Genomic DNA, 57,671 nt, shown 5'->3' with positions numbered 1-57,671 from the left:
CTGATTTTCCAGATCGCCGAGCGCGATGCCACCACCTACCTCAAGCAGGCGCGGGATTTCTGCAATGCGCTGCGGGAACTCCACTGCTCGCTGTCCATCACCCACTTCGGGGGTGCACTGAATCCCTTCAACACCCTCAAGCATCTGGACGTGGGCTACGTGAAGCTGGATGGCTCCTACACTGACGAAATCCAGAAAAACGAGGAAGCACGCCAGACGGTGAAGGAAATGATCCAGAGCCTGCATCAGCAGGGTCGGCTGACAGTCATGCCCCTGGTCGAGAGTGCCTCCGTGCTGGCCACCATCTGGCAGGCGGGCGTCAACTACATTCAGGGTTACTATTTGCAGGCGCCGACGCCGGACATGGATTACGACTTCGGCGAGGGGGACTGAGAAGCGCGAACAGGCGCTTCTACTGGTCCCGGTTCATGGCCACCAGGTCCGGCGCCCTGTCGGATTCCCGATACCCGAGCAGATACAGGATCGCATCCAGCCCCAGGGTGGAGATGGAGTGGCGGGCGGATTCCTTCACCAAGGGCTTGGCCCGGAAGGCCACGCCCAATCCGGCCTTACTCAGCATGGGCAGGTCGTTGGCGCCATCGCCCACGGCAATCACCTGTTCCAGGCGGATGCGTTCCTCGTCCGCGATCTGCTCCAGAAGTTCCGCCTTGCGTTGACCATCCACGATCCGCCCGGGAACTTCCCCGGTCACCCGGCCATCCTGGATCTCAAGGTCATTGGCGTAGACGTAGTCGATATTGAGACGCTGCTGCAGATGCCGCGCGAAATAGGTAAACCCACCCGAGAGGATGGCGGTGCGGTAGCCCAGGTTACGCAGCGTATTGATCAGCCGCTCGGCGCCCTCGGTTAGTTTCAGCCGCTCCGCCACGCGCTCGAGCACGGACTCCTCCATCCCTTCCAACAGCGCCACCCGTTCTCGGAAGCTCTGGCTGAAGTCCAGTTCCCCTTTCATCGCCCTTTCGGTGATTTCCGCCACCTTGTGGCCCACGCCCGCCTCGGCGGCCAGCTCATCGATCACCTCCGCCTCGATCAGGGTCGAGTCCATATCGAACACCACAAGCCGGCGATTGCGCCGATAGATGGAATCCTCCTGGAAGGCGATGTCCACGTTCAGATCCGTGGCGATATGCAGGAAGTCCGAGCGCAGCACTTCCAGATCCTGGGGCGTGCCGCGCACGGAGAACTCCACACAGGCGATGCGGTCGCTGCGCTCCAGGCTCGTGCGCCCGGAAAGACGGGCAATGTTATCGATATTCAACCCGTGCTGCGCGGTAATGCTGGAAACCCGGGCAATCTGGTCCGCGGTGATGTCCCGCGCCATCAGAGTGACCACATAGCGGCCGCGCCCCTTGCCCTGGACCCACTCCCCGTAGGCCTCCTCGGTGATGGGCTCGAAGCGCACCTGCAGGTCCAGCTCATGGATACGGAACAGCAGCTCCTTGAACACCTGTGGGGCGTTGTTTTCCTCGGGAATCTCCGCAAGGATGCCCCAGGTCAGGTGGTCGTGGATCACGGCCTGCCCGATGTCCAGTATGCGCACATCAAAGCGCGCCATGATGCCGGTGATCTCGGACGTAAGACCGGGCTTGTCGCGCCCGGAGACATTGATCAGTACCAGTTCACTCATCCGCTGAAGACGCCTCCCCGGCGTTGTCGTATTCAATGACTTCCATACGGTCGACCCGCTGGAGCCCGCGCGGCAGCTTGTGGCCGCGCCGGCCGCGCTCGCCCCGGTAGTGGTCGAGGTCACTGAAGCGCAGGGTCAGATGGCGCTTTCCGGCGTGCAGCACCAGCCGGTCCCGCTCCGAGAAGGTGGTGACCGCCACCATGGATTCCTCACCACTTTTAACCCGGGCCGGAGGGATACCGAGCATCTTGTTGCCCTTGCCCTTGCCCAGTTCGGGCAGCTCACTGAGCGGGAAGATCAGCATACGACCTTCACTGGAGACCGCCGCCAGCCAGACGCTGTCGCCCTCGCGCACCCGCTGCGGCGGCAGTATGCTGGCACCCTGGGGGACGTTGAGAACCGCCTTGCCGTTGCGGTTGCGGCTGACCAGTGATGACAGCGGCGTCATAAACCCGTAACCGGCCGTGGTGCTGAGCAGTACCCGCCCCTCGCCAGCCATCATGAGACCGGCAAAGCCGGCCCCCGTGGGCGGGTTGACGCGGGTGGTCAGCGGCTCGCCCTGGCCCCGCGCCGAGGGCAGCGTGTGCGTATTGAGGGCGTAGCTGCGCCCGGTGGTGTCGAGCACCAGCGCCTGCTGGTTGTTGCGCCCGCGTGCCGCCAGGGCGAAGCGGTCTCCAGCCTTGTAGCTGAACCCGGTGGGGTCGACATCGTGCCCCTTGGCCGCCCGGATCCATCCCTTCTCGGAAAGCACCACGGTCACCGGATCCCCGGAGACCAGGTCTGTCTCGCTGAAGGCCTTCGCCTCGCCCTTGGCCTCAATGGGGCTGCGCCGGTCGTCGCCGAAGGCCTCGGCATCGGCCTCAAGTTCGGATTTAATCAGCTCGCGCATGCGGTCCTCGGAACCGAGGGTGGCCTGGAGACTGTCACGCTCCTCCTTCAGCTCATCCTGTTCGCCACGGATCTTCATCTCCTCAAGCTTGGCGAGATTGCGCAGCTTGAGTTCCAGGATGGCCTCGGCCTGTTCATCCGAGAGCCCGAAGCGGTCCATCAGCACGGGCTTGGGCTTGTCCTCGTCGCGGATGATCTGGATCACCTCATCGATGTTGAGGTAGGCAACAAGCAGCCCCTCCAGGATGTGCAGGCGGGCCGTCACCTTGCCCAGGCGGTGCTCGAGCCGGCGGCGCACGGTCTCGTGGCGGTATTCCAGCCATTCGGACAACAACCCACGCACATCCTTGACCCGTGGACGCCCGTCCAGCCCGATGACATTGAGGTTCATGCGGTAATTCTTTTCCAGGTCCGTGCTGGCGAACAGGTGCTCCATGAGCCCGTCCGTATCCACCCGGTTGGAGCGCGGCGAGATCACCATCCGCACCGGGTTCTCGTGGTCGGACTCGTCGCGCAGGTCGGTCACCATGGGCAACTTGCGCTGCTGCATCTGCTGCGCGATCTGCTCCATGATCCGGTTCCCGGAAACCTGGTGCGGCATCGCCGTAATCACGATGTCGCTCCCCTCCAGCTGCCAGCGGGCGCGCATGCGCAGGGTGCCACGCCCGGTGCGGTAGAGCTGGCGCAGGTCCTCACGGGAGGAGACGATGGCCGCGCCCGCCGGGAAGTCGGGCCCCTGGATATGCTCGCAGAGGGCGTCCACGTCCGCCCCGGGTTCGTCCAGAAGCCGAATGCAGGCGGAAGTCACCTCCCGCAGGTTGTGCGGCGGGATGTCCGTTGCCATACCCACGGCAATGCCAGTAGTGCCGTTGAGCAGCACATGCGGTACCCGTGCCGGCAGGGTAGCGGGCTCGTTCAGGGTACCGTCGAAGTTCGGCTGCCAGTCGACCGTGCCCTGACCCAGCTCGCTGAGCAGCACCTCGGAGAACTTCGCCAGCCGTGCCTCGGTGTAACGCATGGCCGCGAACGACTTGGGATCATCCTGACTGCCCCAGTTGCCCTGGCCGTCCACCAGCGGGTAACGGTACGAAAAGGGTTGGGCCATGAGCACCATGGCCTCGTAGCAGGCCGAATCACCATGGGGATGGAACTTGCCCAGCACATCGCCCACAGTGCGCGCGGACTTCTTGTACTTGGCGGTGGCCGACAGGCCGAGCTCGGACATGGCGTAGACGATCCGACGCTGGACAGGCTTGAGGCCGTCACCGATTTGCGGCAGGGCGCGATCGAGAATGACGTACATGGAATAGTCCAGATACGCCTTCTCCGTATAATCCCGCAGCGCGACGCGCTCATAGCCCTCGTCGGTGGTCTCGAATTCCGGCATAGGCCCTCTGTGTTCCGTCATGGGTGGGTGCCCTTTTCGGGCAAAGCGCCATTATAGGGAGGCTTGCGCCGGACTCCAAACCAGCGGTAGTGGATTTCCCGAATAGTGGGCAGGGAGCACCCGGGGCTAACGTGAATCCACCTTCAGCGACGATCCTGATATCACGGTGGAACCGATACCCCTTATGGCATCGAGTCGAATACGCGCTGCGCGCCGGGCTGCGGCCCAGGGACTCATGGTGGGCCTTGTCACCTTCGTGCTGATCATTGTAGTGGAATACATGTGGGCTGGCGCTCTGGTGGATCTGCGCCTGTACGGGCTCACCAGTCTGGGCGTAAGCGTGCTGGTGTTCCTGAATCTGTTCTGGACCCGACACCAGCGGCGCCCCCGCCATGAAGGCGCCACCGATGAGCGGTCACGCCGTCGTCACTGACGTATGCCTTCCACGGAGAGCATCAGGGTCACTTCCTCTGCTTGCGGTCCCAGATCATAGTCGATCCCGTAATTCTCCAGCGTCAGGGTCGTTGTGCCCTCTAAGCCCATGCGGTAGTTGCCCCAAGGATCCTCACCGTGGTTGATCAGCTCCATCTCCAGATCAATCTCACGGGTGACGCCACGCAGGGTCAGATCACCGGTTACCGTGGCGGTATCCTCACCTTCCATCTCAACGGACGTGCTCTCGAAGGTGGCCTCCGGATACTCGCTCACATACAGGAAGTCCTCTTCCCGCAGGTGCTTGTCACGCTCAGAGTGGTTGGAATCCACGCTGCTGGTATCGACGGTGACCTGAACGGAGGAGTCCTCCGGATTGTCCGCGTCGTATTCAAAGCTGCCATCAAAATCATTGAAGCGCCCGTAAAGGGTACTGAAACCAAGATGACTGATGCGGAACTGGATGAACTGGTGCTGGCCTTCCCGATCGAATTCATAGGTGCCACTGGGATCTGCGGCCAGTGCCTGGCCGGCACCGAACATCGCCACGGTCACTGCCGATGCAAGGAAGCTGCGGGTCATGGTTGTCCGATTCATGGTATTCTCCTTCTGTGTGGTGTTTACTGCCTGTCCGGGGATCGCGACTGGCGCAGCTTCATGCACAGCATTCGCCGAAGCGTGTCGTCACGATCCCAGAAATGATGTTTCAAAGCGGCCAGCCCATGCAGGCCAGCAAGGATGACCAGGGTCCAGCCAAGCCAGCGATGCCAGTCACCGGCCAGATCCTCCATCCCCTGCACATTGCCTGTGAGAGCAGGCACGCTGAACCAGTCGAAGACGGCCACTTCGCGCCCGTCGGCGGAGGAGATCAGGTAGCCACTGACCACCATGGCCAGCATCAGCCCATACATCAGCCAGTGCACGGCGTGGGCGCTGAGATGCTCCATTCTCGTGTGTTCGGGCACCGGTGCTGGCGGGGGTGAGACGAACCGCCACAGCAGCCGCAGCACAAGAGCCGCGCCCAGCAGCAGCCCAATGCTGCGGTGCCAGTCCGGCAGCACATTGCGCAGTGGATCCATGTACCCGAGATCCACCATATAGAGCCCCACTGCGAAAAGCCCAATGACGGCCAGCGCCATCAGCCAGTGCAGGCCGACGCTGACAATCCCCCAACGCGACCGTGTATTGCGCCACTTCATTGCTCCCTGCCTCCTGAAAAGTGGAGTGATTCCAGCCTAGCCCCTGCCTGGAGCTCGCGAAACCGAAAAGTTCTGTCACTGACCTTCAGAAAATCTGACCATACCTGGAAGTTTTAACGTTGTTTGGTGCCGGGGGATGTCATTACGTTGATTAAATTGGCACAATCCGCTATGCCTGTCTGGAGGAGGGCCATAAAAACGGGACGTTGTTCATAGTGCAGCAAGGGCCATGCCACCACTCGACCAGAGCAGTTCAGTGAGCGATCTTGAGCGTGTCAGCGCCCTGCTGTCTCCGACAGCTGATGAGCATTGCTGGGTCGGGCGCTATGAGGGGCTGCTGTTGCGCACCGCGCTCCAGCCCATCTTCAGCATCTCGCACAAGCGGATCGTCGGTTACGAGGCCCTGATACGCGCTTTCGACAACGACGCGTCGCCAGTCCTGCCGCCCCACCTTTTCGAGCTTGCCGAGGATCATCCCTCAAACCTGCTCCTGGACCGCCTGTGCCGCGCACTGCATGTGCGCAATTTCCAAAATGTTTCGGACGAGATCAACTGGCTCTTTCTCAACGTCTCACCGCAGTGCATGGCCAACGGCATGCAGTCGGATGCCTTCTTCGGCCGACTGCTGCAGGATTCCGGCTTCCCCGCCCACCGCGTGGTGGTGGAGATCGTCGAGAAGCCCAGTGACGACCCGGCCCTCCTGCGCCGCACGGTGGAATACTACCGCTCACTGGGCTGTCTCACTGCCATTGATGATTTCGGCGCAGGCCATTCGAACTTTGAACGCATCTGGAACCTGCGTCCGGACATCGTCAAGCTGGACCGCCAGATGCTCGCCCGGGCGACTGAGGATAAACGCACCCGACAGATCCTCAAGGGCATTGTCTCACTGCTGCACGAGTCCGGCTGCCTGGTGCTGATGGAAGGTGTTGAGTCCCGCGAACAGGCCCTTATCGCCGTGGACGCGGGCGTGGATTTCGTTCAGGGCTTCTACTTCCACCGGCCGACCACCGAGCTGGGCAGCGCCGTTCAGAGTGCCGCTGATTTCGATACACTGCTGGATGAATACAAGCAGGATAAACAGCAGCAGTCCGACCCGACCCAGACGATCACCAGCTTTTTCAGCCACCGTTTTGAACGGGTGATCAGCGCCCTCCAGGCGGGCACCGGGTTTGAGCAGGCCTGTGCCACCCTGGTCAATCACCACACCGTATCGCGCTGCTACCTCATCGGGGATGACGGTGTCCAGGTCCACGACAGCCTGCTTTCGCCGGAGAGTGCCCACCGTCTGGATCCGCGTTTCCGGCCACTGGAGAATACCGCCCAGGCGGACTGGTACCGACAGCACTATCTGCGCCGCGCCCTGCGCTACCCCGGCGAACTCCAGATCACCCGGCCCTATCTTTCGGCAACCGGCGCACACATGTGCATAACCCTGTCTCGTGCATTCGTCTACGGAGAGCACAAGCTGGTACTGTGCTGCGACATTCTTACCGGTGAAAGCCCCGGATACTGAGTATTCCCGGCATCAAATCAACCAGTAACAGCGATTCCCCCGCAAAGCGAACACGTGTTAGCTTTATGCTTTCACACGTGCAGTCAAAGTGTGGGAACAGAGTATCAAGCAATCCGCACGATAGTCTGTTACCGTAATAGTTGTAATTCTCAGGAGATCGCCATGACAGTGGCCCAATTTGACAAAGCCGACCTGGAACGCTGCGGAAGAGGCGAACTCTTCGAAGGCGACATGCGGCTGCCGGTCGACCAGATGCTGATGCTGGACCGGATTCCCCACATCAGTGATGAGGGCGGTGAGTATGGCAAGGGTCAGTTGATCGCAGAACTGGATATTGATCCGGATCTCTGGTTCTTCGACTGCCACTTCAAGGGCGATCCCGTCATGCCGGGCTGCCTTGGCCTGGATGCGTTGTGGCAGCTAACCGGTTTCTACCTGGCCTGGACTGGCGGCCAGGGTCGCGGGCGGGCGCTGGGTTGTGGTGAAGTGAAATTCACCGGCCAGGTGCTACCCTCGAACAAGCTGGTGCGCTACCAGCTCGACATCAAACGCATCGTCCGGCGTGGTGTTACCATGGGCATTGCCGACGGGGTCGTCTCAGTGGATGGGCGCCCCATCTACCACGCGAAGGACCTGCGCGTCGGGCTTTTCACATCCACGGAAAACTTCTGAGGCAGAGACTAGCAATGAGACGTGTCGTGATTACCGGGATGGGGGTCATCTCCAGCCTGGGCAACAACCAGCGGGAAGTCACCGACTCCCTGCGCCAGGTCCGTTCGGGCATTGAGCTCAGCGAAGAGGCCCGGGACAACGGGCTCCGCAGCCATGTCTGGGGCGGTATCCATATCGACCCGAAGGAGCACATCGATCGCAAGCTCTACCGGTTCATGTGCCCCGCCTCCGCCTACGCCTATATGGCGATGCAGGAAGCCGTGGAGCAGGCTGGCCTGACGGAGAAGGACATCAAGGCGGACACCACGGGCCTGATCATGGGCACCGGTGGCGCCTCGACCGTGGAACTCATGGATTCGATCGACACCCACCGTGAGAAAGGCATCCGGCGGGTAGGCCCCTATCGTGTGCCACGGACCATGGGTTCTGCGATCAATGCCAACCTGGCCACCGCCTACGGCATCCGGGGCGTGAACTACGGCATCACCTCCGCCTGTGCCACCAGCGCCCACTGCATCGGCCACGCGGCCGACCTGATCGCCCTCGGGCGCCAGGACGTGATGTTCGCCGGCGGCGGCGAGGACCTGCACTGGACCCTGACCGTGCTGTTCGACGCCATGGGCGCACTGTCCACCAAGTACAACGATACCCCCGAGAAAGCCTCGCGCACCTATGATGCGGACCGTGACGGCTTCGTGATCGCCGGTGGCGGGGGCGTGATGGCGCTTGAGTCGCTGGAGCACGCCCAGGCGCGTGGTGCCAACATCCTTGGGGAGCTGGTTGGCTTCGGTGCCACCTCCGACGGCGCGGACATGGTCGCGCCCTCGGGCGAAGGGGCTGTCCGCTGCATGCAGCAGTCAATGAAGGGCATCGATGAGCCGCTGAGCTACATCAACACCCACGGCACGAGCACGCCCACCGGGGACGTGGTCGAACTGGACGCGATCCACAAGGTGACAGGCGACAACATGCCTCCGGTCAGCTCCACCAAGCCGCTTACAGGGCACTCACTGGGGGCCGCAGGGGTACACGAGGCGGTCTATACGCTGATCATGCAGCGCGAGGGCTTCATCACGCCGTCCGCCAACATCGAGAACCTCGATGAGGGCGCCGAGGGCTACCCCATCCTGCGTGAACTGAAGGAGAACGTGGATCTGCCGCTGGTCATGAGCAACAGCTTTGGCTTCGGCGGCACCAACGCTACTCTGGTCTTCCGCCGCTTCGACGGCTGACCCGCCGGCAGCGGTCCGGGGTCAGCCCACGACCTCGGCCTCGTTGCCGTGCTCTTCCAGCCAGGTGCGCCGGTCCGCGGCGCGCTTCTTGCCCAGCAGCATGTCCATCCGATCATCGGTACCATCATCCGGACTCAGTGAAAGCTGAACGAGACGCCGTGTGTCCGGTGCCATGGTGGTCTCACGCAGCTGCAGCGGGTTCATCTCGCCAAGGCCCTTGAAGCGTTGGGTCTGGATTTTCCCCTTGCGCTTTTCCGCCGCCAGGCGGTCGATGATGCCCTGCTTCTCGTGCTCGTCCAGGGCGTAGAAGGTCTCCTTGCCCAGATCGATGCGATACAGCGGTGGCATGGCCATGAAGATGTGCCCCGACTCCACGAGGGGCCGGAAGTGTTTGACGAAAAGGGCACACAACAGCGTGGCGATGTGCATGCCGTCCGAGTCCGCATCCGCCAGGATGCAGACCCGGTTATAGCGCAGGCCGGCCAGGTCCCCGGAGCCGGGATCCACGCCAATGGCCACGGCGATGTCGTGCACCTCCTGGGAACTGAAAATTTCCCCGGAGTCCACTTCCCAGGTGTTGAGGATCTTGCCGCGCAGCGGCATGACCGCCTGGTATTCGCGGTCACGCGCCTGCTTGGCAGAACCGCCGGCGGAGTCGCCCTCCACCAGGAACAGCTCCGACTGGGCCGGATCGGTACCCGTGCAATCCGCCAGCTTGCCCGGCAACGCCGGACCGGAAGTGATCTTCTTGCGCTGCACCTTGCGTGAAGCCTTGAGGCGGCGCTGGGCATTGCCGATCACGAACTCCGCCAGCGCCTCGGCAATATCCGTGTGCTGGTTCAGCCAGAGGCTGAAGGCATCCTTGACCACGCCGGAGATGAAGCTGGCCGCCTCCCGCGAGGACAGGCGCTCCTTGGTCTGGCCGGAGAACTGCGGCTCCTGCATCTTGAACGACAGCACGTAGCTGCAGCGTTCCCAGATGTCATCCGGCGTCAGCTTGACCCCGCGCGGCAGCAGGTTGTGCAGTTCACAGAACTCGCGCAATGCCTCAAGCAGGCCCGTGCGCAGGCCGTTCACATGGGTGCCGCCCTGGGTGGTCGGAATCAGGTTCACGTAGCTCTCGGCCACCATCTCGGTATCTTCGGGCAGCCACTGCAGCGCCCAGCTCACCATCTCGGTATTGCCACTGATCTCGCCGGTAAACGGCTCCTGGGGCAGGCATTCCCGGTCCGCCAGGGCGGTTTTCAGGTAATCGGTGAGCCCGTCCTCGTAATACCATTCATCCTTCTCGCCGGTTTCCTCCTGCAGCAGGGTTACCGTCAGACCGGGGCACAGCACGGCCTTGGCGCGAAGGTTATGGCGCAGGCGGGGAATCGAGAATTTCGGGCTCTCGAAATAATCCGGGTCCGGCAGGAAACTCAGGGTGGTGCCCGTATTGCGCTTGCCCACGGTGTCGATGACGTTCAGATCCTCGACCTTGTGACCATGCTCGAAACGGATCCGGTGCAGCTTGCCGTCCCGCCGGATCAGCACCTCCAGTTCCATGGACAGGCCGTTGACCACGGAAACACCCACACCGTGCAGGCCCCCGGAGTACTGGTAGTTGGCCTTGTTGAACTTGCCGCCGGCATGCAGCCGGGTCATGATCAGCTCCACCCCCGGAATGCCCTCTTCCTGATGGGCATCAACCGGCATGCCACGACCATCATCGGTCACCGACAGGCGGCCATTGGCATGCAGAACCACATCAATCCGCTTCGCATGGCCACCCAGCGCCTCGTCCACGCTGTTATCGATGACCTCCTGGGCCAGATGGTTCGGGCGGGAAGTGTCGGTGTACATGCCCGGGCGCTTGCGCACCGGGTCCAGCCCTTTCAGGACTTCAATGGAATCGGCGTTGTAATCACTGCGTTGGCTCATGGGCTTGGCTGTCCATCAACGGGAGTGAGGGGCGGCCAGCGGGCCGCCGATTTCGGTGCGAACGTAACGGTACCAGAGAACAGGCAGGGATTCAGCGGTCTGTGGGCGCCTCAAGACTGAGTGGGAAGCCGTCGGCACCCATCCGGACGGAGAGGCTCGACCAGCCCTGCTCGGGGATGGCCAGTGCCACACAGGGCGTAGTGATCACCTGGGCCATAATGGAACCGCTCTCCGGCTCTGTTGCGTTGAGGGACAGCTCCAGATTTCCATCCACCATCTGCGCCTGGCGCAGCTCACCGCCATACCCCGGCGTGGGCCGTTGCCCCAGGTAAACCACAAGCACGTCATGGCCGGCTTCAAGAGCCCCCTCACCGGCGGGCAGCAACCCATCCACCTGCGGGAAGTCGGACATCGACTGCACCAGGGAAAGACCGGGTGTCTGACGGTTGCAGTGATCGGCCTGCCCGACCACCTCAACCCCGGAGAGGGGTTCCATCTCCGCCTGCCCCGCCTGGCACCCGACCAGTAAAGGCGCCAGCAGGCCGATACCCAGCGTACGAAGACTCACAGTTGGCATAACCCCCTTCCCGGCAGCTTACTGATCAATGACTCGACGGTAGCCGGTATCCACCTGGGTATCAACCGGGCGGGTGAAGGCGGTTTCCAGTGTCACGTCCAGATTCATGGTGCGGGTAACCTCGATCTCCCTGGGCCGCCCCTCTGAAAGGTATTCAGCACAGGCCTCTCCCGGGCCGCAGACGTAGGAATTCGTTTTACACAGCCCTCGTAACGCCGCCTCTCCACGGGCTTCCAAGCATTCAACCGTAGAACAGAAGAGGCACCAGGCCAACCAGCAGGAGCGTCGTGCCCATCACCATCAGCGGCAGGATCAGACGCTGGAAACGCCGGTAGAGGTTGGGCGCGTCGGGTTCGGGCACGAGCGCCTCCTTCACACCCACCACCTGTCGGGTAAGGAGGTGGTTGAGCGCCACGGGTGGCGTCAGATACCCCAGCTCGAAGGCCACAATGGTCATGACCCAGAAGTGGAGCGCATCCACGCCCAGGCCGATGGCCGGCTGCGCAATGGTGGCGGAAACCAGCACCACAGCCGCGAACGGGTCCATGAACATGCCGATGATCGTCAGCATCACCATGAGCGCCAGCACCACGAGCAGGACCGACTCCGCTTCCGCCGGGAAGAGGCCGGCGATCACGTGGGAGCGCTCCAGCACGCCACCAACCGTCATGGACAGACCAATGAGCGTGAGCAGTGCCCCAACGTGCACGGCGGATTCACCAGCGCCAATGGCAATGCGACGCCCCGTACCCATAACGCGACTGCCGCCACCGTCATAGTCCAGGGCCACCAGCGCCATCATGATGATCGGCAGCATGATGGGTGCCGAGAACTCGTTGAACTCCATGCCCAGCACGAGCCAGAACAGGAAGACGATCACGGCCACCAGTGCCACGTCCGGGATCAGGGGCTTGAGCGCCCGGAGCGACTGCTTCGTGGCAAGCCGTGGGTTACTGGCCCGTGGGCGCCATTCCTTTTCGCTGCGGGTCACCATCAGCGTGAAGATGGTGGCTGAGAGGATGAAGACCCAGAAGCCCCAGCCAAAGAGCTCAGAGGTGGTCACCTCCTTGTTCAGGGCTGCCACCACTACAATCAGAAGGCAGGGGTTGAGAACCACGCCCAGGCTGCCGGACATGGCCGTGGTGGCCAGCGACAGCTGACGCCCCGCTCCGGCACGCCGCAGCTCATCATAGACGGTACCTCCCACCGCCAGGATGAAGATGCCGGAAGCGCCGGTGAACGCCGTCGGGAAGGCGGTGGCGAAGATCACCAGCGAGGCCAGCGTCGCCGGGGGCAGCTGCCAGGGCTGCACCACCGCGAGCAGACGATCCGGGATCGTGGTCTGCTTGAGCATCATCCCCACGAACACGTAGAGCCCGATGTTGACGAACAGCGAGGCGTGCTTGGTCAGCTGGTTCAGGTAGACGCCCAGGCCCGCCGTGTCCCAATTACCACCGTTCGAGAAATACAGGTAGCCCATCACCCCCATCCAGCAGTACAGCGGAATGGCCAGTGGTGATGAGATCCCGAGTCGACCGCGGGGCAGATCGGCAGGCATGCTGAACAGCCGGACCAGGTTGATGCCTGCAAGGGATGTGAACATCACCATCCAGGCTTTCTGGAGATCCTGGAGACGCCCTGTATCCGGCGTGTCCACCAGGTTCCCGAAGTAGTTGTAGAGCGAGTAGACCATCAGCAGGTTCACCACCAGTTGACCGCCTTCCGCCAGCACCCAATCCACCCGGTTGATGGGTGGGCGGATACTGATGTGGTGGTTGGCGAAAGCCGCCGTTGCCGCCCCGAAACCAAGCAGCATGATGAACAGGTAGGTGGAGAGCGAACGGTTGTCCGTCAGCCACTCGGCCATGCCCCGCTCAACCGTCTTGTAGGCGACCAGCACAGGCGTGATGCGCTCCTGCATGGCCTCATATTGCTCATGGCGCTCCTGGCAGCGCTCCACGTTCTTCTCGATGGAACTGCGGAGTGCCTCCTTACTCGGACCGTCGCCGCCCAGCCCAAAGGGGTCCTCCTCCTTTTCCGCTGACAACTCCTCCTGGACCCGCTTGTCGATATCGACATCAACCTCGCAACTGGGCGCGTCGGCGCCGGGATCCAGGGAGTAATACCCCGGCCAGATCTGCTCCCCAAGCGCCAGCATACGGGTATGCATGGAGCCACCCAGCCCCATCAGGAGCAGGGAGACCAGCAGAAAGAGCACGAACGCGCCGTGAAGGCGGCGCGCATGGCTGGGAGCGCGCGCGCTCCCCCAGGAGGAGGACGGTTCCGACATGACTACCTCGATACGTCAGAGAGGATGGCTGTTACTCACGATCCGATGCCGTGCACTCGGACGCACCCGGGTTGATCCGGCAGCGCACCTTGCGCAGCAGCGTCAGCATTTCGCCGTGATACACCTCCGGCACGTCATTGCCGTCCTCATCAACGCCATCACGCAGCTCGATGCGGTTCTGGCGGAACATTTCCTGGTAGTCCGCAATGTCGCTGTCGGGTATCGCGATCCAGCTCTCCTCTGGAATATCCTTTTCGTATTCCTTCACCCTCTCGATCGCGGTATCGAAGTGATCAAACGCCACTTCCCGCGAGGTCTGGGCCTCATCATCAGTAAGCACGTCATCGCGCACGACAACCTGCATGGTCAGCTGGCCCAGCGGGTAGTCCACCACGCCGCCGTCGTCACCGACGCCACGGTAGAGCTCCAGCGCGTCATAGGCCCACCCAGGGGCATAGGCGGCATCCACCGAGCGGTTGTTGAACTTCCCGCCAAAGTCAGTGATCCCGGAAGGCTCAACGCTGGCATTCACGTAATTGACCATGTGGACCGCATCCGGGTGGTGGTCCAGCGTGGCGATACGCTTGCCAGCAAGATCCTCAACCGTGTCCATCGCCCGATCAACCACAAACAAGTAGGCCGCCCCCAGCGGGAAGATACCAGCGATCTCGTAGTCTCCCTCATTCATGTACTTACTGGCCGAGGGCTTGTTGATCGCGGCGAGCACCATCTCCAGATGCTCGTACGAGGGAATGGCGCCCACGGCACTGAGCGTGCCAGTGAACTCATTGTAGCGCCGGATCCGCAGATCGGTAGCCGCCAGCGCATCACAGTCACCCGCGGAGAATGCGGACATGGCGACTCCCTCATCGGTATAGGGCTCAAGATTGAACTCGATGCCCTTGTCACGCATGTCGATCGCGTAGTCCTCCACCAGCGCATACTGGTCACCACTGGAACCAATCAGATCGAACACACACATATCGATTTCCTTGTCCTGCGCCTGGGCAAAAGGCGCCAGACCAAGGCATACAGCTGCCGTCAGACTGCGGAGTCGCATGGATTTCTCCTGTTAGCTGTTGTTGTTGGTTAATCCTGTAAAAGGGCCCGTCAGAGCAGGCCCTCGGTATCAATGCTGTCGTCCTCGTCCGCCTCGGTACCTGTCTCACCAAAGCGGTTCTTCGGGGTACGGTGGCCATGCTCACGGGTCCAGAGCCGATCGGACACGGCCCAGGCGGTGCGCATCGCTACCCGGTCCGCGAGCTGATACCGCTCCCAAACCTCAAAGTCGTCGGAGGTTTCATCCAGATAGGCAAGAACCTCGGCGATGGTCTTATCGCGCCCCACATTCTCGGCAATCATCAGCTCGAACGCGGCCGGAATACGAAGCCCCTTCTCCACGCCAAGCTTGCGGTTGCGCGCCAGAACTTCCCAGGTTTCCGCGGAAATCTCATCCGGCTTCAGGTCCGGAAGCAGCACCCAGATGGTTGCCCTGAGGCCCTCCGGAATGCCGGCCCATTTCTCGTTGTCGACGCAGTAGGTGGAGCGTTCAACCTGGGCGGCAAGCTGGCGGGAAACGTCCGCACGCCCCCTGGCTTTGCCGTCGTTCAGAACGGCCTGGGCACCGGAAACCAGGCCGAGGAGGAAAGTGATCTTATCTTGGTCGGAGTACAGGTTCGGGCACTCAGCATCCGGCGTGGGCTCGTAGCTGAACCCGGTCAGCATCCGGTTGAAGGCGCGCTCCCGGCGCTCCGCCGTCACGCCATATCGACGCTGCATCGCCTCGCGGGCATCACGCAGCTCGTTCATGTTGCCCTCATAGTCCGCCCGCAGATAACGCAGCTCCTGCTCCTGTGCCTCATCCTCCATGCATATGCCCGCCAGAACGGACAGCAGCGTCCCGGTCTTGGCCGGTTCCATGGTTACCCGGGAAAAGGAATAGAGCAGCGGATCCACGGACTCGCCCAGGGCACAGGCTTTGCCGACATCCGTCATCGCCAGCACGTAGGGCGTGTTCTCGGCTTCGGCGTAACCGGTCATCACATCACCGGTTATCTTGTGGAGGGGGTTAACGGAACACCCGGCCAGCATCATCAGGGCGGCAAGCACACCAGTGATGCGGACCAGGGAGATGCCGTTGTTGGTTTTGTTCGGCATGATCACTCTCCATCTGTTCTGCAGCAGCCCGGAAAGGGGCAACAGCTCTTTCGGACAATCCCTCAAGCGCGGCCGTTGGGCCCTTTAAAGCTTGATGATCGTCAAGGCAGTCATGAAACGGCAGTCTCGGGGAGGATGCAACGGCCGAAATGGCAAGCCTGTGATGTCGTTACAGCGAGTAACCGCAGGTAACAACGGCCTGACCAGGGTCTATCAAGGGTCCGGGAAGTGCAGAATCGTCTGGAAAGAAGCTTCAGGAAGCAGGGATTTTCAGCATCGCCATCACATGGCCTGCGAGGTCATCAATGGTCATATCCCCCTCGGGCCGGTACCAGGTAATGGTCCAGCTGAGTGCTCCGGTCAGGAACCGGCGCAGGATGAACGGTTCCGCCTGGATCAGCCCTTCGCTCCGGGCACGGGTCAGCGTCTCCAGCCAGATTCCCTCGTAGACCTCCCGGAGCTCCAGGATCTCCGCCTGACTGGCCTCCGACAGGCTCCGCCACTCGTACACCAGCACCGCCATGGCCTCGCCGGTCTCACCGTTGATTGACTCAAGCTCGCACTGAACCAGGGCACGCACCGCCTCACGCGTATCCGCAACCGCCTCGAGGCGTGAGCGCATACGGCCTGTGTTGACCAGAATCGCCTCCCTCATCACCGCTTTGAGGATCTCCTCCTTGGTGCGGAAATGATGAAAGATGCTCCCGGACTGGATGCCGACCGCGGAGGCCAGATCCCGGACTGTGGTGCGCTCATACCCTTTGTCCCGGAACAGGTGGGCAGCCTGACGGAGGAGACGGCCTCTTGGGGATTCCGGGTCGGTAAAGCTTGGAGAAGGTGCGGGGTCTTCGGTCAGCAAAGTGCGGCTCCGGCGTCAGTTGCAAGTCATTGAGTACAGGTCCGGAAATTCTAGCAGCTGCGGACAGCAAGGAATCCGGATGGATCGGGAGTGGGAAGGCTTCACGGGAATGTCTGGAGCCATGGATGGCGGAAGACAAGCGTACAAGGATGTATTTACAGCGTTTCCCGTGAAGCCTTCCCACTCCCGATCCACCTGCAATGACTCAGCATACTAGCACAGTTTACAAACCAAGCGCTTGCTAGGTATATTCAATCGAACCAATGGCAAGCACACAGAGGACCACCACCATGAGCGCCCCCCAGTCCCTGCGCATCGGCTGCGCCGCCGCCTTCTGGGGCGACACCCAGACCGCCGCGCGCCAGCTCGTGGAAAAAGGCAACCTGGACTACCTGGTCTTCGACTACCTGGCCGAAATCACCATGTCCATCATGGCCGGCCAGAAACTCAAGGACCCCAGCCAGGGCTACGCCCGTGACTTCGTGGACACCGTCATGGGCCCACTGCTCGGGGAGATCAGCAACCAGGGCCTCAAGGTCATCAGCAACGCCGGCGGTGTAAACCCCCAGGCCTGCCGTGACGCCCTCCAGGCCCTGGTGGATGAGCAGGGGCTCAACCTGAAGATCGGCATGGTGCTGGGCGACGACCTGATGCCGCAGAAAGGCGAAATCGCCAAGGCCGGCATCACCGAGATCGACAGCGGCGCTCCCCTGCCCGGCATGATGGTCAGCCTTAACGCCTACCTCGGCGCCCCCGGCATCGTGCAGGCGCTGGAACAGGGCGCGGACATCGTCATCACCGGCCGCGTGGCGGACAGCGCCGTGGTCCTCGCACCCCTGATGCACGAACTCGGCTGGTCCACGGACGACTACGACCGCCTCGCCCAGGGCAGCCTCGCCGGCCACCTGATCGAATGCGGCGCCCACGCCACCGGCGGCAACTTCACCGACTGGGAAACCGTCATGGACGGCTTCGACAACATGGGCTTCCCCATCGTCGAGGTGCAGCCGGACGGCGACTTCATCATCACCAAGCCCCCGGAAACCGGCGGAAAGGTCAGCTTCGGCACCGTGGCGGAACAGCTCGTCTACGAGATCGACGACCCGCACGCCTACCACCTGCCGGACGTCGCCTGCGACTTCAGCCGCGTAACCCTGGAGGAAACCGGCCCCGACCAGGTCTGCGTCACCGGCGCCCGGGGCCTGCCGCCAACCAACAGCTACAAGGTGGCCGGCACCTACCCGGACGGCCACAAGTGCACCGTCACCTTCCTGCTGGCCGGCATCGACGCTGCCCGCAAGGCGGATACTGTCGCCAACGCCATCCTGCGCAAGTCCGAAGCCCTGATCCGGGACCAGGGCTTCGACGGCTACAGCGACACCAGCGTGGAACTGCTCGGCACCGAGGCCACCTACGGCCCGAACGGGCGGTGTGGCGACACCCGCGAGGTAGTCATCAAGATCAGCGCCACCCACCCGGACAAGAAGGCGCTGGTGGTGTTCTCCCGCGAGATCGCCCAGGCCGCTACCGGCATGGCCCCGGGCCTGACCGGCATCGTCGGCGGCCGCCCCACCGTCTGGCCCAAAATCCGGCTGTATTCCTGCCTGGTGCCGAAGGACATGGTCTCGGTTTCCGTGGATCTCAGCGGCGAGACATTCGATGTAACGGTTCCGAGCGAAGGCGGCTACAACAACGCGAATAAACCAGAGCAAGCGTCCATTCCGGAAGCCACCGGAAAGGCGGATACTGAGATACGCCTGGTCGATCTGGCCTGGGGCCGCAGCGGCGACAAGGGCGACCACTGCAACATCGGTGTGGTCGCCCGGCGCGAGGCGTACCTGCCCTGGATTGCGGCGGCGCTGACGCCGGAGCGGGTAGCTGAATGGATGGGGCATACATTGGATCCGGAAAAAGGCGAAGTGCTGCGGTGGCATATGCCGGGGATCCATGGACTGAATTTTCTGCTGAAGCACAGCCTTGGTGGCGGTGGCGTTGCCAGCCTTCGGATTGATCCTCAGGGGAAGGCGTTTGCCCAGCAGCTGTTGGAGATTCCGGTTGCGGTGCCTTCGGGTTTGTTGCCTTGATCGGTTGTTAAGGCATGTTGGCTGTGCGTGGGCGCCACAGTGGGGAGTGCTTTCCGGGACCGCTGTGAACCCATCCCTGGGCGCTGGCGCGATGGCATCCCTGCCATCGAGCCTCCCGGAAAGCACTCCCCACTGCGGCGCTGCGAGATCAGCGGTAACGCAACCGAGGTAATGAGGAAGAGGTGCAAGTAAGTTAGGAGCGAGCTTGCTCGCGATAGCTCCCCAGATCGCTTGCAAGGCAAGCTCCTACAGAACCGGGCTTGATAAGTTTGCGTTATCCGGAAGGTCAGAAGCCCCGATGTGGGGGACCCCTTTTCAGGAGGCTCGGCGGCAGGACGCCGCCGCGCCAGCGCCCATGGATGGGTTTACAGCGGTCCTGAAAAGGGGTCCCCCGCAGCGGGGCCTGCAAAAAACAACCAAGCTTGGGACGAGGACTCCAATACCCAATGAGCTACCAATCAGTATTCAAAGAAGGCCTGTTCAAGAACCAGACTATCATCGTCACCGGCGGCGGCTCCGGCATCGGACGTTGCACCGCCCATGAACTGGCCGCGCTGGGCGCCAACGTCATCCTCATCGGCCGCAAGCTCGAAAAGGTCCAGGCTGTCGCCGACGAGATCAAAGAAGACGGCGGCTCCGCCCACCCCTACAGCTGCGACATCCGTGACGAAGACGCCGTCAAACCGGTGATCGAAAGCATCATCCAGGATCATGGCCCCATCCACGGCCTGGTCAACAATGCCGGCGGCCAGTTCCCCTCGCCGCTGGCCGGCATCAACCAGAAAGGCTGGGAAACCGTCGTGCGCACCAACCTGACCGGCGGCTTCCTCGTCTCCCGCGAAGTCTACAACCAGAGCATGACGAAGACCGGCGGCGCCATCGTCAACATCGTCGCCGACATGTGGGGTGGCATGCCCGGCATGGGGCACTCCGGGGCTGCACGCGCCGGGATGGTGAACTTCACCCAGACCGCCGCCGTGGAATGGGGTGCTTCCGGGGTGCGGGTCAATGCCGTGGCACCGGGCTGGATCGCCTCCAGCGGCATGGACAGCTACCCGGACAGCATGAAGTCCTGGATCCGCGGCCTGCGCGACGCCGTGCCCTGCAAGCGCATCGGCACCGAAGCCGAGGTCAGCAGCGCCATCTGCTTCCTGCTCTCCCCCGGCTCCCGCTTCATCTCCGGCGACACCCTGCGCATCGACGGCGGTGCCTCCCAGGGCGGGAGTGTCTGGCCCCTGCCAAAAGCGAAAAACAATGAAGCCTTCAACGGCTTCCACCGGGCCGTCACGCCCCGGGTACTCCAGGACGACGAGGACTGACTGCCATGCAGGTAATTGAATCCACGGTTGACCCCAACAGCCCGGAGTTCGCCGAGAACGCCGAGGCCATGCAGGCCGAGATCGAGACTTTTCGCAGCGTTGAGCGGCTGGTGCGCGACAAGGCGGAAGAAGCCCGGGAGAAGTTCAACCAGAAGAACAAGCTCCTGCCCCGGGACCGGATCAGCCTGCTCCTGGATCGCGGCAGCCCCTTCCTCGAAATCTGCCCGCTGGCCGGCTATAAGATGCACGACGACAAGGACGGCTCCATGGCCGGCGGCGGCATGATCTGCGGCATCGGGTACGTGGGCGGCGCCCGCGTGATGGTCTCCGCCAGCAACAGCGCCATCAAGGGCGGCACCATCACCCCCGCCGGGCTCGACAAGACCCTGCGCGCCCAGGAAATTGCCATGGAGAACAACCTCCCGGTGATTTCGCTGTCGGAAAGCGGCGGCGCCAACCTCAACTACGCCACGGACATCTTCGTCCCCGGCGCCCGGGGCTTCGCCAACCAGGCCCGGATGTCCGCCGCCGGCATCCCCCAGATCACCGTCGTCCACGGCAATGCCACCGCCGGGGGCGCCTACCAGCCAGGCCTGTCCGATTACGTGATCGTGGTGCGCGGCCAGGCCAAGATGTTCCTCGCCGGCCCGCCCCTGCTCAAGGCCGCCACCGGCGAGATCGCCACCGATGAGGAACTCGGCGGCGCCGAAATGCACAGTGAGGTCGCCGGCACCGCCGAGTACCTGGCCGAGAACGATGCCGACGGCGTGCGCCAGGCCCGCGAGATCATGGCGTCGCTGGACTGGAACAAGACACTGCCGGAACACGGTTCCCAAACATGGGATGAACCACTACACAGCCCGGATGAACTTCCCGGCGTCATCCCCGCCGACAGCCGAAAGCCCTATGACGTGCGCGAAATCCTCGCCCGCATCGCGGACGGCTCGCGCTTCCTGGACTTCAAGAACGACTTCGACAGCCAGACCGTCTGCGGCTGGATCGAGATCTATGGCCGCTCCGTGGGCATCATCGGAAACAACGGCCCCATCACCCCCAACGGCGCCGCCAAGGCCGCCCAGTTTATCCAGCTCTGCGACCAGTCCCAAACACCGCTGCTGTTCCTGCACAACACCACCGGCTTCATGGTCGGCACGGACTCGGAACAGAACGGCATCATCAAGCACGGCTCCAAGATGATCCAGGCCGTCACCAACGCCCGGGTACCGCGCATCGCGGTGGTCGTCGGCGGCTCCTACGGCGCCGGCAACTACGCCATGTGCGGCCGCGGCCTCGACCCCCGCTTCATCTTCGCCTGGCCCAACAGCCGCACCGCCGTCATGGGCAGTGCCCAGGCGGGCAAGGTCATGCGGATCGTGACCGAGGAAAAACAACGCAAGAACGGCGTCGAACCCGACCCACAGCAACTCGACGTGCTGGAACAATCCACCGCCAAGAAACTCAACGACGGCTCCCACTCCCTCTTCGGCACCGCCCGGCTCTGGGACGACGGGCTGATTGACCCGAGGGACACACGCCGGGTCGTGGGCGAAGCCCTGGCAATCTGCCAGGAAGGTGATGAACGGAAACTGCAATCCAACAGCTTTGGCGTGGCTCGCCTGTAGGAGCTTGCCCCGCAAGCGATCACCCAGAAAATCGCGAGCAGGGCTCGCTCCTACAGAGCTTCGTGACGGCGTCACCCACGAGACAGGATGGCTCTGGAGTGGGGGAGTCTTTCCGGGAGGCTCGATGACAGGGATGTCATCGCGCCAGCGCCCATGGGTTTGCGCGACTGAGCGCAAACGGGCATACAGGAAGTATGCCCTGGACTTTTCAGCGGAGCAGGACAGCGCAGCTGAAAAGGGTTCACAGCGGTCCCGTAAAGACTCCCCCACTTCAGAGCCCGGCACAAAACAACCAATCTAGAGACAGAGGCCAGAACAAAATGCAATTCACCGAAGAACACCAGGCCCTCAGAAAAACCGTTCGCGATTTCGTCGAAAACGAAATCAACCCCAACTGCGACGAATGGGAACGCGACGGCCGCTACCCCATCCACGAGATCTTCAGAAAACTCGGCGACCTCGGCCTCCTCGGCATCCAGAAACCCGAGGAATACGGCGGCATGGGCCTCGACTACAGCTACAACCTCGTCGCCGCCGAAGAATTCGGCATCGCCGCCGCCGGCGGCGTACCCCTGTCCATCGGCGTCCAGACCGACATGTGTACACCGGCCCTGGCCCGTTTCGGCTCCCACGAGCAGAAAGAGGAATTCCTGCGGCCTTCCATCACGGGCGAAAAAGTCGGGTGCATCGGCGTCAGCGAGGTCGGCGCGGGTTCCGACGTGGCCGGCATGAAGACCACGGCGAAATCCGATGGCGATGACTACATCATCAACGGCCACAAGATGTGGATCACCAACTCGCCCAGCGCCGACTTCATCTGCCTGCTCGCCAACACCAGCGACGACAAGCCCCACAAGAACAAGAGCCTGATCATCGTCCCCATGGACATCCCCGGCATCAGCATCGCGCCCCACCTGGACAAGCTCGGCATGCGTTCCTCCGAGACCGCCCAGGTCTTCTTCGACGACGTGCGCGTGCCCAAGCGCAACCGCATCGGCGCCGAGGGCACCGGCTTCATGATGCAGATGCTGCAGTTCCAGGAGGAGCGCCTCTGGGGTGCCGCCAACGTCATCAAGGCACTCGAGGGCTGTGTCGATAAAACCATCGACTACTGCCGCGAGCGCGAGACCTTCGGCCAGCCGCTGATCAACAACCAGTCGATCCATTTCCGCATGGCCGAGCTCCAGACAGAGATCGAGGCCCTGCGCGCCCTCACCTACCAGGCCTGCGAACTGCACGTGGCCCAGAAGGACGTCACCCAGCTCGCCTCCATGGCCAAGCTCAAGGCCGGCCGTCTCGGCCGCGAGGTCACCGATGCCTGCCTGCAGTACTGGGGCGGCAACGGCTACATGTGGGACAACCCGGTCTCGCGCGCCTATCGCGACGTTCGCCTGGTCTCGGTGGGCGGCGGTGCCGACGAGATCATGCTCGGCATCATCTGCAAACTCATGGGCACCCTGCCCGGCAAGCAGAAAGGAGATTCCTGATGGCCTCCCTGCCCGAGTGCAAGACGCTGACGCTGGAGAACGCCGGCGCCATCCTCCATGTGACGCTGAACCGCCCGGACAGCCGCAACGCCATGAGCCTGTCCATGGTGCATGAGCTTCGTACCGTGTTCGGGGCGATCCGCGAGGATCAGGGCGTGCGCGCTGTGGTACTCCGTGGCGCCGGTGGGCACTTCTGCGCCGGCGGCGATGTGAAGGACATGGCGGCGGCCCGCAATGAGCAGGCGGGTGACAGCGAGGATCCGATCTTCGAGCTGAACCGGGCCTTCGGGCACCTGCTGACGGAAGTGGAATCGGCGCCGCAGACGACGGTGGCGGTGCTGGAAGGCGCCGTGATGGGTGGTGGTTTCGGGCTGGCCTGTGTGTCGGATGTGGCCCTGTGCCTGGAGAGTGCGAAGTTCGGGCTGCCGGAGACGACGCTGGGGATTACGCCGGCCCAGATTGCGCCTTTTGTGGTGCGGCGCATTGGCCTGACGCGGGCGCGGCGGCTGGCTTTGACGGGGCACCGGTTTGATGGGAGTGAGGCGTTCTGGCTCGGCGTGGTGCATGATTTTGCCAAGTCCGGTGAGGAGCTGGATCAGAAGCTGGGGCAGGTACTGGAGCGGATTCGGCATTGTGCACCGGGGGCGTCGCGGATGACCAAGGAACTTCTCTTGTCGGTGGAGTCGGAACCGCTGGACTCACTGCTCGACAAAGCGGCCCGGGACTTTGCCGGTGCGGTACGCGGCGACGAAGGGCAGGAAGGGACCATGGCGTTTATGCAGAAGCGGAAGCCTTCGTGGGCTGAGGAATAGGGAATGGGGGCTTGTCGATGTTCAACAAGATTCTGATTGCCAATCGCGGCGAGATCGCGGTGCGTGTGAACCGGACGGCCCAGGCCCTGGGGTATCGGACGGTGGCGGTGTTCAGTGATGCGGACCAGGAGGCGCCGCATGTCCGGGCGGCGGATGAGGCGGTTCGGCTGGGGCCGGCGCCGGCCGGGGAGTCCTACCTGAACATTGAGGCCATCCTGGAGGCGGCACGGCTGACCGGGGCGGAGGCGGTGCATCCGGGGTATGGGTTTCTGTCGGAGAATGCGGCGTTCGTATCGGCCTGCGCGGAGAACGGCATTACCTTCATCGGGCCGCCGGCGCACGCCATGGAGCTGATGGGCAGTAAGCGGCGGTCGAAGGAGGCCATGGCCGAGGCGGGGGTGCCGACGGTGCCGGGGTTCCAGAGTGCGGAGACGGATCCGTCACCCTGGCAGAAGGCCGCCGAGGAGATCGGGTATCCGGTGATGATCAAGGCGTCCGCCGGTGGTGGTGGGCGTGGGATGCGGTTGGTGCATGAGCCCTCGGCGCTGGCGGATGAGCTTGCGCGGGCACAGTCGGAGGCGGAGTCGGCCTTCGGGGACGGGGAGCTGATCCTGGAGAAGGCGATTGTCCGGCCCCGACACATCGAAATCCAGGTGTTTGCGGACCAGCAGGGCAATGCCATCCATCTGGGGGAGCGGGACTGTTCGGTGCAGCGCCGGCACCAGAAGGTGGTGGAGGAGGCGCCCTCGCCCTTCGTGGATGAAACCATGCGTCAGGCCATGGGTGAGGCGGCGGTGAAGGCCGCGCAGGCCTGTGGCTATGTGGGCGCAGGTACCGTTGAGTTCATCGTCGATGAATCGCGCAACTTCTACTTCCTCGAAATGAACACGCGGCTCCAGGTGGAGCACCCGGTCACGGAGGAAGTCACCGGGCTGGACCTGGTTGAGTTGCAGCTCCGGATTGCCCAGGGGGAACCGTTGCCGCTGGTGCAGGAGGAGGTACGCATTCGTGGGCACGCCATCGAGGTGCGCCTCTACGCAGAGGACCCGGCCCAGGGGTACATGCCGCAGACCGGCCCTCTTTACCGCTGGCGCCCAGCGCTGGGTGACGGCATCCGGGTGGACGATGGCATTCTTGAGGGCAATGCGGTCACGCCGCACTACGACCCCATGATCGCCAAGGTCGTGGCACGCGGCCCGGACCGCGACAGCGCCCGGCGCCGGCTGATCCGGTCGCTCGAGGACACGGTCCTGCTGGGCGTAACCCACAACGCCTGGTTCCTGTCCCGCATCCTGGGCCATGAAACCTTCGCCGCCGGCGACGCGACCACGGCCTTTCTGGATACGGAGTTCCAGGGCGATCCCAGCCTGTCCCCGCTTGAGCCCACAACAGCCGAGCAGGCGCTGGCGGCACTCATCCTATACCGCACGGGCACCGGCGGAACCCATGGGGACCGCGCGGGCTGGAGCAACAGCCTGCCCAGCGCCTGCCCGATACTGCTGGCGGGCAGCGGACACCAGCAATGGGTCCGGCTTATCGACCAGCGGGCTCATATCGAGGCATGGGTCGGAGAAACCCGCCATGAGCTCCGGGTGGCGCACCTGGACGCGAATGAGTTGGTCGTCACCCTCGACGGTGTGCGTCAGAAAAGCCAATATCAGATTGTCGGATCAACCCTATATTGTCACGCCAAGGGTCGCGCCCTGCAGTTCGAGGACGCGACCCACGCTCCGGCCCGGCGGGCCGACGAACAGGGCAGCGGCGAGGTACGCGCCACCATGGATGGCGCGGTCGTTGAAGTGAGCGTGACCGAGGGTGACCGGGTCCAGGCCGGCCAGACGCTGGCGGTACTGGAAGCAATGAAGATGGAACACCCACTCAGGGCCGATCGCGACGGTGAGATCACCGGGGTCCGGGTCAGCACCGGCGACCAGGTGCGCACCCGCCAGATCCTGATGACCGTCACGGCCGACGCCTCACGCGAAGCGGAGAGCAACAATGACGAGTAACCTGAACGGAAAAACGGTCCTTATCACCGGCGGCAGCCGCGGCATCGGCCGGGCCATTGCCCTCGCTTGTGCCCAGCAGGGCGCCAACATCGTCATCGCGGCGAAGTCCGATGAACCGCATCCCAAGCTGCCCGGCACCATCCACACGGTCGCTCAGGAAGTGGAAGAGGCAGGCAGCAAGGCACTGGCGCTGAAACTGGATGTACAGGATGAGAACCAGGTCGCCGAAGTCATGCAGAAGGCCGCCGACCACTTCGGCGGCATCGACTGCCTGGTCAATAACGCCGGCGCCATCCGCCTTCAGGGCGTGGCGGGCCTGCCGGTCAAGCGCTACGACCTGATGCAGTCCATCAACGCCCGCGCGGTCTTCGTGTGCTCCCAGGCCGCCCTGCCCTGGCTGCGTGAATCCGACCACGGCCACATCCTGAACCTGTCGCCACCCATCAGCCTGAACCCGAAGTGGTTCGCCAGTAACGCGCCCTACACGGTGAGCAAGTACGGCATGTCCATGCTGACCATCGGCATGGCGGAAGAGTTCCGGAAACTGCCCGTGGCGGTAAACGCCCTCTGGCCCCGGACGCTGATCGCCACCGCGGCAATCGAGTTCGAGGTGGGTGGTCCGGACATGATGGCGAAAGGCCGTAAGCCCGAGATCATGGGCGATGCGGCGGCAGCCATCCTCCAGCGCCCGCCCTCGCGCACGACCGGGCAGTGCCTGATCGATGACGATGTGTTGGCGGAAGAGGGTGTGAGCGATCTGGAGCACTACCGCTATGACCCGAACGGGCCGGAGCTGATGAAGGACTTTTTCCTTGACGATTGAAATCCCCTAGGCGCTTGAAGAGGGGGAGCGGGGCACCCTTCACGGGAAGCTCTGGAGCCAGGGATGGCGGAAGAGCAGCGTAAAGGGGTTTGCGCGCTTAAGCGCAAACGGGTTTACACGGATGTAAACCCAGGACTTTTCAGTGAAGCAGGACTGCGCAACTGAAAAGTATTTACAGCGTTTCCCGTGAAGGGCGCCCCGCTCCCCCTCATGCAACGAGCACAACAAGGAGTCCCATGACCACGGATCAGATCCGAGCCACCGACGTCATCCGCAAAGTCCCCGGCCTCATCCGCAAGGCTCCCTACATGGCCCGGGGCCTCTACTACTATTCAATGAGCGACGACGAAAAGGCCCAGAGCATCGGCACCTTCGTCGAACGCAACGCACGCCGCCACAGCGAGAATCCGGCCATCCACTACGGCGAGCAGACCCTCACCTGGCACCAGTTCAACCAATGGGCCAACCAGTACGCCCACTGGTTCCGCAGCCAGGGCCTGAAGCGGGGCGATACCGTCGCCGTTCTGCTGGAGAACCGCCCCGAACTGCTGGCCATCGTCACCGGCGCCGGGAAGATGGGCATTGCCTGCGCCATGCTCAATACCTCCCAGAAAGGCGACGTGCTCGTTCACAGCATCGGCCTGGTCGAGCCACAAAAGATCGTGGTGGGCGAGGAACTTCTGGACACCTTCGAGGCCGTGCGCGAGCGCGTGACCCCCGAGGGTAACGATACCCTGCTGTACCTCGCGGACCGGGACACCCGCAGCGACGTCGGCGAGGCGCCCGAGGGTTACACCAACGTCGCAGAAGCCATCAGCACCGTCGACACACTGGATCCGGCCCCCAAGGACCCACCCCGGCTCGGGGACAACGCCGTCTACATCTACACCTCCGGCACCACCGGCCTGCCCAAGGCCGCGCCCAGCAGCCACCGCAAGTTCTTCAAGGCCAGCGGCAGCTTCGGGCTCATGGCGCTGAACATGACGCCGGAGGACGTGCTCTACTGCAGCCTGCCCTTCTACCACGGCACGGCACTGCTGGTGTGCTGGGGCTCCGTGCTCTCCGGTGCGTCCTCGCTGGTGATGAAGCGCCGCTTCAGCGCCAGCCGCTTCTGGGAGGACGTGCGCTACTACGGGGCCACCACTTTCGGCTACGTGGGCGAACTCTGCCGCTACCTGCTGAACCAGCCGGCCACCTCCCAGGACCGCAACCACCCGCTGCGCAAGATGATCGGCAACGGCCTACGGCCCTCGATCTGGCATGAGTTCAAGGAACGCTTCGGGATCGAGCAGGTGGCCGAGTTCTACGCCTCCAGCGAGGGCAATATCGGCTTCACCAACGTCTTCAACCTCGACTGCACGGTAGGCATGTCCACCGCGCCCTACAAGCTGGTGAAGGTCAAGGAAGGCACCAAGGAACCCATCCGCAACGGCAATGGCCGCCTGCAGGAAGTGCCCAAAGGGGATCCCGGTCTCCTGATCGGCGAGATCACCCAGAAGTGGAACTTCGAGGGCTATACCCGCAAGGAGGATACCGAGAAGTCCATCATCCGGGACGCCTTCAAGCAGGGCGACGCCTGGTTCAACACCGGCGACATGATGCGCGACATCGGCTGGCGGCACCTTCAGTTCGTCGACCGCATGGGCGATACGTTCCGCTGGAAGGGCGAAAACGTCTCAACCAACGAGGTCGAGAACATCATTGACGGCTTCGGCGGTTTCGAGGACATCGTCGTCTACGGCGTGGAGATTCCCGGCCACGACGGCAAGGCCGGCATGGCCACCCTGGTGCCACGCGAGCAGAACCCTGAGCTGACCGCCCTGCACCGGTACCTGAAGGACAACCTGCCGCCCTACGCCGTGCCGATCTTCCTGCGCCTGACCGAGGCCATCGAGACCACCGGCACCTTCAAGTACAAGAAGACCGACCTGCAGAAGCAGGCATGGCACCCCGGTGACAAAGGGGACTGGGTCTTCGCACTCCTGCAGGGCGGTAATGGCTACCAGGCGCTGGATGACGACACCGTTACCGCCATCGACCGTGGTGAGATTTCATTCTAGGGAGCCCTTCCTCATGGCCGACGACAAGCCACAGATCCATGCCTTCCAGGATGACGCCCTGGGCAACGACGACGCCGTCGCACTCCGGGAACGACTCCACCGGGGAGACGTCTCGGAACAGGACCTTCAACAGGCCGCCATTGAACGGTTGCGCCAGCTCGACCCCCAGCTCAACTCGCTGGTGGTGGAGTGTTTCAACGAGCCCCGCCGGGATGCACGGGGAAGCAATCGGGGGCTGGCCGGTATTCCGTCCCTGCTCAAGGACAACACCGACCTGAAGGGGCTGCCCAGCCGGCATGGTTCCGCTGCCATCCAGCCCCATCCGGCCAAACACGATGGGGCGTACGCGCGTGAATTCATGATTACGGGCCTGACCCTGCTCGGCAAGACCGCCCTGCCGGAGTTCGGTTTCAACGCCACCACCGAGCCGGCCCACGACGACCCCACCCGCAACCCCTGGAACCCGGGGTATTCCACCGGGGGGTCCTCGGGCGGCTCCGCGGCCATGGTCGCGGCCGGTGCCGTGCCCATGGCCCATGCCAACGACGGCGGTGGTTCCATCCGCATCCCGGCTGCCTGCTGCGGCCTGGTCGGGCTCAAGCCAACGCGTGGCCGGCACGCCGTGGCCGAGAGTGCACGCCCCCTGCCCATCAACGTTATGAGCGAAGGCGTGGTGACCCGCACCGTTCGCGATACCGCCCTCTTCCATTCGGAGATGGAGCGCGTTCACCGCAGCCGCAAGCTTCCGCCCATCGGCCATGTCCAGGGTCCCGGCAATCAGCGCTACCGCGTGGCCCTGATGATGGATTCCATCAACGGCACCGCAACGGATGACGCCACCCGGCGCGCCGTGGAGGACACCGCCCACCAGCTGGAACGCAACGGCCACCGGATTGAGCCTGTCGCCCCGCCGGTGGACCCGTCCTTTCCGGAAGATTTCAAGCACTACTGGGGCATGCTGTCGTTCCTGGCCACCAGCGGCGGCCGATTCGCCTTCGGCAAGGGATTTGATCCGGAGCAGGTGGACGGACTGAGCCGGGGGCTCTACCAGCGCTTCCGCCGCAACATGCACCGCCTTCCGGCCATCATCACGCGGCTCAAGCGCACCCGGAAACAGTACGCGCGCTTTTTCGAGGACTACGACATCCTGCTCTCACCGGTACTCGGCCACACCACGCCGGAGCTCGGCTGGCTGCACCCGGATGTTCCCTACGACACCCTGATGGAGCGCCTCTCCGCCTACGTGAACTTCACGCCCTTCTGCAACACCGCCGGCGGCCCGGCGCTGTCCATGCCCATGGGCTGGACCGAAGCCGGCCTGCCCATCGGCGTCCATCTGGCCGCCGGGCACGGGCAGGAGCGGTTGCTTCTGGAGTTGGGGTATGAACTGGAAAGTGAACAGAGCCGCTTCTGAATAGGGAACGCTCAACCCGAGCGAGCCTGTTGGGATGGTTCCTGAGCACTGTCGTTGGCTACCGTCGCCTTCTCCAGGAGCTCGATGACAGGACCATAGTCCATCTCGGGCCGGGCTTCATCACTGGCCTGAGCAAGCTCCAGAGCAGTTCGCCCCTCGTTGTCCGTCAATTGGGGGTCAGCTCCATACTCCAAAAGCAGCTCCACTCCCGAGCGGTTATTGCTTAGCGCAGCCGCATGCAGCGCTGTCAGCCCCTTACCGGTGACTGTCTCAACACTGTTGATATCCAGACCATGCTCAAGGAGATGTTCCAGAATGGGCCTCGCTTCTTCCGCACTGAATACATCCACTACATACTGAGCGCCCGCCTCCTTGTTCAGTTGTTCGACGTCCGCCTCCTCAGGATGAAAGATATAGAAGGCCTTTTCCGCCCCCCACGTGAACGCTGACGGCCCATAATCAGGATCCATATAAACAGCAATCATCTGAAAAGTGGGCGTGGTAGCAAAATAGTACCCCCTCGCACCGGCAACGCCACCGACAAGGAGAATCAGGCTGATCCCTGTAGCCTTAAGCAGCTTTCTCATATCACACCTCAGGTCCAGGCAAGCGTCCCCGGCTCAACTCCACTCAGGACAATCCGTCTCTTTTGTAGTGGAACCCGGGTATATCCATTAAGCCTCAGTTCAAAAACCGATTTCTGCTTGCGAGCGATTTCCGAGCGAATAGTCTCATAGACCGTTGGATCCTCAAGATCTTCCTGGTTTGCATGCTCCCACCAGTGCTTTGCTGATTTGAGAACAACTTTCCGGATCAACTTTTTAACTGAGGTCCCCGGCTTGGGACTGAACAGCGTATCGAAAGCAATTTCCACAAATCCCATCAGATAGGACCCGTCAACGGCCACGAAAAGCAATGCCTGTGCGTATCGTCGGAGTTCCAGAGTGATGACGCGATTCTGAAGAATGGGTTTCTTGGAAGGCCAGAAGAATGCGAGCACCTCTCGGGCCTCTCGCTCATTCAGAACGACCTTGGAATCCGGTATATCGGGAAGGGAAAGCGTGATTTCGCTCATGGATGACTCCTTTCATCAGATTGCCCATCCGGTTGGGCTCGTAATTAACTAGAGGATACGTTCAGAACAATACTGAAGCAACAGGTCCATATCTTACCTTCAGACACTCTGTCCAGCTATCAAGTTATCCTTTACAACTGAACAACTTGCACCAGTCAGCTGCAAGCTCCCAGATGCAGGAACGGAGACCGGTCAACCATTAGATTCCTTCTAACAGTTGACCCTGGTCTCGCTTCTCTGTCAGTTAATCCTCATAGACGCTCAGTCCGCCACCTTCAGCACGATTTTCCCGGTCGCACGGCGCTCACTCAGCCCGTTCAGGGCCTTCACGTAATCCTCAAAGGGATGCACCTCGCTCACACGCGGCCGGATTTTCCCCTGGGTATAGAGCTGCAGCAGCTCCATGATGTTCTGCATGTTCGTCTTGGGCTCCTTCCTGGTGAAGGTGCCCCAGAACACGCCCACGATTGAGGTTGCCCACGATTTTCCAGTCAACTTTGTTCCTTCGAGCCTCTACTGTTTTTTACATCGACATTTCACTATACCATTAGGTAAAGTTAAGCATGTCCATGAAATCCAGACACTAAAATCGGCGCCTTTTAGATGTTAGTCCAAACTATCACGCCATCTTTCCTTAAACGGTTAGTCCGAAAATCTGACATCAGTACTTCTCTCAACTACAGCTCTAACGACGACTTTGAAAACACGCTCACCCGAGTTGCAGAAGAACTAAACGATGAAAACTATCAATTTGACCGATTTTCTTCAGTATCTCGAAACTCAATGCAAGTCTACAAACCTTCAAACTTTACAGACGACTTAGCTGTAAGATCGATCAACAAAAACTTAAAAAGAATACTTAAAGCAAAGCAATCCGACAGACAAACCATAATAAACCAAATAAAAATCCTATTAAGAGAAGAAACCCCCTTCAAGGTTTTAAAATTAGATATAAAGAACTTTTATGAATCAATTGACCGAAAAAAACTTTTGCACACTGTATGGGATGATCCGATAATATCTTTTAGAACAAAAGTTCTTATCGAAAAACTTTTTGCCTCACCACAAATTAATGAGATCTCTGGATTACCCCGCGGGCTAGCACTTAGCTCAACGCTGTCAGAGTTTCTTCTCCAAGATTTTGATCAGACCCTGACAGCCATGAAAGGTGTATATTATTACGCAAGATACGTCGATGACATCATAATATTCTGCTTTATGAACGAAAACTCAATCAAAAAATCCGCAATCGCCGAGCTACAAAAAGTCGGACTGCAACTCAACGAAGAAAAAACAAAGCTGTTTAGTGCAGAAAACTCAAAAACCAACCCTATAGAATTCGACTACCTCGGCTACCAATTCATAAAAACGGGTGCTAACACAAAGACCAATATTGCTAACAAAAAAATAAAAAAGATAAAGTCCCGCATTGTGAGATCGTTTTTAGATCATCACAAAAACCCTAACTTCAACCTTTTACTAGAACGAATACGTTATCTTGCAGGCAACCACAGGCTTGACTCCAGATCAAGAATCGAAGGATCTCCCCTCAAAACAGGGATATACTACAATTACCCTCAAATTGACGAGGACTCCACCTCCCTAAAGGATCTGGACCAATTCCTCAGGAAACAAATATTTTCCAAAACAAACTCGTTTGGCCATAAACAGTCACAACTTTTGACTTCAGAACAAAAAAACAAACTCGCCAAAATATCTTTCAAAAGTGGTTTCAATAACCGCCTAACTCATAATTATACTTACAACAAGATGATGATGATTAAAAGCTGCTGGGAAAAATGACTAAAGTTCAGAAAGTTAACAAGTCAGACGATGAGCGAATTCTTTTAACAGAAACGCTCCCTTACGAAGTCCCTATACTGTTCTCCAATACAGGCATATACAAACTGATCAAAAACAATAAAATAAAGGCCTTCCCGTCCGAATTCTCCTCTATTCTTTATAACAAAAAACATACTGAACCTTATTCGTACTCAATAGTAAAAGATGCCAACTCCTCAAGGAAGGTCTCAATTCCACACCCAGCAGCGCAAATTAGTTTTATACAATTTTATGCTGAAAATCATTCAATTATAACAGCCCTTTGCAGCAGAAGCACCTATTCACTAAGAGCTCCCACTTCGGTTGCAAAACATTTTACAGATAAGAAAAAACCAAAACTCCTACTAGACCTTCTAAAAGAAGATCAGGTTGAAACAAATAACTCTGAATCTGATGCACCCTTGTACGCCCCCTCCTTTTTTCGATACTCAAGTTTTCCACTGGTATTTTTATTTTATGACTCATACACTTTTAGTCGCCTCGAAAGAAAGTACCAAAAACTCCTAAAGTTTGACATCTCAAAATGCTTCCTAAGCATCTATAGTCATTCAATAACTTGGGCCGTAAAGAATAAAAGATTTGTAAAGGAGAACATGACCAAAATAAAAAGGAGCTCTGTTGAAGGCGAATTCGATAGACTAATGATGCAAGCAAACTCAAACCAAACAAACGGGATACTCATCGGACCCGAATTCTCTAGAATATTTGCAGAAATAATTCTGCAACGCGTAGACCAAGAATCAAAAATCCGGATAGAAAATGAGCTACACGAAGATTTTTCAATCAAAAGATATGTGGACGACTACTTTGTATTCACCCACTCAGAAGAAACTGCCAACCTAATATTAAAAATATTCTCGGAAGAACTTGAAAAGTTCAACCTCCATTTAAACCAGTCAAAAATAAACTATCACTCAAGGCCTTTCACCACACCTGAATCCATAGCTAAAGATGAAGCCAAGATTCTATCAGAAACACTTCTTCAAAACTTTCCCTCTGATGATCAAGACGGCGACCCACCTCGGCGCACAAGAGGCAATTATGGTGGTCTTCATTTAAACTTCATCAAAGACTACAAGGCACTAGTGAAAAGAAACGGCGTTCAGTTTGAGCCAGTCACAAATGTCGCTCTATCAGTTATACGGGACGAGCTCACGAACGCGCTAAGAGAAGAGATATCTTCAGAAAATCCAGCCAATGAGAAACGTCTAAGCTCTTTTCTAAGCTCGCTAGCATCTACATGCTTCTATCTATTTTCAATGGATCCAAGATATCGCCCAAGCTATCTGGTGTCGCAAATTGTTGAATTGATTCTTAAATTCACAAAAAATCTTTCCATTGACCTTTCTGAGCACATAAAGAAGACAATCTCTGATGAGATCGTTATGACGCTACGGTCGGTAACAAAGTCAACAAAATCGGTACCAAGCGAGTGTCTTAACTTACTTATACTGCACCGAGGTTTAGGCGAACGTCATTTACTATCCGAGGGCTTTCTAATTTCTTTATTCAGGTTAGACGATAATTCTATCGAAGAGAAAACTCTCGACTATTTCTCACTAATGACTTCCATCTATTACTCAGGTGCCAAAAATTCAAAATTCACTAAACTGATCAAACTAACAGAAAAACAGATAGCGAATAAGTTTGAGGGGGCAAAGGATCCACTACGCGAATCAGAGCTTTTCCACATTTTTGTCGACAGCATTCGGTCGCCTTTTGTGACCGAAGGTACAAAGGAAATGCTATTAGATAGATTTGCCAAAAATTACCTTAACTGCAAAGAAGACGAAAAGACTCTCAAGAAAATCAGTCTCAAAGCCTGCATTGAACGAAATGAATGGTTTTTTAACTGGGATGACAATAAATCTCTTTTTTACCATCTTCTAAAGAAAGAGCTAAAATCCCCGAGCTCCTTGAATAGTGGGCTTGTTAGTGTTTAAGCTGGAGATGTTGCTAGCGTCGGTTTACGCCGAAACACAGTGGAGTCGCTCCGCTGAAGCCCTGGAGCAGCCCAAACGAGTGTCTGCAGACGCTTTGTTTATTTCAGGGTACACACGAAGCTACGCAACCTTTACCCCATTTGCCTGCTGATTGGAAAGCTAAAAGCGATCCGAAAGGCTTCTTTTGGGGTATCGTATTTGGTCCAAAACAATCCAAACCTACCTTTTTTCTCTACTCCCCTTTTTCTTTCCGTATAATATGCAATTGGGCCGCTTAACCCTCCCCAAGCATTGTAATGGTACCCCGCACAACGAACGCTGAATCGAAGTTGTGGTCTTAAACCGGGAGAGGGTAGCGACCCGAGAAAAGGCCTCCGAGTGTGCGTTTCTTAGTCTGCTACTTTCAGCACAATCTTCCCGGTTGCCCGGCGCTCGCTGAGACCGTTCAGAGCCTTCACGTAATCCTCAAAGGGATGCACCTCGCTCACGCGCGGCCGGATTTTCCCCTGGGTGTAGAGCTGCAGCAGCTCCATGATGTTCTGCATGTTCGTTTTGGGCTCCTTCCTGGTGAAGGTCCCCCAGAACACGCCTACCACGGAGCAGCCCTTGAGCAGGGGCAGGTTAGCGGGGATCTGCGGGATGTCACCGGCGGCAAAGCCGACAATCAGATGGCGGCCGTTCCAGGCCATGCAGCGCAGTGCCTGTTCCGTGAAATCACCGCCCACCGGGTCATAGACCACGTCCACACCGTCGCTGGCCCGGCTCTTGACTGCGTCCTTGAGGTTTTCCTCGGTGTAGTTGATGAGCTCATCGGCACCGGCTTCCTTCGCCACGTCCAGCTTTGCCTGGGTACTGGCGGCCGCGATCACATGAGCGCCCATGGCCTTACCCAGCTCAACCGTCGCCAGGCCGACACCACCACTGGCGCCCAGCACCAGAAGCGTCTCGCCAGACTGAATGTTCGCGCGCTGCTTGAGGGCATGGTACGACGTGCCGTAGACCATGGAGAACGAAGCCGCTTCCTCATCGCTCATGGCATCCGGAATGGGAATGAGCTGGCCTTCCGGCACCACGATCTCCTCCGCAAACGCCCCGTAACCGGTCAGGCCCATGACCCGGTCGCCCGGCTTGAAGCGGCTCACCTTCTCGCCGACTTCCAGGACCTCACCGGCCATCTCACCACCCGGTGAAAAGGGCATTTCCGGCTTGATCTGGTACTTGCCCTCGATGATCAGCGTGTCCGGAAAGTTCAGGCCGGCTGCCTTAACCCGGACCTTGACCCCACTGCCCTCAACTGCCGGTGACTCCAGTTCGCCGATCTGGAGTTTATCGGCGGGGCCGTATTCGTGGCACAGAATGGCGCGCATTACTCAATCTCCGTTAGTCCGTTCAGTTTTGTGATCCTGGAAGCCACGTGAACGTTCGAAGGGTGGGAGCGGGGAGCGCTTCACGGGAAGCTCTGGAGCCATGGATGGCGGAAGAGCAGCCTACAGGGGTTTGCGCGCTTAAGCGCAAACGGGTTTACACGGATGTAAACCCAGGACTTTTCAGTGAAGCAGGACTGCGCAACTGAAAAGTACTCGTGGCGATTCCCGTGAAGCGCTCCCCGCTCCCGCCCGTGCAACCAGCTTCCAATCAACGTAATCCCCTCGATGACATCAATCAAATAAATCTCGGTCATCCACAAGCATCAACAGCTCTTATGAATAACCCCTCCCCCTGCCCCAAATCCGCCCAATTCACGTACAGTCAGTACAGACCCAGTCAATGACTGCCCAAGCAAAGGAGGCCCCATGAACCCCGGCAAGCTGCTTATTCCGGCCCTGGCCCTCATGCCAGTCGCATGCACCGCCCAGAGTTTCGAATCCGACCATCACGACTTCCAGGTCGAAACCGTCGCCGAAGGCCTGGAGCACCCCTGGAGCATCGCCTTCCTGCCCGACGGCGACGCCCTGGTCACCGAGCGCGCCGGCCGCTTGCGGTTGATCGAGGACGGCAAGCTCCAGGAGGAGCCCATCGGCAACGTGCCCGAGGTCGCCGCCCGGGGCCAGGGCGGCCTGCTGGATGTGGTCCTCCACCCGGACTTCGAGGCGAACAATGAGCTGGTCATCAGCTACGCCCACCGCAACAGCGAGGGCATGACCACCCGCGTTATGCACGCGACGCTGGCGGACCACCGCCTGACCGACCGGAACGTGATCTTCACCGCCACCCCCCGCTCCGGCACTACCCGCCACTTTGCCGGCCGGATGGTGTTCGATGACCAGAACAATCTGTACATCGCCGTAGGGGATCGCGGGGAAAAGCAGCGGGCCCAGCAGACGGATGATGACGCCGGCGGCGTCCACCGGATCACCCTCGAGGGCAAGCCCGCGCCGGGCAACCCCTTCCTGGATGACCCGGACGCGAACGACACCTTCTACACCTACGGCAACCGCAACATCCAGGGCATGACACGCCACCCGGAAACCGGCGAGATCTGGAGCCACGAACACGGCCCCAAGGGCGGCGACGAGATCAACATCATCGAAGCCGGCACCAACTACGGTTGGCCGGAGATCACCTACGGCATCGATTACGACGGCAGCATCATTTCCGAGAAGACCCACGAGGAAGGCATGGCCCAGCCCCTGCACTACTGGGATCCCTCCATCGCGCCCTCTGGCATGGCCTTCTACACCGATGAGCGCTTCCCGGAATGGCAGGGCGATCTTTTCGTAGGCGCACTGGCCATGGAAAAACTGGTCCGGGTGAGGATGGATAGTGAAGAGGTCGTCCAGGAAGAAGATCTTCTGACCGACTGGGGCGAGCGAATCCGTGCCGTGGCGCAGGGGCCGGATGGCGCACTGTGGCTGCTGACCGACGCACCGGATGGCCGTGTGGTGCGCCTCATCCCATGATCGGCTGCCCCTCCAGAAGCTCGGGGTGCTCCGCAACCACACGGTTGCGGCCCGCCTCCTTGGCCGCGTAGAGCCGGCGATCCGCGCAGACCAGGAGATCGCTGATAGCGGCGCCGTCCCCCGGGAATTCGGCGATCCCGATGCTGATGGTCACGGCAATAACCTCACCCTCGACGGTCACTGGGCTGGATGCCAGCTCGGCCCGGATGGTTTCAGCGATATGACGGGCCCCGGCGGCATCCGTTCCGGGCAGCAGAACAAAAAACTCCTCACCGCCCCAGCGCGCCGGGGTATCAATACTGCGCAAGCGCCCCCTGAGAATCTCGGAAAGCCGACACAGCACCTGATCCCCCACGTCATGCCCATAGCGGTCGTTGATGCCCTTGAAGTGGTCCAGGTCCATGCCCAGAAGACTGAAGCCCGTCCCCAGCCGCCTGGACTGTTCCGCCACATGCTCAAGCACCTCTTTGAGCCGTTTGCGGTTGGGCAATCCAGTCAGCGAATCAGTAGCAGCAAGCATGCGCAGCTGTTTCTCCGCCTGCTCCCTTGCGTATTCGTAAGCGTGGGTCAGCCCCGTCAGTACAAGGCTGGAAGCCACGATGTTCCCGAACCCGACGTAATCAACCAGCGTCATGGGCTCACCCGGAAATCGCACCAGATAGACCACCCATGCCATGGCCAGGAAAGTCAGCGACAGAACCAGCCCCAGAGCCCGGCCCTGAAGAAAATGGGCGAGCAGAGGAATCACCAGGATCCACACAAAAACCGTATCCGAGAGTCTCGGGGTGACCAGAGCCGTCACCAGCATGGTGAAAAAGACCACCAGATAGATCAGACTCCAGCGCTCGGGGTTCCGGCTGCGTGGAAGACCGAGCAGCATTGCCAGTGAGAACAGGGCGACAGCCAGTTCCACGGATGCCAGCAGCGTCATTCCCCTGTACAGGTTGAGCAGACCGAACGCACCGGCAAACACGACCGTAAGCATGAGCACAGCCCGCAGCACCACGGTGCGCTGGCGATGGATCGAGGATCCGTGTGCGACTTCCATCATCAACTCCCTCCTGGGTTGTCCTGAACCGATCAACTGGGCTGGCACAGCCCGACTCCGTTTGATCTGAACAGGAAGTATACAGAAACAGTTGGCCGGGCTCACTTCCCGGGCTGACCGTGCAGAACCGGGTTCCCCTCGGCTATGCTTGGGTCACTTTCCAACCCGTGAGAGACAAGCAATGACATTGCCAAAGGCGCGCTTTCAGAACGGCGTGATGAATGACACCCCCATCACCAAGGTGGTGTGCGTGGGCCGCAACTACGCCGAGCATGCGGCAGAACTCGACAACCCCGTGCCCATACAGCCACTGCTGTTCATCAAGCCGCCCTCGGCGGTAACGGAACTGGAAGCCGGAATAACGCTTGCTGAGGTGAATGAGCCGGTACACTATGAGGCGGAACTGGCGCTTCTGATCGGTGCACGCCTGAGCCGTGCCAGTGAGCAGGAGGTTGAGGGCGCCATCTCCGGGCTCGGTCTGGCCCTGGACCTGACCCTGCGCGAAACCCAGAGCCAGCTCAAGAAGAATGGCCACCCCTGGGAAATCGCCAAGGCCTTTGACGGTGCCTGCCCGCTCTCAGCATTTGTGCCGAGGGAGCAGTTCCCCGCCACCCACCGCTTCCACTTCAGCCTGCATATCAACGGCGAGGCCCGCCAGCATGGGGACACAGCCGATATGCTCAAACCCATTCCGGCACTGGTGTCGTATATGAGTAAGCACTTTACGCTGGAACCCGGGGATGTTGTGCTGACGGGAACACCAGCCGGCGTGGGGAAACTCGCGCCCGGTGATGCGCTGACCTTCACCCTGGAAGACCGGCTGAGCATTGAAACCACTGTATCCTGAGCGGAGTCACGCCACTTCATGAGCCGCAAACCGGTAACAACCCGTACCGGGCGATTCTTCCGGCTGGCCGGCATGACCGGCTCGGTCGCCTCCAGCTACGCCGCGCGCAAGGCCCGCGGGCTGTTCAGCGAAGAGAGCGAGGAAAGCCGCCACGAGTACTACAGTCGCATGGCCGAGGAAATCGTCGACACCCTCGGCGAGCTCAAGGGCGCGGTCATGAAGGTCGGCCAGATCGCCTCCCAGACCCAGGACTTCCTGCCCCGGGAACTCACCGATGCCCTCCAGCGCCTGCAGAAAGAGGCGCCGGCGATGGAATTCGCCGTCATCCGACAGCAGATCGAGAGCGAACTCGGGGACAGTGTGGAGAATCTCTTCGCCAGCGTGGACGAAACCCCCTACGCCGCCGCCTCCATCGGCCAGGTCCATGCCGGCCAGCTCATTGATGGTCGCCAGGTGGTCATCAAGATCCAGTACCCCGGCGTCGACCGCTCCTGCGACTCCGACCTGCGCCAGCTGCGCACCGCCCTGCGCCTCGGCGGGCTGCTGAAAATGCCCAAGGAAAGCGTCGACGACCTCTTCAACGAAGTGCGCGACCGGCTGCACGAGGAACTCGACTACGAGAATGAAGCCCGCAACATCCACCACTTTGCCCAGCAGCACGGCGGTGACGACGGCATCCTGATCCCGGAAGCCATCCCGGAACGCAGCTCGCGCCGCGTGCTCACCATGGAGAAGGTCGAAGGCGACCACATCAGCGAGGTGACCCGCGAGCGCTACGACCAGGACACCATCAACCTCATCGGCCACCGCATCTTCCGCACCATGGCCGACGGCCTGTTCCGCCATCGCTGCATCCACGGCGACCCCCACGCCGGCAACTTCGCCTACAGGCCCGATGGCACCGTCATCCTCTACGACTTTGGCTGCGTCAAAACCCTGCGCCCCTCGACCGTTGCGGCCTACCGCCACTGCATCATCGACGCCCTCAACGAGGACTACGCCGCCCTCGACCAGCACCTGATCCACCTCGGCGCCCGCGTGGAAGACCACCCGCCGGTGGACCCCGAGTACTACAGAATGTGGCGCGACATCTTCTACCAGCCCCTGGACCCGGCCAACCAGCCCTACGACTACGGCCAGTCCGACCTCCACCAGCAGGTTGCCGCCAACACCCGATCCGTCTTCCAGTACCTGAACGCCTTCAAGCCCCCGGTCGAAAGCATCCTCATCGACCGCATGATCGCCGGCCACTACTGGATGATGAAACGCCTGGGCGTGAAGACCGATTTCCGGCCGTTGCTGGAGGAGTACCTGACGGACGGTGAATAAGAAGAATCAAAACGTCCAAGATAATGAGCTTTAAATTTTGATATGCGGAAGTTTCCATGCTTTCCAGCTAGTTATAACGTCAAGCGTGAGCCGCAGTCGTTAGGCTGTCGGCTCCACACTATTGTGCGGTTCTTCGTTTGCCACCAGATCCACATACGCGCCAGCGACTAAATCCGACGACTCGACGCCCAGCTCTGACATCAACCTGTCCGCAATCGCCCGACCCTCCGTCTCGCTCTGGTCAGGCCGGAGCACGATCTCAAGCTCGATGAACCGGCCAACGCGGAGCTAACCCGCGCCGCTTGCGGCGTCACCATTGATCGCCTTGTTAGCAGCATCAGCTTCCAGACGTTCAACCAACCAGACCTTGATGATCGACTGTCTTGTGACGCCTATTCGGGCTGCTTCGCGATCCAATGCTTCAACAACCCAGGACGGAAAATCAACATTGATACGCTTCTGTTCCTGGTTCACCCGACGCGCTGTCGAAAGGTCCAGATCGTCAACGACATCTTCCTTATCCGCATCAAACTTGTCGTCGAACTCTTCAGCATTCATACAGCTCCACCTCTCTATTGCGAGCCCGCCTGACAGAAATCAGGCGAATTCGACCTTCTCTATAGGTAACGACAGCAGACCAATGCTTTGCTCCTATCCGGCCAATGATGAGAAAGCGCGGCTCGCCTTCTGTCTTAGCCTGAATTTCCAGAAGATCAGGATCTTGCCACAGCTCTTGGGCCGCCCCGAAATCAATTCCGTGCTTCGCCAGATTGGCCTTGCTCTTATCGTCGTCGAACTCGAACCATTTCATGAGTATAAATTATCCCTTTTTTACTCATCAGGCAAGATTGTGGAGGTGTAAAGCTGTCACGGTACTTGGTCTTGTCGGCTTCAAGTTGCATAAGCTGCCTGAAGCGCGTCAATTGCGTATGCGTAGTTGAGGGCGCCCATAGGCATGTGGTTCAGGTCTTTGATTATCTGCGGCACCTGAGCACTATGCACGCCGCCCGCATCGAGAATGCGGCACTCATAGTTGAGCGCTAAGTCGTTCATGGAACCCAGAACGCTTCGGTCGTTTGTGTTTCCATACGTAATAGTGGAAAACTCCTCCACGATTCGGTCTAATAACGCTTTGGGGAGATCCTCTTCGTTCAAGACGCACGACAAATAACCGATGAAGAGTTGGTCCAGTTGCCTGATCTCGGCGCGAGATACATCAGTGGCGATGAAGTTGAACAGCGTGCGGTCATTGGCGAAGAGTACGCACTTCCGCCTGGCAATATACATAAGGTCCGCGTGCCAGGACCCGAGCGGCGAACTTTCGAGCTCACCAGTTTCATTACTGACGCCGCGAAGCCCCATTTCTTTCTGAAGCTTCTTTGTGCACCGAAGGATCGGCATGAGGTCTCCTGAGAAGCTAACCACCAGCTTCAGCGGTGGCGCAAGCGCCTTGCGCGCGGGCCATCCGCTGCAAGCGCTTGTTGGGCTTGTACACGTAGCTACGTATCACCACATTCGTTGAGCGAATCTCCTATGAGCTCAACGTAACTAGGCAGTGTGCCAGTAATGGAATGGTGCTGGTTTCACCGGCACTGGGAAAGGCGCAGCTGAAAGGAAGGCAAAGCGGCCGCTGAGAGCAGCCCCCGGTTCGTCATCCGCAATGAACCAGAAGCCACCTTCAGCGCCCCACGAACAAACTGGGTCAGTCCGCGTCGATCAGCTTACCCGGGTTCATGATGCCGTTGGGATCAAACACCTTCTTGATCCCCTTCATAACGGCAATCTCCTCGGCACTCTTGGTAAACCCGAGGTACTTCTTCTTCACCATCCCCACACCATGCTCAGCGGAGACACTGCCCTCGTAACGCTGAACGATATCAAACACCAGATCGTTCACCGTCTCACAGCGCTTGAAAAACTCCTGCTTCTCCATATCGCCCGGCTTGAGGATGTTCAAGTGCAGGTTGCCGTCGCCGATGTGGCCGTACCAGATGATCTCGAAATCCGGATACTCCTTCTGGACCATCGAATGGATCTCGTTCAGGAACTCCGGTACACGCGAGATCCGTACCGATAGATCGTTCTTGTAGGGCGTGTGCGGCGCAATGGATTCCGAGATCCGCTCACGCAGCTGCCACAGCTTCTCCGCCTGGCTCTCGCTCTGGCTGATCACCCCATCAACCACCCACTCCTGCTCCACACAGTGCTCGAACAGCGCCATGGCCTCCTCCATCACACCCTCGGAGGTCGCCTCGAACTCCAACAGCGCGTAGTAGGGGCACTCGGTCTCGAACGGCCGCGGCACCTCGGCGTGCGCCTGAACATGCTCGATCGCCTCATTGGAGAAGAACTCGTAAGCGGTCAGGTCCAGCTTGGAGCGGAAGCTCTGGAGCACATCCATGGTATTGCTCAGGTCATTCAGACCCAGCACCATCACCGTGAGGTTGGACGGCTGGCGGGCCAGCTTCATGGTCGCCTCGGTGATGAAGCCCAGGGTGCCCTCGCCGCCGATGAACAGATGACGCAGGTCATAGCCGGTGTTGTTCTTCTCGAGCCCGTTGTTGAGCTCAAGAATCTCGCCGGAACCGGTCACCACTTTCAGGCCCAGCACCCAGTCCCGGGTCATGCCGTAGCGGATCACCTTGATGCCGCCGGCGTTGGTGGCAATGTTGCCGCCCAGCTCACTGGAGCCCGCCGAGGCGAAATCCACCGGATAGTACAGACCCTGCTCCTCCGCGTACTGCTGGAGCTGCTCGGTCACCACGCCCGCCTCGCACTGCACCAGGCGGTCATTGGCGTTGAAATCCAGAATCCGGTTCATGCGGTCCATGGCGACCACAAGCTCACCGTTGGCGGCAACAGCGCCTGCACTCAAGCCTGTTCGGCCGCCGGAGGGCACCAGCGCCATCTTCTGCTCGTTCGCGTAACGGACAATGGCCTGTACTTCCTCCGTTGACTTCGGCAGCACCACCGCCAGCGGCGCCGGATCGTAGATGCGGGTCCAGTCGCAGCCATAGGCGGCCAGGTCATCCGGGGCGGTCAGGACCTTGCCGCCGTCGGTAAGAAGTCCTTCGAGTGTCTGCGGATCGAACGCCGTTGCCGTTGTACTCATAGCGTCAGGATTCCTCCAGGATCTGTTCAAAATCCGACCAAAAGTCGGGAAAAAGTAGTGAGCTATGCTACCATAGCTTCTCCAACAATGCGGCGGAGACCGCAACTTTCTGATTTCATTTTATTTTTTTCGGAAACTCGACTCAGACGGGAATTTTCTGTCATGGCTAAGACATCACTCGACAAGAGTAAGATCCGCTTCCTCCTGCTGGAGGGCGTTCATCAATCGGCAGTGGATATACTGAACGCGGCCGGATACACCAATATTGAGCATATCAGCCACTCCCTGCCGGAGGAGGAGCTGCTGGAGAAGATCAAGGATGCCCATTTCATTGGCATCCGTTCGCGCACCCAGCTCACCGAGAAGGTATTCCAGCACGCCAACAAACTCGTGGCCGTGGGCTGCTTCTGCATCGGCACCAACCAGGTGGACCTGGAAGCCGCCAAGAAGCGCGGTATCGCCGTATTCAACGCGCCCCACTCCAACACCCGCAGCGTGGCGGAACTGGTGATCGCGCAGACCATCCTGCTGCTGCGCGGCACTCCGGATAAGAACGCGGCGGCACACCGCGGTGTGTGGCGCAAGTCCGCCAGCAACAGTTACGAAACCCGAGGCAAGAACCTGGGCATCATCGGCTACGGCAACATCGGCTCCCAGCTGAGCGTGCTGGCCGAGTCCCTGGGCATGCACGTCTACTTCTACGACGTCATCGCCAAGCTGCCGCTGGGCAACGCCACCCAGGTGGGCTCCATGAAGGAGCTTCTGGCCATGTCCGACGTGGTCACGCTGCATGTGCCCGAGACCGAATCCACACGCGACATGTTCGGCGCCAACGAGCTGGCCCAGATGAAGCAGGGCTCGATCCTGATCAACGCCTCGCGCGGCACGGTCCTGGATATCGACGCCCTGGCGGACAACCTGCGTTCCGGCAAACTGCTCGGTGCGGCCGTGGACGTGTTCCCGACCGAGCCCAAGTCCAACGACGAGGAGTTCGTCTCGCCGCTGCGTGAGTTCGACAACGTCATTCTTACCCCCCACGTGGGCGGCTCCACCGTGGAAGCGCAGGAGAACATCGGTACCGAGGTCGCCGGCAAGCTGGCCACCTACAGCGACAACGGCACCTCAGTGGGCTCGGTGAACTTCCCGGAAGTCGCGCTTCCCGAGCATCCGAACCAGCACCGGCTGCTGCACATCCACCAGAACATCCCCGGTGTCATGTCCGAAATCAACCAGATCTTCTCGGAAAATGACATCAATGTGTGTGGACAGTACCTGCGCACCAATGATCAGATTGGTTATGTCGTAGTGGACGTCGATAAAGCGTACAGCGACGTGGCCCTGAGGAAGCTGCGCGAAGTGAAGGGCACCATCAAGGCACGGGTACTGTTCTAACACACTCGAGGAGGTGTGACATGTCACTGAAGGATACGCTGATCCAGAAACTGGAAACGCAGGTTGAGAGCTGGGAAAGTCGGCTCGAGACTCTTCGGGCGCAGTTCAATGAGTACAAGGCCAAGGCCGAGAACCAAGAGGCGACGGAAGAGCTCAAGGAAAAGACCGCCAAGCGGATTTCCGATCTCAAGGAGGACATTGATACAGCCCGGACACGGCTTGAGGAACTGCGTGCCAGTGGCGAGTCGCGCCTCAGCGAGCTCAGGAGCAAGGTTGAGGATTTCCTGAACCGGCGCTCCTGATCCCGTCCCGGGGCACCCGCCCAGTCGGGTGCCCTGCTTTCCCCTTCCTGTGTTTCCTCCTACCTTCGTAATTCCAAAAACGAATATTAAAATGAACAATCAGGCTTTCTGGTAATATGGGCCAGTGATAGCCTCTCCCGGTATTTCACAGATGACCCGAGAGGCGGAATGGACTGGAACGGCTGGATAAGCCTTATGACCGTGGCCGGTGTGCTCATCACCCTGATGACCACACGCCTGGGTACCGACCTGGTCATGCTCACCGCCCTGATCTTCCTGACCGTCTCCGGCATCCTGACCCACCAGGAGGCGCTGGCCGGGTTCAGCAACAGTGGCCTGATCACCGTTGCCTTCATGTACGTGATAGCGGCCGGCATCCACAACACCGGTGGACTGGACTGGATCATCAAGCACCTGCTCGGGCACCCGGAAACGGTACGCTACGCCCAGGCCCGGGTCATCGCCCCGGTCGCCGGCCTCAGCGGCTTCCTGAACAATACCCCGGTGGTCGCCACCTTCATCCCCGCTGTGGCCCGCTGGGCCCGCCACCACGGCATTCCCGTGGCGCCGCTGCTCATGACCCTGAGCTACGCCGCCATCCTCGGTGGCACCCTGACGCTCATCGGTACCAGCACCAACCTCATCGTCAACGGGCTCTATGTGGACCTTGCGGACACCGAGGGCTTCCACCTTTTTGATATAACCCGCATCAGCGTGCCAGTAATATTGGTCGGCCTTGCCTTCATCATACTCTGGCTGCCGTTCGTGCTGCGGGGCCGCAGGAACAACGGCAGGCAGATGTTCGGGGATTTTCGTGAATACACGGTGGAGATGGCCGTGGCCAATGACGGCCCACTGGTGGGGCAGACCGTGGAGGAAGCCGGACTACGCCACCTTCAGGGGCTGTACCTGGTGGAAATCGAACGCGAGGGCGGCGTCGTCACCGCCGTACCGTCCGAAGAGCGGCTGCGCAGCGGTGACCGCCTGGTGTTCGCCGGTGATGTGCAGTCGATCATCGAGCTGCGCCAGATCCGTGGTCTGGTGCCCTCCACCGAGGAACAGCCCCTGCTTGCCAAGGAGGCGCCGGAGCGCCGCATTGTCGAGGCTGTGGTGTCACCCGAATGCCTGGCTGTGGGCAGTACCATCCGCGAGAGCCGTTTCCGGGAGAAATACGGCGCGGTGGTCCTGGCCATCGCGCGTAATGGCAAGCGCATTGAAGGCAACCTGGGCAACATCCGCCTGGAATCGGCGGACACGCTGCTGCTGGAAGCCCGGCCTGTATTCGTGACCCGGCAGCGCTACTCGCGGGATTTCCTGCTGGTCAATGATACCGAGGAGGAAAGCCCGGACCATCGCAAATCCTGGCGCGCCTGGGCGATTCTGGGGGGCGTGGTCCTGCTGGCGGCCACCGACACGCTGTCAATGCTGCATGCCGCCATGGTAGGGGCACTGGCAATGCTGGCCAGCAATTGCCTCAACCTCAACCTCGCGCGCCGGAGCCTGGACGGCCATGTCCTGCTGACCATCGCCTGCTCCTTTGCACTGGGTAACGCCATGGACAAGACCGGCGCTGCGGCCTGGCTGGCTCATGGTGTGCTCAGCCTCACGGCCGGTGATTACCTGCTCATGCTGGTGGCCACCTATGCCCTTGTGAACCTCATGACGGAAATGATCACCAACAATGCAGCAGCGCTTCTGACGCTGCCGATTGTTCTGGCCATCACCCAGAGCACCGGCATGCCGGCGGAGCCCTTCGTACTCACCCTGATGATGGCGGCCTCCGCCAGCTTTACCACCCCCCTGGGCTACCAGACCAACCTGATGGTCTTCGGGCCCGGCGGGTTCCAATTCACCGATTTCATCCGCGCCGGCCTGCCCCTGAACATTCTCTGCGGGATCATGACGGTACTGACCGTCAGTACCGTCTACCCCGCCGGGGCGGCCTGAGGCTTTACTCCATGGGCATCAGATCAATCTCGACGCGACGGTTCTGCTGCCGCCCCTGCTCGGTATCATTACTGGCGATGGGGAAGCGCGGGCCATAACCGGTGGTATGGACACGCCCCTGGGCCACGCCCTGGTTGAGCAGGTACTGGGCCACGGACTGGGCGCGCCTCTCACTGAGCTGTTGGTTGTACTCAAAGCTGCCGGTGCTATCGGTATGCCCGCCTACGGCGATGGCGGTCTGGTCAAACTCTTTGACCACCATCACGACGGAGTCCAGCACATCATAGAAGGAGGAGCGGATGTTCGACTTATCCACATCAAAGGTGATGTTGCCGGGCATGATCAACTCGATGTTGTTGCCATCACGCTTGACCCGGACGCCGGTACCCTCAAGCCGTTGGCGCAACTGCGCTTCCTGGCGATCCATGTACTGGCCGATACCAGCACCGAGCAGCCCGCCCGAGGCGGCGCCGATCATGATGCCTTTCTCCCGATCCCCTTTGCTGGAGGTGGCCGCACCGGTAGCAGCGCCGGCAACAGCACCGATGACACTGCCGATCACGGTCTTCGAGGTCTGCTGTTCACCGGTGTAGGCGTCCTGGGTGGCACAGCCACTGAGCATGGTGGCGCTCAGAGCAACAGCCATCAGCGTTTTTTTCATTCCTCATTCCCCTTTCTATGGATACCGGGCACTACCGCTTCCGCCAGCACCCGCTCAATCTCAGCGCCAACCGCGTCCTGGACCTGGCCCAGTATTGGATCCGCTTCGTTCACCAGATGATGCCTGCCCCCGGGGATCTGGTAAAGCCGAAGGCGCCGGAACTTGCGTCGCAGAATCCGCAGGTTGTGCCGCCAGTCCACGGTCATGTCCTGCTCGCCCTGGACGACAGCGAGATCATAGTCCACCGGCAGCGCCGCCTCGATACGCGGAATCCACCGTTTCAGGGCGGTCACCCAGTTCATGGCCATGAACCGCGCCTGCAGCGGATCATGCTCCTTGAGAAAGCGCACGAACTCACTGTCATTGCTGTTGGCGGTGAACACCCGCTTCCAGGTTTCGCGGAATGGGTTCATCAGCATGTGCAGCCACTTGCCACTGCTGAAGCCCACCGGCCGCACCAGCGGCGCCAGCAGCACCACGCCGCTGAACGCAATGGCGTCCGGGGCTTCACGGCAGGAAAGCAGGTAGTCGATCAGAACGGCACCACCGGTACTCTGGCCCACGCCGATCCAGGGCCCGGGCGCATGGTCACGGGAAAGGCCCAGAACCGTGAGCAGAACCCGCTGGTACTCACGGAAACTCCCGATGGCGGTGGGCCGCCCGCTCGACAGACCATGACCCGGAAGGTCATAGATCAGCACATTCAGCCCCAGCCCGAGGCAGTAACGGATCATGCGGGTATAGAGACCGGCATGGTCAAAGTAACCATGGAAAAGAAAAACGGTTCCGTGGGCGCCCGGCTGCTCGTAATAGTGGGTAGCGATCCGGTAACCCGCTGCCCGTATCCAGCCCAGATGGTGGCGGACTGACGGAAACTCAGGGCCAGGCTCAAGACGGTAGAACGCCTGGTAGGCGGCGACTGTGGCATCCGGCTCCGGGGTCTGCGAGAAGCTGAACGGCGGAAGCGAGGCAACAACCGCATCGCGGTCCCAACCGGGATGGGTGGCACTGTCGTGCTGCGGCATCCAGACTGATCCTGAACGAAAGTTGAACAATACGCGCAGCCCCCGGTAGGGCAATCCACGGTATTTCCGTTTGACCCAGCCGCAGGACCGCATAAGCTTGTCTCAGGTGACTCTGAAAAAGCCTGTCAATCATGACATCCAGACTGATCCAATGCACGGGATGGTGGCGTAATGCCCGAAATGCGTAGTAAGCCTGCTCACATTGCCTCACCTCCGATTGTTCTGTCCGTGGGCCTGGCCATCGTGGTGCCGTGGCTGCACTGGTTCTTTCTTGGCGTGCCCGCCATTGCGGCGGTCAGTCTCACTGTGCTGGGTGTTGCCGGCGTGGGCGTACTCGGTGTCTGGACACTGAAACAGGGGCGTGACACCCAGGTGGAACAGGCCCATGCTGCCCTGAGCGACCAGTTCAGCAGCTTCCAGGAACGGCTCCATGACATCCTCGCCACCTATCAGGACAACCTTGACCGGGTACGCACCGATACCGGCCAGCTCAAGGGGCTTCTGGACGATTCGGTTCCAGACATGATGAATCTCTTCTTCCGGTTGCAGTCCCACCTGGAAACCCAGGATGAGGTCATCCGGCGCATGCTGTCAGCCAGCGACTCGGTGACCGGCAACGACGATGAGGGTGAGGTTACCTTCGAACGGATGGTCCAGGATGTCACCTCGGTGCTGGAGAACTTCGTCAACACCATCGTCGAGACCAGCCGGATCTCCGTGGAGCTGGTGGACACCATGGGCCAGATCACGAACGAAGTGCAGAAGATTGACGGCAACCTGGGCGAAATGGACAGCATCGCCGGCCAGACCAACCTGCTCGCGATCAACGCCGCTATCGAGGCCGCCCGGGCCGGCGAAGCGGGTCGCGGCTTTGCGGTGGTGGCCCAAGAGGTTCAGAACCTCTCCAGCCGTTCGCAGCAGTTCAATGAGGACATCCGCCGCAACGTCTCCGCTGTCCAGGACCTGGTCACGCATGCCGAGAAGTCGATCAACGAGGTGGCCTCCCAGGATATGAACTTTGCCCTGCAGTCGAAGAAATCCGTCGAATCACTGATGGAAGAGATCCGCACGCTGGACGCCTCGCGCAACAATGCGGCCAACGAGCTGGCCGGTATCGCCGAGACCGTCAGCGAGGATGTAAACACCGGCGTCCGCAAAATGCAGTTCCAAGACATGGTCGATCAGATTCTCCAGCGCGTGAATGAACGGCTGGCACTGGTGGACGATTCAGTCATCCGCATCCGCGGGCAGACGGAGCTGGCGCCGGAAAACTGGCTGCGCGAACTGGCGGATGAAGTTGAACGTGCGCGCGACGAGCAATCACGCATCCGAGACAACACGCTGACCCAGGACTCCATGTCCGAGGGCAGCGTGGACCTGTTCTGACCCCAACGAAGGACATTGCCCCATGTTCAGTATTGAAAAACACGACGATGGTGAAGGCACTGTCACACTGAGCCTCTCGGGCCAGTTCGACTTCAACGCCTACAGTGAGTTCAAGCCCAAGCAGACGGAAGCGCTCGATACTCCCGGAGCCAAATACATTGTGCTCGACCTCAGCAAACTGGATTATCTGGACAGTGCCGCTCTTGGCACCCTGCTGCTGCTGCGCGAGAAGGCCCAGGACCGCAGCATCGAGATCCTGATCCGGGGCGCCACCGGCGTTGTGCAGGAGATCCTGGAGATCGCGCACTTCCAGCGCATGTTCCGCTTCATTGACTGATCCATGGAAGACCCGTCGGAACTGACCATACTGGTTGCAGAAGACGACCTTCTCAGCCGACAGCTCCTGCAGTCCTACCTGGAAGAGGAAGGGCACCGCGTGCTGGTCGCCAAAAACGGACGTGAGGCGGTTGAGACTTGCTCCAGGGAATTCCCGGACCTGGTCATTCTGGACGTCAAGATGCCGGTCATGGACGGGATGGAAGCCTGCCGGCATATCAAGGGGATGATGGAACAACGGTGGGTTCCCGTCATGATGGTCTCTTCCAACAATGAAGAACAGGACCAGGCTGCCGGACTGAACACAGGTGCCGACTACTACCTGACCAAGCCCATCAGCTTCCCGATCCTGGCCGCGAAAGTGCGCAGCTCCCAGCGCGTCACCAACCTGCAGCGCGAGCTCGAAAGCCGCAATACCGAGCTCTCAAGCTACTACCGGCACAGCCGCGCGGAGAATGACCTCGCGCAGCAGATGATCGACCGGATCATGCAGAACTACACCACGTCGGACACCCGGATCCATCAATCCATCCGCTCCCTGGAGCAGTTCAGCGGCGACGTCATATCAACCGTCAACTCTCACTCCGGCAACACCTATGCGTTGATGGCCGATGCCACCGGCCATGGTCTTCCGGCCGCCATCACCCTGATGCCGGCCATGGAAATCTTCTACCAGATGAGCCGGCGTGGCTATGGCGTGGCCTCCATCGTACGCCAGATCAATCAGCGCCTGCGGGCACGGCTGCCCCCCAACCATTTCCTGGCAGCGACTGTGGTACTGATCAACCCGCAGCGCCATGCCCTGATTGCCTGGAACGGGGCCTGCCCACAGGGGTATGTACTGTGCCCGGAGGGCGCCATCCGCCACCGCATCCCATCAGCCCACCCGCCGCTGGGCGTGCTGGATGACCGGGATTTTGACGACACCGCCCAGCTCTGCACGGTCAATGTCGACGACCGCTTCTTTGCCTGCACCGACGGACTGGTGGAGGCGCGCAACGCGGATAACGAGATGTTCGGCAGCACCCGCCTTGAATCCGTACTGACTGGCTGCAGCAAGGAGTACAGCCTTGTGGAATCGGTCACCGATGCGCTCTCCCGGTTCCGGGGCAACAGGCTGCCTGACGATGACCAGTCCATGCTGGCCCTGGCCGTGGACGCGCCCCTGGAGGTGCCTTTTTCCAATGAAGACGGCATCGACCAGCCACTGGAGATCAGCGGCGATGAGGGCAGCATGGCGGGTTGGGACTTCCGGCTCGAGCTGCGGGGATCCGATATCCGCCGGACGGAAATCGTTCCAACCGTCAACCAGGTAATGGAAAACCTCCGGCTCGACCGGCGCCTGCGCCAGAAAGCGTTCGTGGTCCTGACGGAGCTTCTCAACAATGCCGTGGACCATGGCCTTCTCGGGATGGATTCCAGCAGTAAGACGGACCAGGGATTTGACCACTATGTGCAGGAACGCCAGGAACGCCTGGGTGCACTGAATGAAGGCTTCATCAAGATCCTGGCCACCCGCAGCCAGCACCACAACCGCAATGCCCTGAGGCTGATGGTCATGGACAGCGGCCCGGGATTCGACACCACCGGCTTCTCGTCAATGGATTCCGCGGATGAAGTGGCGACCCACGCCTATGGGCGCGGCATCCGCGTGGTCGCGAGCCTGGCCGACCGCATCCGCTTCCTGGATAACGGCGCCAGCGTCGAGGTTGAGTTCACGATTGATCCGGACTGAGGTTGCGGATCTCCCGGGCCATCTCACGCACGGCCTGATCAAGCTCGGAGAGCGTTGCGCTGTCCGGCAGGCTGCCGCCGCGGGCTTCTTTTTCCATATCCGAAACGGCCTGCCATAGCCACCCGGCGGTGAAGTACCCAACCGCCCCCTTCAATCCGTGCGCCGCTTCGGCCAGGGCGGCGGCGTCGCGCTCGCCATGGGTTGAGGTGATTGCCTCCAGATACTGCTCATGCTGCTGCTCAAACAGATCCTTGAGCGTGTCCATAAGGCGCGGGTTGCCGCCCAGGTTCCGCAGGACCAGATCCCGGTCCACCATGGGTTCATCCGCCAACGAGCTGCCCGATTCCGGCTTGTTCCCCGAAACCGTTTCATCCACTGTGGAGCCAGTGGCCGGGTGTTCCCCGTCATCCAGCCACCGGGCCAGCATCCGGTAAAGCCCCTGGAACGTCAGGGGCTTGGTCAGGTAGCCGTCCATGAACCCGGCCTGCCGGCTGTCCAGGTCCGGCGCACTGTGCGCCGTCACCGCCACCAGGGGCGTGTGGCGCTGGTGGCTGGCATCCAGATCCCGCATCCGGATCGCCACATCATAGCCATTCATGTCCGGCATCTGGATATCCAGCAGAACCAGGTCAAAAACGCTGCCTGCAAACGCGTCAAGCGCACTGGCCCCATCCTGGCAACTGGTTACCTGCATGCCCAGCTCCCCGAGCATGGCTTCTCCGACATGGCGATTGACCGGATTGTCATCCACCAGCAGCACACTGGGTTCACCAGCGAAGGACTCCACACGTACATCCCCCTGGTCCTCATCCAGGCGGCGGACCTCCGTTTCGGACGCCACCAGCAGTGGCAACACGAACGAGAAGGTGGCCCCCTGCCCCTCGACGCTATCCACCTGAATGCTGCCCCCCATCAGCTCCACCAGGCGCTGACAGATGGTCAGCCCCAGCCCGGTTCCACCATAGCGCCTTGCCAGGGAGGCATCCGCCTGACCGAAGGGCTCAAAGATCTTATCGCGCGCGGAGGGTTCAATACCGGGGCCGGAGTCCGTGACCCAGAACGCCAGGTTGCAGGTATCGCCGAAGGCCGCCCGGGGCTCGATGGAGAGGGTGACCGTCCCCTGCTGGGTAAACTTGAGCGCGTTGCCGAGCAGATTCATCAGAACCTGGCGCAGTCTCTGCTCGTCCCCGTGCAGATGCCGGGGAACCTCTTCCTGGATATCGAGATGGAGCGTAACGCCCTTACCGTCCGCCTGAGGACGGAATAGATTCTCCAGATTCCGCAGCAGACGCCCGAGATCAAATGCCCTGAGTTCCAGCTCAAGGCTGCGGGCCTCAATCTTGGACAGATCCAGCAGATCGTTGATGATCTCCAGAAGGCCATTGGCCGAATCCTTGAGGGTCGCCAGCTGGTTATCGGCATCCGGTCGTGCCCGATCCCTCTGGAGCAGTTCGCTGATCCCGATAATACCGTTCAGCGGTGTCCGCAGTTCGTGACTGATGTTGGCCAGGAACTGGGATTTAGCCTGGTTGGATCGGTCCGCATCCTCCTTGGCCTCGCGCAGCTGGTGTTCCAGCTCCTTGCGCCTTGTGATGTTGGTCTGGACGGCTACGAAATTCACCAGTCGTCCCGCTTCATCATGCACGGGCTGGATATCCAGATCGAGCCAGTAAGTATTGCCCTGGCGACTGTAATTGAGAATCTCCTGGCGTACCGGCTCACCATGGGCAATGGCAATGGCGATCCGTCGCCTGGCTTCGGCATCCGTATCCGGCCCCTGCAGGAAGCCGCCTGGCCGCAGTCCACGCACCTCATCCAGGGTGTAGCCGGCCAGTGACTCAAAGCTCGGGTTAACCCATTCGATACGATCATCCGCATCGGTGATAATCACCGGGTTGTCGGTCTTGCGGGCGACCAGTGCCAGCCGTCGGACCTCACTGGCAGCCTGTTCCTCGCGTTCGCGGCTGGAGAGAAGCGCCTCCATATCCTCGGCCAGCAAGAGCAATACCGGACGCTCCCGGACCCGGGAAGGCGTGACCCGAAGGCTCACCACATGCTCCCGGTCAGCCCCTCTCAGGGGCTCCGAGGGCAGGTCCACGGACTCATGCCCCGGAGAAAGGGCCGCGTATTCCGCCAGCCGATCCGGTGTCAGCGAGGGGAAGATGCCACTGATCGGCAGTTTCTTGAGCGTCTGCCGGTCGGTGTCAGTCCCTACAAGATCCGCCAGTCCGTCATTGATGTAGAGCACCGTGAACGTTGTAGCATCCACCATGGCCACAAAATCATCACTCTTCTGGATCAGTTCACTGATCCGCCACCCGAATGTCTCGGCACGCCGGGTCTCGATGTGCTTCATGATCACGCGCGCGAGAGACTTCAGCGATTCCTTCTGGCGTTCATCCAGGTGGCGCGCATGACGGTCCAGGACACAGATGGTCCCGAGTGCATAGCCATCCTCGTTGACCAGGGGCACACCGGCATAGAAGCGAACGCCATGCTCCAGCGTCCAGGGATTGTCATGGAAGCGCTCATCCTCGCTGGCATCCGGGATCTCGAAAACATCGGTCTGGATGATGGCATGGCCACAGAACGAGGAAGAGCGCTCCGGAATGAAGTGTTCGCGGTTCACCCCCACCGCAGCCTTGAACAGCTGTTGGTCCTGGTCGAGCAGATTGACCATGGCCATTTCACTACCGCAGACCTCGGCAGCAACGGCGACGATGTCGTCGAACCACTCCTCCGAGCTCTCGCAGAGAAGCTCGTATTCATCCAGCGCGGCCTGGCGCTCCGGTTCGTTATCCGGGATCGGGGCTTCTTTCATGACAGAAGATGGCGCTGGAAGAAATCCACCTGATCCGCGCAGGAGCGCTCAAACCCCTCCCCCACGTAGATATCGAAGTGCCCCAGGTCCTCGTAACGGCGAAGTTCCGCCTTGCCTCCGGCTCTGCTCGCGGCTTTCTCCGCCGCCTCCGGGGGCGCGACGGAATCGCGGCCGCAGACCTGGATCAGAGCCGGGCACGGCAGACGGCGCGCATGGCGCAGCGGGCGATAAAGCGGCAGCTGCAGTGCCAGCCTCGCCGCCAGCTCATTGCGCCAGTCCGGGGGTGCAATGGCCCGGTAACCGTCATACGCATCCCCTGTGGCCATGGCCGCCGTTTCGCCCGGGCGGCCCACGATGGGGGCGTACAGGGGAGCGCTCCCCATCAGGGCACGGACCTGGTCCCTGAGTGCCAGCGTGCTCAGACGTAGAATACCGCCGATGCCGGCATAACCGACCACATTCAGAACGGCAGCCAGGCCATCCATCATCGGGCCCTGGGCTGAAACGGCTGCAACACCGCCATCACGGGCCGCAGCCACCAGCACATGGCCACCGGAAAACGACGATCCCCAAAGCGCGATGCGCTGCGGGTCTATGCCCTGCTGTTGGCGGGCGAAATCAATGGCGCCCTGCCAGTCCGCAAGCTGGCCCCGGACGGAGACAAGCTGGCGCGGCTCCCCCTCACTTGCCCCGAAATGCCGGTAATCAAACAGCAGTACGGCAAACCCTGCCTCCACGAAAGTCCGTGCATAGGGCACGAGCCCGGCATCCCGGGTACCGCCGAGACCATGGGCCATCACAATACAGGGGCAGGGAGTACGGGCGGGCATTGCAGGCTGGAACCACCAGCCGGCCAACGCGTCGCCCTCAACATGGAACCGGACCTCAGTGGGTTCGTGACTCATCAGGACCCTCCCCTCGGGGTTCGATCACCGCATCAGCTCGGGCAGGAAGAGCGCGATCTGCGGGAACATGATCAGCAGTGCCGTCGAGAACAAAAGAATCAGCACGAATGGCGGCGTACCACGGATGACCTCCAGGTAGGGCCGCCGGAAAATGGCCACAGCCGTGAAGATGTCACACCCGAATGGTGGCGTTGCCGAACCAATAGCCGCCTGCAGCACCACCAGCGTTCCCACATGCACGGGATCCAGCCCCGCGGAGGCGATGGCCGGCGAAAAGATGGGCGTCAGCACCAGGATCACCACGATCGGGTCCACGAACATACAACCCACGAAGTACGCCACCGCGATCAGGATCAGCAGCTGATACGGATGCTGGGAGGCCTCGGCCAGCATGTCTCCCAGCAACAGGCTCGGAATCTGGGCAAACGAGATCATCCAGGAGAACGCCATGCCGGCCGCTACCAGAATGAAGACCACGGCTGTGATCATGCCCGTCGAAAGGGCGATTTCCGGCAGCTGGGACGGCCGCACCTGACGGTACAGCACCATCTCCAGAAACAGCGCGTAGGCCACCGACATCGAGGCCGCCTCGGTGGGACTGAAGGTACCGGTGTAGATGCCGCCAATAATGATCACCGGGAAGCCGGTGGCCAGACTG

The 57,671-nt window shown here is 60.6% G+C and carries 50 protein-coding genes (2 of these 50 cut by a window edge); 25 read left to right on the top strand and 25 right to left on the bottom strand.

The features are described 5' to 3' along the window. Window positions 1-393: the final stretch of an EAL domain-containing response regulator gene (locus H4I92_RS10625; RefSeq protein ID WP_077530566.1), read on the top strand. It extends 1,695 nt beyond the left edge of the window; only the last 393 of its 2,088 coding nucleotides appear in the window; its start codon lies off the left edge, out of view; its stop codon occupies window positions 391-393. Between the two features lie 19 nt (window positions 394-412). On the opposite strand, the gene serB is transcribed toward H4I92_RS10625, so the two are convergent. Beyond that, the gene (gene serB / locus H4I92_RS10620; protein ID WP_077530565.1) at window positions 413-1,648 is read right to left on the bottom strand and encodes a phosphoserine phosphatase SerB; all 1,236 of its coding nucleotides are present in this window, start codon (window positions 1,646-1,648) and stop codon (window positions 413-415) included. Further along, the gene (gene parC, locus H4I92_RS10615) at window positions 1,641-3,944 is read right to left on the bottom strand and encodes a DNA topoisomerase IV subunit A (protein WP_245800873.1); all 2,304 of its coding nucleotides are present in this window, start codon (window positions 3,942-3,944) and stop codon (window positions 1,641-1,643) included. Before parC ends, serB begins: the two co-directional genes overlap by 8 nt. Window positions 3,945-4,107: 163 nt before the next feature. On the opposite strand from parC, the gene H4I92_RS10610 reads away from it, so the two are divergent. Further along, entirely contained in the window at window positions 4,108-4,356 is a 249-nt protein-coding gene (locus H4I92_RS10610) for a hypothetical protein (RefSeq protein ID WP_143421460.1), read from the top strand. Here H4I92_RS10610 and H4I92_RS10605 read toward each other — a convergent pair. Further along, complete coding sequence (locus H4I92_RS10605; RefSeq protein WP_218668198.1) at window positions 4,350-4,952, bottom strand: YceI family protein; 603 nt, start codon at window positions 4,950-4,952, stop codon at window positions 4,350-4,352. The genes H4I92_RS10610 and H4I92_RS10605 overlap by 7 nt on opposite strands. Window positions 4,953-4,975: 23 nt before the next feature. Further along, on the bottom strand, window positions 4,976-5,554 hold the full coding sequence (locus H4I92_RS10600; RefSeq protein WP_077530562.1) for a cytochrome b: 579 nt from the start codon (window positions 5,552-5,554) through the stop codon (window positions 4,976-4,978). 229 nt (window positions 5,555-5,783) lie between these two features. On the opposite strand from H4I92_RS10600, the gene H4I92_RS10595 reads away from it, so the two are divergent. The 3 genes from H4I92_RS10595 to fabB all read left to right on the top strand — a co-directional run bounded on the left by H4I92_RS10595 (window position 5,784) and on the right by fabB (window position 8,974). After that, window positions 5,784-7,070, top strand: a complete 1,287-nt coding sequence (locus H4I92_RS10595; protein WP_077530561.1) for an EAL domain-containing protein — start codon at window positions 5,784-5,786, stop codon at window positions 7,068-7,070. A gap of 162 nt (window positions 7,071-7,232) precedes the next feature. Beyond that, on the top strand, window positions 7,233-7,742 hold the full coding sequence (gene fabA / locus H4I92_RS10590; RefSeq protein ID WP_077530560.1) for a bifunctional 3-hydroxydecanoyl-ACP dehydratase/trans-2-decenoyl-ACP isomerase: 510 nt from the start codon (window positions 7,233-7,235) through the stop codon (window positions 7,740-7,742). 14 nt (window positions 7,743-7,756) lie between these two features. Beyond that, window positions 7,757-8,974 (top strand): beta-ketoacyl-ACP synthase I, encoded by a 1,218-nt coding sequence (fabB, locus tag H4I92_RS10585; RefSeq protein WP_077530559.1) that lies wholly within the window; start codon window positions 7,757-7,759, stop codon window positions 8,972-8,974. Window positions 8,975-8,995: 21 nt separating this feature from the next. Here the strand turns inward: fabB and parE are convergent, their stop codons facing one another. The 7 genes from parE to H4I92_RS10550 all read right to left on the bottom strand — a co-directional run bounded on the left by parE (window position 8,996) and on the right by H4I92_RS10550 (window position 16,777). Next, window positions 8,996-10,894 carry a DNA topoisomerase IV subunit B gene (gene parE, locus H4I92_RS10580; protein ID WP_077530558.1) on the bottom strand — a complete coding sequence of 633 codons (1,899 nt, stop codon included), beginning with the start codon at window positions 10,892-10,894 and terminating at the stop codon, window positions 8,996-8,998. 91 nt (window positions 10,895-10,985) lie between these two features. Further along, window positions 10,986-11,471, bottom strand: coding sequence for a protease complex subunit PrcB family protein (locus H4I92_RS10575; protein ID WP_077530557.1), 486 nt, complete (start codon window positions 11,469-11,471; stop codon window positions 10,986-10,988). 18 nt (window positions 11,472-11,489) lie between these two features. Beyond that, window positions 11,490-11,708: a hypothetical protein gene (locus H4I92_RS10570; protein ID WP_143512662.1), complete on the bottom strand. Its 219-nt coding sequence runs from the start codon at window positions 11,706-11,708 to the stop codon at window positions 11,490-11,492. 4 nt (window positions 11,709-11,712) lie between these two features. After that, window positions 11,713-13,761, bottom strand: coding sequence for a TRAP transporter large permease subunit (locus tag H4I92_RS10565; protein WP_077530556.1), 2,049 nt, complete (start codon window positions 13,759-13,761; stop codon window positions 11,713-11,715). Window positions 13,762-13,792: 31 nt separating this feature from the next. After that, the gene (locus H4I92_RS10560; protein WP_077530555.1) at window positions 13,793-14,821 is read right to left on the bottom strand and encodes a putative solute-binding protein; all 1,029 of its coding nucleotides are present in this window, start codon (window positions 14,819-14,821) and stop codon (window positions 13,793-13,795) included. A 50-nt stretch (window positions 14,822-14,871) separates the two neighbouring features. Beyond that, entirely contained in the window at window positions 14,872-15,918 is a 1,047-nt protein-coding gene (locus H4I92_RS10555) for a hypothetical protein (RefSeq protein ID WP_077530554.1), read from the bottom strand. 253 nt (window positions 15,919-16,171) lie between these two features. Beyond that, on the bottom strand, window positions 16,172-16,777 hold the full coding sequence (locus H4I92_RS10550) for a TetR/AcrR family transcriptional regulator (protein ID WP_077530553.1): 606 nt from the start codon (window positions 16,775-16,777) through the stop codon (window positions 16,172-16,174). A gap of 290 nt (window positions 16,778-17,067) precedes the next feature. Here H4I92_RS10550 and H4I92_RS10545 point away from each other — a divergent pair, with 290 nt between their 5' ends. The 9 genes from H4I92_RS10545 to H4I92_RS10505 all read left to right on the top strand — a co-directional run bounded on the left by H4I92_RS10545 (window position 17,068) and on the right by H4I92_RS10505 (window position 30,407). Next, window positions 17,068-18,861 carry an acyclic terpene utilization AtuA family protein gene (locus H4I92_RS10545; protein WP_077530552.1) on the top strand — a complete coding sequence of 598 codons (1,794 nt, stop codon included), beginning with the start codon at window positions 17,068-17,070 and terminating at the stop codon, window positions 18,859-18,861. A gap of 446 nt (window positions 18,862-19,307) precedes the next feature. Then, a complete protein-coding gene (locus H4I92_RS10540) occupies window positions 19,308-20,180 on the top strand; it encodes an SDR family oxidoreductase (protein ID WP_077530551.1) in 873 nt (290 codons plus the stop codon). Between the two features lie 5 nt (window positions 20,181-20,185). Continuing rightward, window positions 20,186-21,802, top strand: a complete 1,617-nt coding sequence (locus H4I92_RS10535) for an acyl-CoA carboxylase subunit beta (RefSeq protein ID WP_077530550.1) — start codon at window positions 20,186-20,188, stop codon at window positions 21,800-21,802. A gap of 320 nt (window positions 21,803-22,122) precedes the next feature. Next, entirely contained in the window at window positions 22,123-23,289 is a 1,167-nt protein-coding gene (gene atuD, locus H4I92_RS10530) for a citronellyl-CoA dehydrogenase (RefSeq protein ID WP_077530549.1), read from the top strand. Then, window positions 23,289-24,101 (top strand): enoyl-CoA hydratase/isomerase family protein, encoded by an 813-nt coding sequence (locus tag H4I92_RS10525; RefSeq protein ID WP_077530548.1) that lies wholly within the window; start codon window positions 23,289-23,291, stop codon window positions 24,099-24,101. Before atuD ends, H4I92_RS10525 begins: the two co-directional genes overlap by 1 nt. 17 nt (window positions 24,102-24,118) lie before the next feature. Further along, the gene (locus tag H4I92_RS10520; RefSeq protein ID WP_077530547.1) at window positions 24,119-26,110 is read left to right on the top strand and encodes an acetyl/propionyl/methylcrotonyl-CoA carboxylase subunit alpha; all 1,992 of its coding nucleotides are present in this window, start codon (window positions 24,119-24,121) and stop codon (window positions 26,108-26,110) included. Next, window positions 26,100-26,933, top strand: coding sequence for an SDR family oxidoreductase (locus H4I92_RS10515; protein WP_077530546.1), 834 nt, complete (start codon window positions 26,100-26,102; stop codon window positions 26,931-26,933). The genes H4I92_RS10520 and H4I92_RS10515 overlap by 11 nt, the downstream gene beginning before the upstream one ends. A 236-nt stretch (window positions 26,934-27,169) precedes the next feature. After that, window positions 27,170-28,993, top strand: coding sequence for a long-chain-acyl-CoA synthetase (locus tag H4I92_RS10510; RefSeq protein WP_077530545.1), 1,824 nt, complete (start codon window positions 27,170-27,172; stop codon window positions 28,991-28,993). Window positions 28,994-29,006: 13 nt separating this feature from the next. After that, entirely contained in the window at window positions 29,007-30,407 is a 1,401-nt protein-coding gene (locus H4I92_RS10505; RefSeq protein WP_077530544.1) for an amidase, read from the top strand. A gap of 11 nt (window positions 30,408-30,418) precedes the next feature. Here the strand turns inward: H4I92_RS10505 and H4I92_RS10500 are convergent, their stop codons facing one another. The 3 genes from H4I92_RS10500 to H4I92_RS10490 form a co-directional block, all read right to left on the bottom strand. Continuing rightward, window positions 30,419-30,994 carry an ankyrin repeat domain-containing protein gene (locus H4I92_RS10500; RefSeq protein WP_077530543.1) on the bottom strand — a complete coding sequence of 192 codons (576 nt, stop codon included), beginning with the start codon at window positions 30,992-30,994 and terminating at the stop codon, window positions 30,419-30,421. Between the two features lie 8 nt (window positions 30,995-31,002). Then, window positions 31,003-31,482, bottom strand: a complete 480-nt coding sequence (locus tag H4I92_RS10495; protein ID WP_077530542.1) for a hypothetical protein — start codon at window positions 31,480-31,482, stop codon at window positions 31,003-31,005. Between the two features lie 261 nt (window positions 31,483-31,743). Beyond that, window positions 31,744-31,977, bottom strand: coding sequence for a zinc-binding dehydrogenase (locus H4I92_RS10490; RefSeq protein WP_245800871.1), 234 nt, complete (start codon window positions 31,975-31,977; stop codon window positions 31,744-31,746). Window positions 31,978-32,085: 108 nt separating this feature from the next. Between H4I92_RS10490 and drt3a the strand changes: the two genes are divergently transcribed. Next, the gene (gene drt3a, locus H4I92_RS10485; RefSeq protein ID WP_077530541.1) at window positions 32,086-33,285 is read left to right on the top strand and encodes an antiviral reverse transcriptase Drt3a; all 1,200 of its coding nucleotides are present in this window, start codon (window positions 32,086-32,088) and stop codon (window positions 33,283-33,285) included. Further along, the gene (gene drt3b, locus H4I92_RS10480) at window positions 33,282-35,267 is read left to right on the top strand and encodes an antiviral reverse transcriptase Drt3b (RefSeq protein WP_077530540.1); all 1,986 of its coding nucleotides are present in this window, start codon (window positions 33,282-33,284) and stop codon (window positions 35,265-35,267) included. The genes drt3a and drt3b overlap by 4 nt, the downstream gene beginning before the upstream one ends. A gap of 389 nt (window positions 35,268-35,656) precedes the next feature. On the opposite strand, the gene H4I92_RS10475 is transcribed toward drt3b, so the two are convergent. Continuing rightward, window positions 35,657-36,634 (bottom strand): NADPH:quinone oxidoreductase family protein, encoded by a 978-nt coding sequence (locus H4I92_RS10475; RefSeq protein ID WP_077530539.1) that lies wholly within the window; start codon window positions 36,632-36,634, stop codon window positions 35,657-35,659. A 426-nt stretch (window positions 36,635-37,060) separates the two neighbouring features. On the opposite strand from H4I92_RS10475, the gene H4I92_RS10470 reads away from it, so the two are divergent. Beyond that, complete coding sequence (locus H4I92_RS10470) at window positions 37,061-38,167, top strand: PQQ-dependent sugar dehydrogenase (protein WP_077530537.1); 1,107 nt, start codon at window positions 37,061-37,063, stop codon at window positions 38,165-38,167. Here the strand turns inward: H4I92_RS10470 and H4I92_RS10465 are convergent. Next, window positions 38,157-39,218: a GGDEF domain-containing protein gene (locus H4I92_RS10465; protein WP_077530536.1), complete on the bottom strand. Its 1,062-nt coding sequence runs from the start codon at window positions 39,216-39,218 to the stop codon at window positions 38,157-38,159. The genes H4I92_RS10470 and H4I92_RS10465 overlap by 11 nt on opposite strands. A 178-nt stretch (window positions 39,219-39,396) precedes the next feature. On the opposite strand from H4I92_RS10465, the gene H4I92_RS10460 reads away from it, so the two are divergent. Together H4I92_RS10460 and H4I92_RS10455 are read left to right on the top strand one after the other, a co-directional pair. Further along, window positions 39,397-40,062 (top strand): fumarylacetoacetate hydrolase family protein, encoded by a 666-nt coding sequence (locus H4I92_RS10460; protein ID WP_077530535.1) that lies wholly within the window; start codon window positions 39,397-39,399, stop codon window positions 40,060-40,062. Window positions 40,063-40,080: 18 nt separating this feature from the next. Further along, on the top strand, window positions 40,081-41,391 hold the full coding sequence (locus H4I92_RS10455) for an ABC1 kinase family protein (protein WP_077530534.1): 1,311 nt from the start codon (window positions 40,081-40,083) through the stop codon (window positions 41,389-41,391). A gap of 288 nt (window positions 41,392-41,679) precedes the next feature. Here H4I92_RS10455 and brnA read toward each other — a convergent pair whose 3' ends face one another. The 4 genes from brnA to H4I92_RS10435 form a co-directional block, all read right to left on the bottom strand. Beyond that, window positions 41,680-41,949, bottom strand: a complete 270-nt coding sequence (gene brnA / locus H4I92_RS10450) for a type II toxin-antitoxin system BrnA family antitoxin (RefSeq protein WP_077530533.1) — start codon at window positions 41,947-41,949, stop codon at window positions 41,680-41,682. Continuing rightward, window positions 41,939-42,202: a BrnT family toxin gene (locus H4I92_RS10445; RefSeq protein WP_077530532.1), complete on the bottom strand. Its 264-nt coding sequence runs from the start codon at window positions 42,200-42,202 to the stop codon at window positions 41,939-41,941. Before H4I92_RS10445 ends, brnA begins: the two co-directional genes overlap by 11 nt. 80 nt (window positions 42,203-42,282) lie before the next feature. Next, the gene (locus tag H4I92_RS10440) at window positions 42,283-42,792 is read right to left on the bottom strand and encodes a DUF6933 domain-containing protein (protein WP_077530531.1); all 510 of its coding nucleotides are present in this window, start codon (window positions 42,790-42,792) and stop codon (window positions 42,283-42,285) included. Window positions 42,793-43,093: 301 nt separating this feature from the next. Continuing rightward, window positions 43,094-44,503: an FAD-binding oxidoreductase gene (locus tag H4I92_RS10435; protein WP_077530530.1), complete on the bottom strand. Its 1,410-nt coding sequence runs from the start codon at window positions 44,501-44,503 to the stop codon at window positions 43,094-43,096. A 162-nt stretch (window positions 44,504-44,665) separates the two neighbouring features. Between H4I92_RS10435 and serA the strand changes: the two genes are divergently transcribed. The 3 genes from serA (at window position 44,666) to H4I92_RS10420 (ending at window position 48,144) form a co-directional block, all read left to right on the top strand. After that, on the top strand, window positions 44,666-45,895 hold the full coding sequence (gene serA, locus H4I92_RS10430) for a phosphoglycerate dehydrogenase (protein ID WP_077530529.1): 1,230 nt from the start codon (window positions 44,666-44,668) through the stop codon (window positions 45,893-45,895). 20 nt (window positions 45,896-45,915) lie between these two features. Continuing rightward, window positions 45,916-46,197 (top strand): sll1863 family stress response protein, encoded by a 282-nt coding sequence (locus tag H4I92_RS10425; protein ID WP_077530528.1) that lies wholly within the window; start codon window positions 45,916-45,918, stop codon window positions 46,195-46,197. Between the two features lie 168 nt (window positions 46,198-46,365). Continuing rightward, window positions 46,366-48,144, top strand: a complete 1,779-nt coding sequence (locus tag H4I92_RS10420) for an SLC13 family permease (RefSeq protein WP_077530527.1) — start codon at window positions 46,366-46,368, stop codon at window positions 48,142-48,144. Window positions 48,145-48,148: 4 nt separating this feature from the next. On the opposite strand, the gene H4I92_RS10415 is transcribed toward H4I92_RS10420, so the two are convergent. Together H4I92_RS10415 and H4I92_RS10410 are read right to left on the bottom strand one after the other, a co-directional pair. Beyond that, window positions 48,149-48,805 (bottom strand): YiaD family glycine zipper/OmpA-like lipoprotein, encoded by a 657-nt coding sequence (locus tag H4I92_RS10415; RefSeq protein WP_077530526.1) that lies wholly within the window; start codon window positions 48,803-48,805, stop codon window positions 48,149-48,151. After that, window positions 48,802-49,830, bottom strand: a complete 1,029-nt coding sequence (locus H4I92_RS10410) for an alpha/beta hydrolase (RefSeq protein ID WP_077530525.1) — start codon at window positions 49,828-49,830, stop codon at window positions 48,802-48,804. The genes H4I92_RS10415 and H4I92_RS10410 overlap by 4 nt, the downstream gene beginning before the upstream one ends. Before the next feature lie 171 nt (window positions 49,831-50,001). Here H4I92_RS10410 and H4I92_RS10405 point away from each other — a divergent pair, with 171 nt between their 5' ends. Genes H4I92_RS10405 through H4I92_RS10395 form a run of 3 tightly spaced genes read left to right on the top strand, consistent with a single transcriptional unit; the run spans window position 50,002 to window position 53,287 of the window. Then, window positions 50,002-51,216 carry a methyl-accepting chemotaxis protein gene (locus H4I92_RS10405; RefSeq protein ID WP_077530524.1) on the top strand — a complete coding sequence of 405 codons (1,215 nt, stop codon included), beginning with the start codon at window positions 50,002-50,004 and terminating at the stop codon, window positions 51,214-51,216. Between the two features lie 22 nt (window positions 51,217-51,238). Further along, window positions 51,239-51,553 (top strand): STAS domain-containing protein, encoded by a 315-nt coding sequence (locus H4I92_RS10400; protein ID WP_077530523.1) that lies wholly within the window; start codon window positions 51,239-51,241, stop codon window positions 51,551-51,553. A gap of 3 nt (window positions 51,554-51,556) precedes the next feature. Further along, on the top strand, window positions 51,557-53,287 hold the full coding sequence (locus H4I92_RS10395; protein ID WP_077530522.1) for a SpoIIE family protein phosphatase: 1,731 nt from the start codon (window positions 51,557-51,559) through the stop codon (window positions 53,285-53,287). On the opposite strand, the gene H4I92_RS10390 is transcribed toward H4I92_RS10395, so the two are convergent. The 3 genes in view from H4I92_RS10390 to H4I92_RS10380 are tightly spaced (at most 24 nt apart) and all read right to left on the bottom strand, a layout consistent with a single transcriptional unit that may run on beyond the window. Further along, window positions 53,268-56,108 carry a GAF domain-containing hybrid sensor histidine kinase/response regulator gene (locus H4I92_RS10390; protein ID WP_077530521.1) on the bottom strand — a complete coding sequence of 947 codons (2,841 nt, stop codon included), beginning with the start codon at window positions 56,106-56,108 and terminating at the stop codon, window positions 53,268-53,270. The genes H4I92_RS10395 and H4I92_RS10390 overlap by 20 nt on opposite strands. Continuing rightward, window positions 56,105-57,013, bottom strand: coding sequence for an alpha/beta hydrolase (locus tag H4I92_RS10385; RefSeq protein WP_077530520.1), 909 nt, complete (start codon window positions 57,011-57,013; stop codon window positions 56,105-56,107). The genes H4I92_RS10390 and H4I92_RS10385 overlap by 4 nt, the downstream gene beginning before the upstream one ends. 24 nt (window positions 57,014-57,037) lie before the next feature. Further along, window positions 57,038-57,671 carry the 3' end of a TRAP transporter large permease gene (locus H4I92_RS10380; RefSeq protein WP_077531733.1) on the bottom strand. Its footprint extends 662 nt past the window's final position, so the window shows 634 of its 1,296 coding nt (coding positions 663-1,296); its start codon lies off the right edge, out of view; its stop codon occupies window positions 57,038-57,040.

It is taken from the genome of Vreelandella halophila (genome assembly GCF_019903425.1).
GTDB lineage: Bacteria > Pseudomonadota > Gammaproteobacteria > Pseudomonadales > Oleiphilaceae > Halospina > Halospina halophila.
Note: the sequence above shows the minus strand (reverse complement) of the source record. Positions and strands in the feature narration are given on the sequence as shown.

Coding starts and splice junctions, on each gene's coding strand:
- H4I92_RS10500 (WP_077530543.1), bottom strand. CDS start 30,994: ATGAGAAAGCTGCTTAAGGCTACAGGGATCAGCCTGATTCTCCTTGTC.
- H4I92_RS10420 (WP_077530527.1), top strand. CDS start 46,366: ATGGACTGGAACGGCTGGATAAGCCTTATGACCGTGGCCGGTGTGCTC.
- H4I92_RS10575 (WP_077530557.1), bottom strand. CDS start 11,471: ATGCCAACTGTGAGTCTTCGTACGCTGGGTATCGGCCTGCTGGCGCCT.
- serB (WP_077530565.1), bottom strand. CDS start 1,648: ATGAGTGAACTGGTACTGATCAATGTCTCCGGGCGCGACAAGCCCGGT.
- parE (WP_077530558.1), bottom strand. CDS start 10,894: ATGAGCCAACGCAGTGATTACAACGCCGATTCCATTGAAGTCCTGAAA.
- serA (WP_077530529.1), top strand. CDS start 44,666: ATGGCTAAGACATCACTCGACAAGAGTAAGATCCGCTTCCTCCTGCTG.
- H4I92_RS10425 (WP_077530528.1), top strand. CDS start 45,916: ATGTCACTGAAGGATACGCTGATCCAGAAACTGGAAACGCAGGTTGAG.
- brnA (WP_077530533.1), bottom strand. CDS start 41,949: ATGAATGCTGAAGAGTTCGACGACAAGTTTGATGCGGATAAGGAAGAT.
- H4I92_RS10560 (WP_077530555.1), bottom strand. CDS start 14,821: ATGCGACTCCGCAGTCTGACGGCAGCTGTATGCCTTGGTCTGGCGCCT.
- H4I92_RS10495 (WP_077530542.1), bottom strand. CDS start 31,482: ATGAGCGAAATCACGCTTTCCCTTCCCGATATACCGGATTCCAAGGTC.
- H4I92_RS10600 (WP_077530562.1), bottom strand. CDS start 5,554: ATGAAGTGGCGCAATACACGGTCGCGTTGGGGGATTGTCAGCGTCGGC.
- H4I92_RS10455 (WP_077530534.1), top strand. CDS start 40,081: ATGAGCCGCAAACCGGTAACAACCCGTACCGGGCGATTCTTCCGGCTG.
- H4I92_RS10555 (WP_077530554.1), bottom strand. CDS start 15,918: ATGCCGAACAAAACCAACAACGGCATCTCCCTGGTCCGCATCACTGGT.
- H4I92_RS10595 (WP_077530561.1), top strand. CDS start 5,784: ATGCCACCACTCGACCAGAGCAGTTCAGTGAGCGATCTTGAGCGTGTC.
- H4I92_RS10510 (WP_077530545.1), top strand. CDS start 27,170: ATGACCACGGATCAGATCCGAGCCACCGACGTCATCCGCAAAGTCCCC.
- H4I92_RS10475 (WP_077530539.1), bottom strand. CDS start 36,634: ATGCGCGCCATTCTGTGCCACGAATACGGCCCCGCCGATAAACTCCAG.
- H4I92_RS10390 (WP_077530521.1), bottom strand. CDS start 56,108: ATGAAAGAAGCCCCGATCCCGGATAACGAACCGGAGCGCCAGGCCGCG.
- drt3b (WP_077530540.1), top strand. CDS start 33,282: ATGACTAAAGTTCAGAAAGTTAACAAGTCAGACGATGAGCGAATTCTT.
- H4I92_RS10440 (WP_077530531.1), bottom strand. CDS start 42,792: ATGCCGATCCTTCGGTGCACAAAGAAGCTTCAGAAAGAAATGGGGCTT.
- drt3a (WP_077530541.1), top strand. CDS start 32,086: ATGTTAGTCCAAACTATCACGCCATCTTTCCTTAAACGGTTAGTCCGA.
- H4I92_RS10470 (WP_077530537.1), top strand. CDS start 37,061: ATGAACCCCGGCAAGCTGCTTATTCCGGCCCTGGCCCTCATGCCAGTC.
- H4I92_RS10405 (WP_077530524.1), top strand. CDS start 50,002: ATGCCCGAAATGCGTAGTAAGCCTGCTCACATTGCCTCACCTCCGATT.
- H4I92_RS10460 (WP_077530535.1), top strand. CDS start 39,397: ATGACATTGCCAAAGGCGCGCTTTCAGAACGGCGTGATGAATGACACC.
- H4I92_RS10565 (WP_077530556.1), bottom strand. CDS start 13,761: ATGTCGGAACCGTCCTCCTCCTGGGGGAGCGCGCGCGCTCCCAGCCAT.
- H4I92_RS10395 (WP_077530522.1), top strand. CDS start 51,557: ATGGAAGACCCGTCGGAACTGACCATACTGGTTGCAGAAGACGACCTT.
- H4I92_RS10535 (WP_077530550.1), top strand. CDS start 20,186: ATGCAGGTAATTGAATCCACGGTTGACCCCAACAGCCCGGAGTTCGCC.
- H4I92_RS10505 (WP_077530544.1), top strand. CDS start 29,007: ATGGCCGACGACAAGCCACAGATCCATGCCTTCCAGGATGACGCCCTG.
- atuD (WP_077530549.1), top strand. CDS start 22,123: ATGCAATTCACCGAAGAACACCAGGCCCTCAGAAAAACCGTTCGCGAT.
- H4I92_RS10410 (WP_077530525.1), bottom strand. CDS start 49,830: ATGCCGCAGCACGACAGTGCCACCCATCCCGGTTGGGACCGCGATGCG.
- H4I92_RS10520 (WP_077530547.1), top strand. CDS start 24,119: ATGTTCAACAAGATTCTGATTGCCAATCGCGGCGAGATCGCGGTGCGT.
- H4I92_RS10385 (WP_077530520.1), bottom strand. CDS start 57,013: ATGAGTCACGAACCCACTGAGGTCCGGTTCCATGTTGAGGGCGACGCG.
- H4I92_RS10400 (WP_077530523.1), top strand. CDS start 51,239: ATGTTCAGTATTGAAAAACACGACGATGGTGAAGGCACTGTCACACTG.
- H4I92_RS10540 (WP_077530551.1), top strand. CDS start 19,308: ATGAGCTACCAATCAGTATTCAAAGAAGGCCTGTTCAAGAACCAGACT.
- fabB (WP_077530559.1), top strand. CDS start 7,757: ATGAGACGTGTCGTGATTACCGGGATGGGGGTCATCTCCAGCCTGGGC.
- H4I92_RS10435 (WP_077530530.1), bottom strand. CDS start 44,503: ATGAGTACAACGGCAACGGCGTTCGATCCGCAGACACTCGAAGGACTT.
- H4I92_RS10545 (WP_077530552.1), top strand. CDS start 17,068: ATGAGCGCCCCCCAGTCCCTGCGCATCGGCTGCGCCGCCGCCTTCTGG.
- H4I92_RS10605 (WP_218668198.1), bottom strand. CDS start 4,952: ATGAATCGGACAACCATGACCCGCAGCTTCCTTGCATCGGCAGTGACC.
- H4I92_RS10610 (WP_143421460.1), top strand. CDS start 4,108: ATGGCATCGAGTCGAATACGCGCTGCGCGCCGGGCTGCGGCCCAGGGA.
- H4I92_RS10525 (WP_077530548.1), top strand. CDS start 23,289: ATGGCCTCCCTGCCCGAGTGCAAGACGCTGACGCTGGAGAACGCCGGC.
- H4I92_RS10415 (WP_077530526.1), bottom strand. CDS start 48,805: ATGAAAAAAACGCTGATGGCTGTTGCTCTGAGCGCCACCATGCTCAGT.
- H4I92_RS10445 (WP_077530532.1), bottom strand. CDS start 42,202: ATGAAATGGTTCGAGTTCGACGACGATAAGAGCAAGGCCAATCTGGCG.
- H4I92_RS10465 (WP_077530536.1), bottom strand. CDS start 39,218: ATGATGGAAGTCGCACACGGATCCTCGATCCATCGCCAGCGCACCGTG.
- parC (WP_245800873.1), bottom strand. CDS start 3,944: ATGACGGAACACAGAGGGCCTATGCCGGAATTCGAGACCACCGACGAG.
- fabA (WP_077530560.1), top strand. CDS start 7,233: ATGACAGTGGCCCAATTTGACAAAGCCGACCTGGAACGCTGCGGAAGA.
- H4I92_RS10515 (WP_077530546.1), top strand. CDS start 26,100: ATGACGAGTAACCTGAACGGAAAAACGGTCCTTATCACCGGCGGCAGC.